The sequence below is a fragment of the Shewanella sp. ZOR0012 genome, assembly GCF_000798835.1.
GTDB lineage: Bacteria > Pseudomonadota > Gammaproteobacteria > Enterobacterales > Shewanellaceae > Shewanella > Shewanella xiamenensis.
In genome coordinates this window covers 1,455,995-1,498,610 of sequence record NZ_JTLE01000094.1, presented here as the reverse complement: position 1 = coordinate 1,498,610, position 42,616 = coordinate 1,455,995, and the positions used below count along the sequence as shown (strand labels likewise).

The 42,616-nt window shown below is 46.9% G+C and carries 32 protein-coding genes and 1 pseudogene; 19 read left to right on the top strand and 14 right to left on the bottom strand.

Annotated features, from left to right (window positions below):
* The 7 genes and pseudogenes from L976_RS08230 to L976_RS08200 all read left to right on the top strand — a co-directional run.
* Window positions 1–896 (top strand): annotated as a pseudogene (locus L976_RS08230) (glycogen debranching protein GlgX); the annotation flags it as partial.
* Window positions 897–898: 2 nt separating this feature from the next.
* Entirely contained in the window at window positions 899–3,412 is a 2,514-nt protein-coding gene (locus L976_RS08225) for a glycogen/starch/alpha-glucan phosphorylase (protein WP_047535909.1), read from the top strand.
* A gap of 118 nt (window positions 3,413–3,530) precedes the next feature.
* Window positions 3,531–4,793, top strand: coding sequence for a glucose-1-phosphate adenylyltransferase (gene glgC / locus L976_RS08220; protein ID WP_047535906.1), 1,263 nt, complete (start codon window positions 3,531–3,533; stop codon window positions 4,791–4,793).
* Between the two features lie 67 nt (window positions 4,794–4,860).
* Window positions 4,861–6,450 (top strand): glycogen/starch synthase, encoded by a 1,590-nt coding sequence (locus tag L976_RS08215; RefSeq protein WP_047535902.1) that lies wholly within the window; start codon window positions 4,861–4,863, stop codon window positions 6,448–6,450.
* Between the two features lie 109 nt (window positions 6,451–6,559).
* Window positions 6,560–9,583, top strand: coding sequence for an EAL domain-containing protein (locus tag L976_RS08210; RefSeq protein WP_047535899.1), 3,024 nt, complete (start codon window positions 6,560–6,562; stop codon window positions 9,581–9,583).
* Between the two features lie 201 nt (window positions 9,584–9,784).
* Window positions 9,785–11,155 (top strand): DEAD/DEAH box helicase, encoded by a 1,371-nt coding sequence (locus L976_RS08205; protein WP_047535896.1) that lies wholly within the window; start codon window positions 9,785–9,787, stop codon window positions 11,153–11,155.
* A 106-nt stretch (window positions 11,156–11,261) separates the two neighbouring features.
* Window positions 11,262–12,365, top strand: a complete 1,104-nt coding sequence (locus L976_RS08200; RefSeq protein WP_047535893.1) for a CobW family GTP-binding protein — start codon at window positions 11,262–11,264, stop codon at window positions 12,363–12,365.
* Window positions 12,366–12,375: 10 nt separating this feature from the next.
* Here L976_RS08200 and L976_RS08195 read toward each other — a convergent pair whose 3' ends face one another.
* Entirely contained in the window at window positions 12,376–13,152 is a 777-nt protein-coding gene (locus L976_RS08195) for a substrate-binding periplasmic protein (RefSeq protein ID WP_047535890.1), read from the bottom strand.
* A gap of 342 nt (window positions 13,153–13,494) precedes the next feature.
* On the opposite strand from L976_RS08195, the gene L976_RS08190 reads away from it, so the two are divergent.
* On the top strand, window positions 13,495–14,016 hold the full coding sequence (locus L976_RS08190; RefSeq protein WP_047535887.1) for a DUF3087 domain-containing protein: 522 nt from the start codon (window positions 13,495–13,497) through the stop codon (window positions 14,014–14,016).
* Between the two features lie 126 nt (window positions 14,017–14,142).
* Here L976_RS08190 and L976_RS08185 read toward each other — a convergent pair whose 3' ends face one another.
* Window positions 14,143–15,687: an MFS transporter gene (locus L976_RS08185; protein WP_047535884.1), complete on the bottom strand. Its 1,545-nt coding sequence runs from the start codon at window positions 15,685–15,687 to the stop codon at window positions 14,143–14,145.
* A gap of 422 nt (window positions 15,688–16,109) precedes the next feature.
* Between L976_RS08185 and L976_RS08180 the strand changes: the two genes are divergently transcribed.
* From L976_RS08180 to L976_RS08170, 3 genes are all read left to right on the top strand, one after another.
* On the top strand, window positions 16,110–17,456 hold the full coding sequence (locus L976_RS08180; RefSeq protein ID WP_047535881.1) for an MATE family efflux transporter: 1,347 nt from the start codon (window positions 16,110–16,112) through the stop codon (window positions 17,454–17,456).
* Window positions 17,457–17,685: 229 nt separating this feature from the next.
* Window positions 17,686–19,197, top strand: coding sequence for a BAR domain-like protein A BdpA (gene bdpA, locus L976_RS08175; RefSeq protein WP_037416051.1), 1,512 nt, complete (start codon window positions 17,686–17,688; stop codon window positions 19,195–19,197).
* A gap of 353 nt (window positions 19,198–19,550) precedes the next feature.
* Window positions 19,551–20,060: a hypothetical protein gene (locus L976_RS08170; protein WP_047535877.1), complete on the top strand. Its 510-nt coding sequence runs from the start codon at window positions 19,551–19,553 to the stop codon at window positions 20,058–20,060.
* Between the two features lie 246 nt (window positions 20,061–20,306).
* Here L976_RS08170 and L976_RS08165 read toward each other — a convergent pair whose 3' ends face one another.
* The 8 genes from L976_RS08165 to nadK all read right to left on the bottom strand — a co-directional run bounded on the left by L976_RS08165 (window position 20,307) and on the right by nadK (window position 31,180).
* Complete coding sequence (locus L976_RS08165) at window positions 20,307–21,485, bottom strand: AAA family ATPase (protein WP_047535874.1); 1,179 nt, start codon at window positions 21,483–21,485, stop codon at window positions 20,307–20,309.
* A gap of 148 nt (window positions 21,486–21,633) precedes the next feature.
* Window positions 21,634–21,804: a hypothetical protein gene (locus L976_RS23500; protein ID WP_169547028.1), complete on the bottom strand. Its 171-nt coding sequence runs from the start codon at window positions 21,802–21,804 to the stop codon at window positions 21,634–21,636.
* Window positions 21,805–22,015: 211 nt separating this feature from the next.
* Window positions 22,016–22,585 carry a LutC/YkgG family protein gene (locus tag L976_RS08160; protein WP_037425853.1) on the bottom strand — a complete coding sequence of 190 codons (570 nt, stop codon included), beginning with the start codon at window positions 22,583–22,585 and terminating at the stop codon, window positions 22,016–22,018.
* Between the two features lies 1 nt (window position 22,586).
* Window positions 22,587–23,981, bottom strand: coding sequence for a lactate utilization protein B (locus tag L976_RS08155; RefSeq protein ID WP_047535871.1), 1,395 nt, complete (start codon window positions 23,979–23,981; stop codon window positions 22,587–22,589).
* Between the two features lie 10 nt (window positions 23,982–23,991).
* Window positions 23,992–24,735, bottom strand: coding sequence for a (Fe-S)-binding protein (locus L976_RS08150; RefSeq protein ID WP_037416062.1), 744 nt, complete (start codon window positions 24,733–24,735; stop codon window positions 23,992–23,994).
* A gap of 301 nt (window positions 24,736–25,036) precedes the next feature.
* Complete coding sequence (locus L976_RS08145) at window positions 25,037–27,841, bottom strand: FAD-binding and (Fe-S)-binding domain-containing protein (protein WP_047535868.1); 2,805 nt, start codon at window positions 27,839–27,841, stop codon at window positions 25,037–25,039.
* A gap of 66 nt (window positions 27,842–27,907) precedes the next feature.
* On the bottom strand, window positions 27,908–29,551 hold the full coding sequence (locus L976_RS08140) for an L-lactate permease (RefSeq protein ID WP_047535865.1): 1,644 nt from the start codon (window positions 29,549–29,551) through the stop codon (window positions 27,908–27,910).
* 750 nt (window positions 29,552–30,301) lie between these two features.
* Window positions 30,302–31,180, bottom strand: coding sequence for an NAD(+) kinase (nadK, locus tag L976_RS08135; RefSeq protein ID WP_156143172.1), 879 nt, complete (start codon window positions 31,178–31,180; stop codon window positions 30,302–30,304).
* A gap of 99 nt (window positions 31,181–31,279) precedes the next feature.
* Here nadK and grpE point away from each other — a divergent pair, with 99 nt between their 5' ends.
* Complete coding sequence (grpE, locus tag L976_RS08130) at window positions 31,280–31,900, top strand: nucleotide exchange factor GrpE (protein WP_037416074.1); 621 nt, start codon at window positions 31,280–31,282, stop codon at window positions 31,898–31,900.
* Window positions 31,901–32,032: 132 nt separating this feature from the next.
* Here the strand turns inward: grpE and dxs are convergent, their stop codons facing one another.
* From dxs to xseB, 3 genes are read right to left on the bottom strand one after another with little or no spacing between them, the layout of a single operon-like run.
* Complete coding sequence (gene dxs / locus L976_RS08125) at window positions 32,033–33,901, bottom strand: 1-deoxy-D-xylulose-5-phosphate synthase (RefSeq protein WP_037416077.1); 1,869 nt, start codon at window positions 33,899–33,901, stop codon at window positions 32,033–32,035.
* Window positions 33,902–33,922: 21 nt separating this feature from the next.
* Complete coding sequence (ispA, locus tag L976_RS08120; RefSeq protein ID WP_047535855.1) at window positions 33,923–34,804, bottom strand: (2E,6E)-farnesyl diphosphate synthase; 882 nt, start codon at window positions 34,802–34,804, stop codon at window positions 33,923–33,925.
* Between the two features lie 2 nt (window positions 34,805–34,806).
* Entirely contained in the window at window positions 34,807–35,046 is a 240-nt protein-coding gene (xseB, locus tag L976_RS08115) for an exodeoxyribonuclease VII small subunit (RefSeq protein ID WP_011623480.1), read from the bottom strand.
* Window positions 35,047–35,360: 314 nt separating this feature from the next.
* Here xseB and pomA point away from each other — a divergent pair, with 314 nt between their 5' ends.
* The 3 genes from pomA (at window position 35,361) to thiI (ending at window position 38,723) form a co-directional block, all read left to right on the top strand.
* On the top strand, window positions 35,361–36,128 hold the full coding sequence (gene pomA / locus L976_RS08110; RefSeq protein WP_047535853.1) for a flagellar motor protein PomA: 768 nt from the start codon (window positions 35,361–35,363) through the stop codon (window positions 36,126–36,128).
* Between the two features lie 3 nt (window positions 36,129–36,131).
* On the top strand, window positions 36,132–37,052 hold the full coding sequence (locus L976_RS08105; protein WP_037425837.1) for a flagellar motor protein MotB: 921 nt from the start codon (window positions 36,132–36,134) through the stop codon (window positions 37,050–37,052).
* Between the two features lie 216 nt (window positions 37,053–37,268).
* Window positions 37,269–38,723 (top strand): tRNA uracil 4-sulfurtransferase ThiI, encoded by a 1,455-nt coding sequence (gene thiI, locus L976_RS08100; RefSeq protein ID WP_037425834.1) that lies wholly within the window; start codon window positions 37,269–37,271, stop codon window positions 38,721–38,723.
* A 130-nt stretch (window positions 38,724–38,853) separates the two neighbouring features.
* Here thiI and L976_RS08095 read toward each other — a convergent pair whose 3' ends face one another.
* On the bottom strand, window positions 38,854–39,087 hold the full coding sequence (locus L976_RS08095) for a hypothetical protein (RefSeq protein ID WP_037416521.1): 234 nt from the start codon (window positions 39,085–39,087) through the stop codon (window positions 38,854–38,856).
* A gap of 176 nt (window positions 39,088–39,263) precedes the next feature.
* On the opposite strand from L976_RS08095, the gene L976_RS08090 reads away from it, so the two are divergent.
* The 4 genes from L976_RS08090 (at window position 39,264) to rlmM (ending at window position 42,544) form a co-directional block, all read left to right on the top strand.
* Window positions 39,264–40,175, top strand: a complete 912-nt coding sequence (locus tag L976_RS08090) for a transcriptional regulator GcvA (RefSeq protein ID WP_037416523.1) — start codon at window positions 39,264–39,266, stop codon at window positions 40,173–40,175.
* On the top strand, window positions 40,156–40,821 hold the full coding sequence (locus L976_RS08085; RefSeq protein ID WP_047535848.1) for an alpha/beta fold hydrolase: 666 nt from the start codon (window positions 40,156–40,158) through the stop codon (window positions 40,819–40,821). Before L976_RS08090 ends, L976_RS08085 begins: the two co-directional genes overlap by 20 nt.
* A 91-nt stretch (window positions 40,822–40,912) precedes the next feature.
* Entirely contained in the window at window positions 40,913–41,305 is a 393-nt protein-coding gene (locus L976_RS08080; RefSeq protein WP_037416529.1) for a DUF423 domain-containing protein, read from the top strand.
* 153 nt (window positions 41,306–41,458) lie between these two features.
* Window positions 41,459–42,544, top strand: coding sequence for a 23S rRNA (cytidine(2498)-2'-O)-methyltransferase RlmM (rlmM, locus tag L976_RS08075; RefSeq protein ID WP_047535846.1), 1,086 nt, complete (start codon window positions 41,459–41,461; stop codon window positions 42,542–42,544).
* The last annotated feature ends 72 nt before the right edge of the window (window positions 42,545–42,616 follow it).

The following is a 42,616-nucleotide window of genomic DNA, read 5'->3' as shown; positions in this document are numbered from 1 at the left end:
GGGATTTCTTTGAGCATAGCGGCCGGCCTCCTGCCGCCAGTATCAACTTTTTAACCAGTCACGATGGTTTTACCCTCAAAGATTTAGTGAGTTATTGCGAGCGGCACAATTGGGCCAACGGTGAAGAAAACCGCGACGGCCACCATGAGAACTTCAGCTATCACTATGGGGTAGAAGGCGAAACTGACGACGCCACCATTCTTGCGCTGCGCGCCCGCCAGCAACGCAATCTATTGACCACATTATTCTTATCCCAAGGGGTGCCTATGTTACTCAGTGGTGATGAGGCGGGCCGCACCCAAGGCGGGAATAATAACGCCTATTGCCAAGATAACCCCTTGAATTGGTTCGATTGGTCAGCGGATGGCATGGATAGCTCATTGCTGAGTTTCACCTCACAGCTGATTGCCTTGCGTAAACGCTTCCCGCTGCTGTGCGCCAAACGTTTTATCCATGAGCAGCTAGTGGCCAATGCCTTCAATTGGTCACCTGAGGCATCTGCAATCCAAGCTGCAAGCCCTGTCTCAACCCGTGCGGGGGTGAGGCTGGATTGGTTTAGCCGTCAAGGTGAACCTATGAGCAAAAGCCTGTGGAGCGAGTCCATTGGGCGCAGTCTTAGTGTGGTGTTATCAGGCAATTTAACTGCCACTCAGCCGCAGACTCAGGGTGACAACCTTCAAGCACTGCTGTTGATGGTTAATGCTGATGAGCACCCTTTGGCCTTTACCCTGCCGGTTTTTGACGGTTTAGGACCGTGGCAATGCCTGCTGCATACCCAAACGGACCCACAATTTTTAACTCCCACTGAGCCGCTGGATGCTCAGTCCTCACCGACGCGGTACTTGCTACAGGATCGCAGTCTTATGCTGTTTCATGCTGATTTTATAAGGAATTAACTATGAGTCATAACAGTGAGCTGAGCCCAAATACCAGCGGCGTTACTCCCAAAAAACGTTCAACAAAGACGGTTGAAAGTAAGAGCAAAACAGCACCCGAACCCTGCGAGCCCTGTGATGCCTTACCCGCTTCTTTTACTCGCCATGTTCGCTATGGATTAAGCCGCGGCGAAGGGGCGCGTGGTGAATTATTTCAAGCGCTGGCTCTCAGCGTAAAAGAGCAAATGCTGGATGATTGGCGTGAGACGCGCATCAAAGATAGCTGTTACGACAACAAACAAGTGGCCTATTTGTCACTCGAGTTTTTAATGGGCAGGACACTGGGCAATGCCTTGTTAAACTTAGAGTTAGAGCAAGATAGCCGCGAGGCGTTAAGCCATTACTCTGTTTCACTCGAGGAGATAGAAGAGGCCGAACATGACGCGGGCTTAGGCAATGGTGGCCTTGGGCGGCTTGCAGCTTGTTTTCTCGATAGTTGCGCCAGCATGGACTTATCCGTGACTGGGTATGGCATTCGTTACGAATACGGCATGTTCGCCCAAAAGATAGTTGATGGTTATCAGGTTGAGCGCCCTGATCGCTGGTTACGTGAGGGCAACCCTTGGGAGGTGCGTGTTCCGCACCATAATGTGACGGTAAAGTTCTTTGGTCACACCGAATCCTATGTCGATAAACAAGGGCGCAGGCACATGATTTGGGTCGATACCCAAGATGTGCTCGCTGTTGCCTACGATATGCCTGTTCCTGGCTATCGCAATGGTCGCGTGAATAGCTTAAGACTCTGGAAGGCCGAAGCGACGGATGATTTTGACTTAGCAGAATTTAACCAAGGCGATTACACAGAGGCCGTGGCGCGTAAAAACCTCGCCGAGCAGATCACTATGGTGCTTTACCCCAACGATGCCAGCGAAAACGGTAAGGAGCTGCGGCTGCGTCAGCAATATTTTTTGTCTTCCGCTAGCTTACAGGCAATTTTAAAACGTTGGGTACATCACCATGGCAATGATTTCACTCATTTTGCTGAAAAAAATGTGATGCAATTGAATGACACCCACCCAAGTATTGCGGTTCCCGAGTTAATGCGGCTGCTGGTGGATGAATATGGTCTCGAATGGGATGCCGCTTGGTCGATCACCAGTCAAACCATTGCTTATACCAATCATACGCTGCTACCCGAGGCATTAGAGCGCTGGCCTGTGCGTATGATGGCATTGATGCTGCCGCGTATTTTAGAAATCATCTATGAAATCAACGCCAGATACCTCGATTTAGTTGCCCACCACTGGCCGGGGGATGGTGCCAAACTGGCCAGCATGTCGATTATTCAAGATGGCCCCGATCCCCATGTGCGCATGGCCTATTTAGCCATAGTGGCCAGCTTTTCGGTGAACGGTGTCGCTGGATTACATACCCAATTGTTAAAGTCGGGTCTGTTTAAGGATTTTTATAGCCTGTGGCCGGAGAAGTTTAACAATCGTACTAACGGGGTGACACCAAGACGTTGGTTAGCCCACTGCAATCCCGCGCTCGCCAAACTGTTAACCAACCATTTAGGCAAAGGTTGGGTGACGGACTTAAGCCAACTGACGGCGCTCAATGCCTTAACCCAAGATCCTAGCTTTATCCAAAAGTGGCGGGAGGTGAAGCAAGCCAACAAGGCGGTGCTGGCCAAGATGATTGCTAAGGAATGTGGCGTCGAGTTTGACCCTTCAATGCTGTTTGATGTGCAGGTCAAGCGGATCCACGAGTACAAGCGTCAGCTACTCAATATTCTGCATGTGATCCATCTCTACCATCAAATCCAGCAGGGGCATACAGAGCATCTGGTACCACGCTGTGTGCTGATCGGTGGCAAGGCTGCGCCCGGTTACTTTATGGCGAAGCTCATCATCAAACTCGCCAGTAATGTTGCCCATATGGTCAATTGCGATCCTGTGGTGGCGCCTTATCTGCGCTTTGCGTTTCTGCCCAATTACAACGTCAGTGCGATGGAAAAAATCTGCCCCGGCACCGATGTCTCCGAACAAATCTCCACCGCGGGTAAGGAGGCCTCTGGCACGGGCAATATGAAGTTTATGATGAACGGCGCACTCACCATAGGCACCTTAGATGGCGCCAATATCGAGATGCTCGAAGAGGTAGGCGAGGATAACTTCTTCCTCTTTGGCCTCAACGCCGATCAAGTGGCCCAAATGCGCTGTGATTACCAACCTCAGCGCATTATCGCCGAGTCCCACGCCTTATCCGAAGTCATGGCCTTACTGAAGAGCGGCCATTTTAACCTACTGGAACCGGGAATTTTCGACCCGATTATCGCCTCGATTGAAAGCGCGGACGACCAGTGGATGACTGCGGCGGATTTCGATAGTTATCGCCTCGCCCAAGAGGCTGTGGCTAAGGCTTATAAAGATCCGAAAAAGTGGACGCAAATGAGCATTCGCAACACGGCGGCCAGTGGTCGCTTCTCCAGTGATGTGACGATTGCAGGCTATCGGGATGAAATTTGGAAACTGTAAGGGAGTCGTTAATGAGCGAAGGAATACGCAGTTGTATGCAATCCTGCGGCCTTAGGGCGGCAGGGAAGAGTGGTTGTGAAGCAATCGGCACTGATGTGCTATTTGGGGAGTAGAGCCTATGTCTAATGTACGTTATATCAGTAATTTAACTCGTGAAACCTATGCATTGATTCTGGCTGGTGGCCGAGGCTCGCGTTTACATGAACTCACCGACTGGCGCGCTAAACCCGCGCTGTATTTCGGTGGCAAGTTTAGGATCATCGATTTTCCGCTGTCGAATTGCATCAACTCGGGGATCCGCCGTGTTGGGGTGGTGACCCAATATAAGTCGCACTCGTTAATTCGCCATGTGATGCGTGGTTGGGGCCACTTTAAAAAGGAATTAGGTGAGTCGGTGGAAATTCTGCCCGCCTCACAACGTTACTCTGAGAATTGGTATCAAGGCACGGCCGATGCGGTATTCCAAAATATCGACATCATCCGCCATGAGTTGCCTAAGTACGTGATGGTGCTCTCGGGTGACCATGTGTATCGCATGGATTATGCTGGCTTACTGGCCGCCCATGCCGAATCCGGCGCCGATATGACAGTCTCCTGCCTTGAGGTGCCCGTGGCCGAAGCAGCGGGCGCATTTGGGGTGATGGAAGTCGATGACGAGATGCGCATCCTAGGCTTTGAAGAAAAACCTAAATACCCTAAACATTCCCCAGGCAATCCAGAGAAGTGCCTCGCCTCGATGGGCAACTATGTGTTTAACACTGAGTTTTTGTTCGAACAGTTGAAGAAAGACGCGCAAAACGCCAATTCCGATCGGGATTTTGGCAAAGACATTATTCCCTCGATCATCGAAAAACATAAAGTGTTTGCCTATCCCTTTAAGAGCGCCTTCCCGAATGAGCAAGCCTATTGGCGCGATGTGGGCACCTTGGATTCTTTTTGGCAGGCCAATATGGAATTGCTATCGCCCACGCCTGCCTTAAACCTCTACGATGCCAAATGGCCGATTTGGACTTATCAGGAGCAATTACCTCCCGCTAAATTTGTGTTTGACGATGACGATAGACGCGGCATGGCGGTGGATTCCATTATTTCCGGCGGCTGTATTATCTCGGGCGCGACCGTGCGCCGCAGCGTGCTGTTTAACGAGGTGCGGGTTTGTTCCTACTCCGTGGTTGAGGATTCAGTCGTGCTGCCCGATGTGGTGGTGCTGCGCCACTGCAAGATTAAAAACGCCATCATCGATAGAGGTTGTATTATCCCCGAAGGCACAGTGATCGGTTATAACCACGACCATGATAGGGCAAAAGGCTTTAGGGTGTCCGAGAAAGGCATTACCTTAGTCACCCGCGATATGTTAGGACTGCCGGTGGGCTACGAGTAAGGCCAACCCATTAATTAGCTTGAAAATTAACCCTGTTGGAGTATGAAGTTAGGTGAAACGCATATTAATGGTCGCGGCCGAAAATGGGGCGCTGAAAGGGGCGAAAGTGGGCGGCATGGCGGATGTGATCCATGACTTGCCCCAAGCCCTCGTGGGTGTTGAGATCCAAGCCGATGTCATTATGCCAAGCTACGGATTTTTAACGGGCCTTGGGGCCAAACTTATCCATGAGTTTGAGGTGAGTTTTGCCGGGCGACAGGAGCCGATTAAGTTGTATTGGCTGGCGCACCCCAAGGTGCAGGGCGCCAATATTTACTTGCTCGAGCATGGGCTGTGGCAATCGAGCCCCGGGCAGATTTATAGCCAAGGCACAAGTGATCGCCCCTTTGCCGATGATGCGACTAAGTTTGCGCTGTTGTGTGCAAGCGTAGCCAAAGCCTTAGTGGTAGGGTTTGTGCCTATGCCTCAGCTTCTACATCTGCATGACTGGCACACGGGATGTTTAGCCATGCTGCGAGCGCTGGCGCCTGAGTATCAAGCGTTAAAAAGCATTGCATGTGTGTTTTCGATTCATAACCTTGCGCTGCAGGGCATTAGGCCGCTGAGCCATGATTCGTCAAGCTTTGCAGCTTGGTTTCCTCACTTATTTGCCCAGTTGGATGAGGGCCAACGCGCCCAGATTATCGACCCCCGTTATCCCCATTGCATTAATCCGATGCGGATGGGGATTAGGCTGGCGGATAAGGTGCATCTCGTCTCACCTACCTACGCGAAGGAAGTCTTGCTTCCCTCTCGCCCAGAGTTGGGCTTTTTCGGTGGAGAAGGGCTTGAGGCCGATTTGCAACATAAAGCTGATCAAGGTCGAGTACTGGGGATTTTAAACGGTTGCGAATACCCAGAGGCTTTAGCTCAAACCTCCCTCGAACGTATGGAATTAACGGATTTTACTAAGCTACTGAGTTGCATCGAGTCAGCTTTAGCCCTGTGGCAGGGTGGGCGAACTCAGGTGAGTGGCGTCGATATGATTGCTTTTACGCGGCTGCAAGCCCTGTGGCGCCAAGCCTCTGTGGGGGAGTTCCCGAACTTTCTGTTGACGTCTGTTGGTCGGCTTACCGATCAAAAAGTATTGATCCTGCGCCATATTTTACCTTCTGGCTTATCGGTATTAGAGACATTACTGCAACAGTTGCAGCTGACGCAGCCCAAGGCGCTATTTGTGCTGCTTGGCAGCGGCGACCCAGAGATAGGGCTGTTTTTTCAAACCCTTGCGGCTAAGTATGCCCATTTTGTATTTCTGCAGGGATACCATGAGGAACTCTCCCAGTGTCTTTATCAAGTGGGTGATTTGTTCCTGATGCCGAGTTCTTTTGAGCCCTGTGGTATTAGCCAAATGCTCGCCATGCGTAGCGGTCAGCCTTGCTTAGTACATGGCGTGGGCGGATTAAGGGATACGGTCGAGGACAATGTCGATGGTTTTGTGTTTTATGGCGAAGATATCAAAAGCCAGGGCGAGGCTATGCTGGCAAAGCTGGCTGAAGCACTCGATAAATTTAATACGCGTGATTGGACGCAATTAAAACGCAAGGCGAAAGCGCGGCGCTTCGATTGGCATAGCATCGCCTTTGATTACAAGAAACAACTTTACAACATTTTGTGAATTACCCCATGTAATTAGATCATGATTTGTAAGCAATTCTGCTACACTTTTGGGGGAGAGTTTTCGTAAGATAGACCATTTCCTCATTTTTGGAGTTGCTTCCACATCCATGGATAAAAGCATTTTCTTACCCTTAGTACAAAATGCAGCGTTACTGCTCGCCTTAGTGTTTTTGTACGATGCGATTCCTAAAAAGCATCAGCGGCAGTATTTTTTACTATGGCGACTGGGGATTGGCTTATTTATCGGTGGCATTGGTGTCGCGATTATGAGCACCCCATGGATGTACGAACCCGGTATTATCTTCGATACCCGCTCTGTAATCTTGTGTGTTTCGGGCCTGTTTTTTGGTGGTTTGCCGACGGCGATTGCCGTTGTTATCACTTCGCTGTACCGACTCAGTATTGGCGGTGTCGCCATGTGGGTTGGCGTTGGCGTAATTATCAGTTCCGGTCTTATCGGTGTGATATGGCGGCATTATCGTAAGTCCTATCTTGCCAATATTTCCGGTAAAGAAGTCTTTGGTTTTGCTTTTTTAGTGCATTTAGTGATGTTGTCATGGTTTTTTCTGCTGCCTAACCAGCTTGCATTGCCCGTATTGTCGAAAATCGCCTTACCAATATTATTGATTTATCCCCTTGCTACCTGGCTGCTAAGTCTTTTGCTATCTCGCCGTTTTGAGCTAGAGCGGGACGAGCAAATTCGCCTGCAAGATGATTTTTTATTCCGCAGCCAATTTAACGTCGGCAATATTGGGATTGCCATTACTGGCGTCGATCAAAAGTGGATCAAGGTGAATCCAAGGTTATGCCAGATGCTTAAATACTCAGAGGATGAGTTGCTGCATATGACTTGGAAGCAGCTTACTCACCCCGGTGATGTTGAAGCTGATCTATTAAAGTTTGAGCTAATGCTTGAAGGCAAAATCGATAATTACGAATTAGATAAACGCTTTATTGCCAAGGATAACTCGATTGTTTACACCCATATGACAGTAGCCTGTAAGCGCGCAAATCATCAGGTATTATTAGTGATTGCAGGCTTTTTGGATGTCACGGCGCAAACATTAGCTGACATGGAGGTGCTCGCCAGTCGTGAGCAACTTGAGTTGGTACTGAGCAGTAGCGATCTTGGGGTATGGGACTGGGATATTCGTAATGACCATATCGAGCGAAACGCCCGCAGTGCCGATATTTTAGGTTGCGATATCGATATGCTCAATGCCAATAGTCGCCAATGGATGGACTCGATAGTGGCTGAGGATAGGCCCAAAGTATTGCATTCTATCGAGGCCCATATTCGTGGCGAAACGCCGCAACATAAGATGGAATATCGCTTAAAAACCCTTAACCGCGACATCCGCTGGATTTTAGATACCGGTAAAGTGGTGAGCCGTGATGCCAATAACAATGCGCTCAGAATGTGCGGTACTTATACCGATATCACCGATGCTAAGTTGATTGAAGAGTCTTTAAAACTCTCTGCATTAGTCTATAACAATAGCTCCGAAGCCATGAGTGTACTCGATGAAAACGGAGTGATTATTACCGTAAACGCCGCATTTACCGATATCACTGGCTATAGCGAGTCTGAAATTCGTGGACAGCATATTCGTATGATGTATTGCGACCTTAATGATCACGATTTTTATCAGCGCATGAATAATGACATTCGCGAAAAAGGCGAGTGGCAGGGTGAAATGCGCCAACGGCGTAAGAATAATGAAGAGTATGTCATTTGGCTAACCATTAATACGATTAATAATGCCGAGGGTTTGCCTTATCGTCGTGTTGCGCTTTTTTCTGATATTACCGATAAAAAACAAAGTGAACATTTAATCTGGAAACAAGCCAACTACGATACCTTGACTGGCCTGCCTAATCGACGCATGTTGCTCGAATATTTAAGTGCCGAAATCAAGAATGCTGACCGTAATCGCAATCACTTTGCGCTGATGTTCCTCGATCTCGATTACTTTAAAGAGGTTAACGATACCTTAGGTCACGCCATGGGGGATCAATTACTGATCGAAACCGCCAGTCGCTTAAAATCCTGTGTGCGGGATGCCGATGTGGTGGCGCGACTTGGCGGTGATGAGTTTACCGTAGTATTAAGTGCTATGGCTGATCATAAGGGGATTGAGCGAGTTGCCGAACATATTTTAAGGCGTATTGCCGAGCCCTATCTGCTCGGTGAAGAAACTGCTTATATTAGCGCCAGTATTGGTATCACGCTTTACCCCGATGATTCGACTAGTATTGAAGGTTTACTTAAACATGCGGATCAGGCTATGTATGCGGCAAAAGATCAAGGCCGCAATCGGTTTAACTATTTCACGCCATCGATGCAGGAATACGCTAAGTACCGCATGCGATTAATTCACGATCTCCGTCAAGCCGTGCTGAATAAAGAATTTGAACTGCATTATCAACCGATAGTAGCGATGGCGACAGGGGAAGTGGCTAAGGCAGAAGCCTTATTGCGCTGGTTCCATCCGGAGCGCGGCTCTGTATCGCCAGCAGAATTTATTCCCGTTGCTGAAGATACAGGGCTGATTGTTGAAATCGGTAACTGGGTATTTGAACAAGCAGCACGTCAAAGCGCCCAATGGCGCAAGACGTTGGGCGTGGAAATTCAGATCAGTGTTAACAAATCGCCTATACAGTTCCGTGATGAGGGCACTCTGTTACACAATTGGCTTGAATTACTGCAGCAGTTAGATGTCACTGGTACTGGCGTTTGTGTGGAAATTACCGAGGGGCTATTGCTTGATGCTAGCATGGGCGTGACCGAAAAATTGTTAGCCTATCGGGATGCGGGCGTGCAAGTTTCCTTAGATGACTTTGGTACCGGGTATTCATCACTGGCCTATTTGAAGAAATTCGATATCGACTATTTGAAAATAGATCAATCATTTACCCGTCATATTGATACGGATGAAAATGACCACACCTTGTGTGAAGCCATCATTGTGATGGCCCATAAATTGGGCATGAAAGTCATCGCCGAAGGGGTTGAAACCGAGGCGCAGCGGCAGGTGTTGCTCAATGCAGGCTGCGACTATGGCCAAGGTTATTTATTCTCTAAACCCGTCAGTGCCAGTGAGTTTGCCAGCAAGTATTTGCTGACATAAACACCTAGGCGAGAAAGGTTTATCAGGCGTGCGACGTTTTGCCTATAAATCCGCCGCGAATTTTGCTAGACTCCGCGGCCCCATTTAAGGGCATGATGCAGAAAATTAATAATGTTGAAGAGTACAACAAGTCATCTCTTCGATTCGTCTCTTTTTTGCTGCGCATTGAGCAATTCCACCGACTAACACCTAAGAGTTCCTATGAAATTTGACACACTCGGCTTATCTTCACCTATTTTGAATGCGATAACTGAGTGTGGCTATCAGCAACTCACTCAAGTGCAACAACAGGTTATTCCTCTCGCCTTAACGGGGAAGGATATTATGGCCTGTGCTCAGACTGGAACAGGTAAAACGGCTTCCTTCGCCTTGCCCGTGCTTGAGCAACTTGCTGCCCAACCTGCCGATAAACCCTTGCTGCGCGCCTTAGTGATGACGCCAACCCGTGAGTTGGCAATTCAAGTTTGTGCGAATATTCAAAAATATAGCCAGTTTTTGCCCCTTAAAACCTTAGCGGTTTATGGCGGTGCGAATATGAATCCGCAGCGTAAAGGAGTCGAGCAGGGCGTCGATATCCTCGTCGCAACGCCAGGGCGACTATTCGATATTATTGGCCAGTTCAATTTAGACCTGTCCAGTGTAACGACCTTAGTGATCGACGAAGCGGATCGTATGCTCGATTTAGGCTTTGTACGCGACATTGAAAAGGTGAAGCGCCTTATTGCCCCAGTACATCAAACGATGTTGTTTTCAGCCACCTATAGCGATGCGGTGAAGCAACTCTCCCATAAGATGCTCAATCAACCTGAATGGGTTAATGTTGCCGAAAATACCACGGCATCGACCGTAGAACAGTTAGTGTATCGGGTCGATAAGCGCCGCAAAGCAGAGTTATTATCTGAGCTGGTGGGGCGCAATAATTGGCGCCAAGTGTTGGTGTTCGCCAGTACTAAGGAATGCGCTGAGCATTTATTGCAGGAGTTAACACTCGATGGGATCAGCGCGGGCGTGTTTCATGGGGATAAAACCCAAGGGGCGCGTAATCGTGTGCTCGATGATTTTAAAGCCGGAAAACTGCGCGTGTTGGTGGCAACCGATGTGGCGGCCCGCGGGCTTGATATTCAGGCGCTGCCCTTAGTGATAAACCTAGAGTTGCCTTTCCTCGCGGAAGATTATGTCCATCGTATTGGCCGCACTGGCCGTGCGGGCCTGTCAGGTCGAGCGATTTCATTTGTCAGCCCAGCAGATGATGAAATGCTCGCAGAAATTGAAGCTTTAATTGGCCAGCAACTCCCTGTCACTGTGCAGCCTGGTTACGAGGAGGGCACGCCACTGCCTGCACGTTACCGCGATGCTCCCGCGGCAACCACTAAAACTAAATGGAGTTATAAAGCACCAAAAGATCGCACTATTGGCAAAGTCAGTGCTGTTGGAAAGTCGAGTGAGAGCCAAGCTAGAGCAAGAAAATCTCCTACCCGCGAGGGTAAGTATTCAAAAGATAAGGCGAAATTTAGCCCATTTCAAACTCAGCGTTCTGGTGGTAAGCCGCAGGGCGGCAATAAAGTAAAATAGCGCAGTACGCAGCGCGCCCAAGGCGCGCTTTTTGTTGAGCTTTAACTAGAATATCCCTACACTCGAATGCCCCTAAACGTTGCCCGTTACCCTGCGAGTGTTGTCCATGATCGTCAAAGCCATTCCCACCAATATCATCACAGGTTTTTTAGGTGTCGGTAAAACAACGCTTATAAAACAACTTTTGAAGACTAAACCTGAGGGCGAAACTTGGGCGATATTAGTCAATGAATTTGGTGAAGTCGGTATCGATGCGGGCCTCTTAGAGGCAAACAACAGTGGCGTGCAGATTCGTGAAGTTGCCGGGGGCTGCATGTGCTGCGCGGCGGGCGTACCCACGCAAGTGGCAATCAATCAACTGATCGCCCGTGCTAAGCCTGATCGCTTGCTGATTGAACCTACGGGACTTGGGCACCCTAATGAAATTATTAAAGTCCTCAGTGCGCCCCATTATCAACATGTTATCCGCCTTCAAAGCACTTTATGCCTAATCGATGCCCGTAAATTAATGGATGAACGCTACCGCGGACATGACAATTTTGTGCAGCAGTTGCAAGTAGCAGATGTGATTGTTGCGACCAAAACCGATTTGTATCCTGAGTTTGAGGCATTGCAGGGCAGGCAATTAGCTCAGGAATTAACTCGTTATCTCAATGCCTTACAACTCGATAATACGCCAGTGGTGGAGCATAGTTTGCCTCAAGGCTTATCGGCTCAATTACTTGAGCTCCTTAAGCAACCACGCCGTGATTTACCTAAACCGGCCATTAACCTAGCCGCTAGCATTAACGCATTGAGCCAATCTCGGAGTGTGTTGCGTAACACTGCCGACACTTTGGGTTTGCAGGGGCTGTTTACCGGAGAGGCAAGCGAGCAGGTCTACCAGTTTGATGCGCGTGGCATAGTACGTAAGCAAAATCAGGGGGAGGGCTGTTTTAGCTGCGGCTGGGTATTTGAACCTATGCAAGAGTTTGATTTTGATAAATTAATGCAATTTATTACCCTCCAGACCCAAACAAGTCCTACTTTACTGCGTTTAAAAGCGGTGATGATTACCAGCGATGGTATTGCAGGGATCAATTGGAGCAGTGGGGATATGACTGTCACTGAACTAGATGATTGTGTTGATTCTCGGCTCGAAATGATTGCAACCCAAGAGCTGGATTGGGACCACATTGAACTGGCCTTAATGGAATGTTTAGCCAGTTAATTGAAGGGGATTAATCGGTGAGCATTGAGGTCGGAATGGTAACGCCACGTATTTTTGCCAGTGTAGCCAATTCGCCTGTCTCAACCATATGTTGCATAAATAGATCGAAACGTTGTTGAAGTGGTTGAAATTTTACGTCTTTTGGAAAGGCCATAAAGCCATCTTGGATATCAATTCTGGGCATTATAGGGGTGATTGCCTGTGGAATTTTGATTTGCGCGAGCACCGCTTGAGTATTGCGTATGTTGGTGGCAAGCAAATCGAGATCGCCACGGGATAAGCGTTCAATACCACTTTTGAGATCTGCAAATTCATTAATTGTGAGCGTTTTGGTGCGTTCGTTAAACAAATAGCCGTAACTCCAGCCTTGCATTTTGCCAATTCTTAATCCATGGATACTGGCATAACTACCATCCCAAGGCGTGGGATGATTGACTCTGGCATAAAAAACGATTTCATCGCGATAAAAGGGTTGGGCCGAGAAGGCTAAGTGCTTTTGCCGTTCTTCCGAAAAATAGGGGCCAATTAAAATATCTGCTTGGCCACGCTCAACCATAGATTGCGCTCGGCGCCAAGGCGCTATTTGATAATGAATGGTCACTTTTTGTTGCTGGGCAAAACGATTAAGTATATCTACCCCTAAACCGATGTATTCGCCGTCCGGTTTTTGTTCAAAAATTTGGCTAAAACGAGTCCCTACAGCAAAGAGCTCCTCTGCTTTTATAGGGGCGACTAAGCAAATGAGGGTGAGCAAAACTAACCTTCGCAAGGTGTTCTTTAATGCCATTTCATTCCTGTGATGGTTGCTTCATTCCAAGTGGAATGTGGTGCAAGTAAGGGGAGTTTGTTAAATAAATCGTTACGTACTTTGAATATCAGCAAATTGTACACTGATTTAGATCCCTATCTGCACGTACCTGTCATCAATGCGGATAACCGTGCCTCAATAACCGGAAGATAACTAAATAAAAAGATTGGTAATTTTATAATATAAATCCTTAACCATATTTGTTTCAAATTGTATCCTTTGTGGTTGGTGTGATGGCGGAAGACTTATATTATTCAGGCAAGCTCAAGCAAACTGGGTTATGCTGCGCCGCCAATGCGTATTTTGATTAAAAGAGAACCCATGAAGTTACAGCAAATTGATAAATCCCTTTATCGTAGCAATATGAACCTGTTTATGGTGGCCTTAGTGTTGGCCTTGATCGTTTGCTCCCTTGGCTTTGGGGCTGGATTAATTGCGCTCTTTGGCGTTGAGGCTTTACCCGGTGAGCCTACAGGAAATTTCCACTGGAATTTACTCGGGGTGATTTTGGCGGTATTACTTTGTAGTGCCATTGTCTATCAGCTAAAAACTCAGCCCTTTTTTAAAGAGATTTATTATGTGTGGCAGTTAAAACAACTGCAAAATCACATTTATCGCAAGCTGGCTAAAGTCAAAGCAGCTGCGGCGAACAATGATATAAATGCGTTGATTACATTGCTATTTTACTTCACCAGTTTACGCCAGGTGTATTTGCTGGATGATAATACCTTGACCTTATCAGCGGTTGATAAGGAGCTTGCACAGTTACAGGCACAATGCGACGTTTTAGGATTAGCGCTATCGGCTGAACAATTTGAGGTCGAACTGTTAGCGGGTTTTTAAGGCTAGATTTAATGACTAGATTTAATGACTTAGTCGCGTATCAAGGCCGTTAATTAAAAAGTGAGTGCATGCACACTCACTTTTTAATTGGAATCGATTAGCGGCTTAGATAACGCAGTTAAGGTATTAGTTCGCTGCCTGCTGCGCACGTTGCAGCGTCAGTAACCACTTACCATAGATATAAATCCCCACAGCCGAAATGGTGCCGATCGCGGCGATAATATACCAAGCCATACCGATATTGTGGCTGTGGTAGAGCAGCTGAGTCAGATCATGGGCGTTTTCGCCAGTAAAGCTGACTAAGGTGGTAAAGGCTTCCCCCTGCGGGATGGCATTCACATCCGTTGCGCTCATGCCGCGCTCGAGTAATAAGTCGCGTGAGAACAACTCTTTCGAGGCGAAAATTTCATAGAGTTTTGGGCCAAAATAACCTTCTAAGCCCCAGCCAATCCCTTGAGGTAGCATCACAAAGCCAAGGTACATGGCTTTTTTACCTTCGGGGGCAATGTTACCCATAAATTCGTTTTTCTTTGGGCTAATCATCATTTCGCCAATCGAAAACATGGCGATGGCGAGCACAATAAACCAAGCCGCATGGAAGGCACCGATAAACACAAAGGCTAAAATACTGAGTAAACAGCCAATCAACATGGCAGTAGTTATGCGGTATTTGGCGGTCAGGGCGGCAATTAAAAAGCAGCTCGTCATAATCAAGCCGGCGTTGAGGTTAAGCATGCCCTCAGGCATCACTTTCGTGCCTTCATTATTTAATCCGAGCCAGAATTGTAAAATACCGTTGCTGGTGCCTTCATTACCAAAGAGCGAAGTGACAATCACACTGGTATCGACCCACTCGGAAATATGAATCGGTAGTACATCAAACAGCGCATTAAACAAGAACCAAAAACCTGAAAATACCAGCATGTAATAGATTACAATTGGCTTTTTAAGCTCATGCCAAGCGTCGCGCCATAGGGACTCTTGTTTGACTTCACCTGATTTAATTTGCTGATTACGGATGAGGCGCTCGGCTTTTCCTGGCTCGGTATATGTCAATAAAAACAGGAAGTTTAGTGAGATAATCGCAGCGCAGGCATAAAACACATTATCCCAAGAAAGTTGACGCATATGCACGGCAACCAATGGACCTAAGAAGCCACCGATATTCACGACTTGGTAAAATATCCCCCAAGCCATGGAGGTGTTATTGCGATTGGTGGAGAGCACTAAGGTGCCTTGAATACCGGGTTTAAAGATACCCGTGCCGATGGCGAGTAGCAGTGCCCCCGATAAAAAGCCCCAAAAGGTAGGGAAGAACGCCATAGTCAGGTAGCCCATGATTTTAATCACGGTCGAGCCGAAAATGGTTTCCTTGTAGCCGACCCGGTCGGAAATCCCACCAGTAAAGACGGGTACAAATGTTTGCATAATCGCCCAGAGCGAAATAATAATGCCATAGTCGCTGAGGCTGATCCCCAGACCGCCAGCCGATTCAGGCGCTTTGGCGTATAAGCCAGCACTGGCTTTGACACCGTAATAGGCGATTCGCTCGACCAGCTCCATGCCGCCCACTAACCAAAAAATATAACTTAGGCTAGTGATGGAGGCCCACATACCTAACTGTTTGACTTCGCGCAGATCATTCTCTGCATTTGGACTATTGTGACTCATGTCCTTCCCTTTATTATTGTTATTGACTTTAATTTCACTAATTCATTATTAATTAAATGGTTAGCTAAATTGCAGAGACAAATAATGCCTCGATAATTAACTCATTTCGGGCAATATAAACCTACACTTTACCTAATTAAGGGGTAAATACCAAAAAAGTAGTGAAAAATGATGAGTTTCGCCACATCTGTTATTGAGTAGTGTTTTATTTGTCGTGATGGGTTGGTAAAAGTGTGCCATTAGTAAGATATTGTGTAGATTAGTTTTTGTTATAAATTTATCCTGCTAATCGGGTTTGGTATTAAAGTAAAATTTAGGTACAATCCATTGCCGCATTTTTGTTCATCATTCTATTTATCTAAGTGAATACCGCTAGAACAATCTGAGTGCGCACCCTGCCTTTATTTTTGTGAGATTTGGTTATGACTGCTGTTTCCCATAGCGCAACGGATCAACGCCTGCTGCAAGAGCCGATTTCGAAGCTTTTCTGGCGCTATACCATTCCAACAATCGCCTCCATGCTGGTGACTGGGGTATATGTCACCATTGATGGTATCTTCGTCGGACATTATCTCGGTGAAACCGGGCTTGCTGGCATGATGCTGGCTTATCCCGTGGGCGCGATTCTCTACGCCGTCGGTGCCATGATTGGCATGGGCAGCGCCGCGTTAGTCTCGATTAACTTGGGGCAAGGCAATGTCGCCAAGGCGCGTAAATTGCTCGGCAACGCCTTTAGCTTGTGTTTACTGGCAGGGGCATTTTTTGCCTTAATCGGCGGGATTTTTTCGCGAGATATTTTAATCGCCCTCGGCGCTGAGGGAGAAATACTCGAAAATGCTAATGAATACCTGTTTTGGTATTTTGCCTTATGTCATTTCCCTATTATCTCAATGACATTTACCACCTTGCTGCGTAACGATGGTCGCCCCTCCATGGTGACCTTTGTGCTGATCTTAGGTGGCGTGCTGAACACCTTTTTAGATTGGCTGTTTATTGTGGTGTTTCCCTTCGGTTTAGCAGGGGCGGCGATTGCCACCATGTTGTCGCAGGCTGTGACTGGCTTGCTCTGCCTGCAGCATTTTTTTGGGGCGTGCACTCAGCTCAAAATCAACCTAGAGCAGATGAAGCTTAAGCTTGATAACTGCATCAACATCGCCCGTGTTGGTTTGCCAAGCTTTTTAATGAATCTGTATCTGTCGATTGTATTGACTCTGCATAACACCGCATTTTTATGGGTTGGTGGCCCTTTGCATGTGGCAGCATACGGGGTGGTCAGTTATACCGAAGCGTTTTTCTACCTGATTTTTGAGGGGATTGCCCTCGGTACTCAGCCGATTTATAGCTTTAATGCGGGAGCAGGGCGCTTCGATAGGGTTAAACAGGCACGCAATATTGCCTTTGGCATGACCTTACTCACCGCCGCACTTGGCTTACTGTTGATTTATTCCCGCCCTGAATGGTTGGTGTACCTGTTTGCCGGTGATAACCCAAGCCTTACGCCCGTCGCGATTGAAGGCATGCGATGGTATTTCTGGGGCTTGCCGATGGAAGGCCTCATTTTAGTGGGGGCGAGCTTCTTCCAAGCGATTAATTGTTCGAAACAAGCATCGATTCTAACTGGCGCAAAACTCATACTGATTGCTGCGATTATCTACTGTTTTGCTTGGGCTTTTGGCGTGATCGGTGTGTGGATATCGCTCGCGACCTGTAGCACGCTATTGGTCATTTGGATGTTCATTGCCATGCAGCGGCTTAAGATTAAAGCCTAATTTTTGTTTAGTTATTATCTTAGTCTTGAAACCGACTTAATACTGGCGTGTCGGCATGGGCTCTGATACATTTCGCTGGTTTAAACCCTGCTTAAAATGAGCTCAGTCTGTAGTATGAGTGTTGTCGATAAAATACCGTTACCGACTGACAGTAATGCAGGTGGATAGGATAAATTCTGGGCCACTTTGTCTGGCTTTTCGTTTGTTATTTAAGTTTTAAGAGGCTCTTATGCGCACCGCTGCAGTCATCTCTATGCTGTTGTTTGGCGTGTTAACCAGTGTTAACGCCAGCGCCAAGGATAATGAGTTAGTGTTTGCTAGCGATTTTGAGGGTAACCGCTTATCACAACCTTGGTCTTGGATCATGGGGTGCCAATTTGAGGGTGCTGAGCCCCATAGTGGCGAGAGTGCGTTGTTATGTGCAGAAGGCAATAGCAGTATTGTCAGTAAATACCCTGTATCGGAAGCGGGTCTATTAGAGTTTTGGGTAAAAACTCAAAATATCCAAACCCAATATCGGATTAATGTGCTCACATCGCCAGTATTAAAACTGGATGCCCAGTGGCAGCATGTGGCGCTTATCGATGTTACTCCTGGCACAAATGAATATTTAGCCCATCGGGTGTCGATTGACGATCCGAGTCGTCAATATGTTCGCCTCGATATTGAAGCGATTAATGGCCCTATCAGTTTGGATGATTTAACCCTCGATAAAATTCGCTTAGATATTGCCCTGCAAAAAAACGAGCAAAAAATTATCGGCGGCATTTTAGATAAACTTAAAGAAGACAAAAACTACGAGGTTCAGGCCGAATCCTTTAGAACGCTGGGGAAAAACTACGCCGCCCAGCTCGAAAGCCAAAGACAATACCTTGAGTATTCGAATGCGATTTATTCCAGTATCACCTTTGTACTGGCGACCTCTGAGCGCAATAAAATGTCTAACCCTTTGGGTTATAACACCTTTAGGTCGGTGTTAACTGACGCTAAGCGGATTGCGTCGCCGATTCAACAGGCGCGTTTAGGCTCTATGGTCAAGCCCTTTGGTGACTTAGCAACCGCCACCTTAAATGTAGTGAGTGCTGGCGCCTACTCAGCCTTTGCTGAACCTTTTAAATCCTTCCTTGCGGCCACCTTTGACCGCTCAAACTATGACAACAGCGACTTAAGTCGCAGTGATAAAAAGTTTGCCGAGGAAAACGGCCTTAAGATTTATCAACAGGCCGAGCGCTTTATGTCTGAAATCGAAAAAGAGTTGCAACAGGTGACCGCACTCGATAATGATTTAGTCAGTATGCAGAAGAACTTAGATAATTTCCGCAAGGATTTAGACAAACATCTGCGTAGCTATCTGCAACACGCCAGCATTGCCCGTACGCCCGAAAATTACAGTAAGGTGATGAGTAAAGATGAGCAGACTCGGGCGCAAATCATGGCTGAAGTGAATGCCAATATCAGTGCCAAAGCCGAAGCCTTACTTGCCTCTAATAGTAATGCTGAACTGGTACAGTACATGATTAAAACGACTGAAAAAATGGATGAGTTTCAGGAGTTTAAAGAACGTTTTAATCAAATTACTTCAGCGATGTTAACCTTCTATGACCGCTTTGAGCGCTCGATTGCCGCCGAGCAAAATCCCTTTACCGATCCAAGCGATAGGGCGGTATGGGAACAACATGCTCAAAGTGCACGCAATTATATTCGCCAGTCGAAGGAAGCCTTTACGAAAGCCTTTATGTAGCAGGTTGTTGTAGAAACATCGATTGAGCTTTTTCATCAAAATGGCGGAGAAACAATTGTTCTCTGCCATTTTTTATATACGCAATTTACCCAACCGATCGTTTAATAAACCATTTTAATCTGAGCGTGTTGTAGGCAAACCGAAAGTACATTATGTTGTTGATTTAAAATCGCCAGTTGTTTGATTATCTCAGTGATGGAGTCGTTGAGATGGAGTTTCAGACAATCCCAATTATACGGGTTTTTGATGAATGCTCAGATTTGTGATAATCACATTTTATCGCCAGCAGAAGGTGCGGGTGATAACGTCAACCAACTACGGTGCTTTTCGATCTGAATCTAGGCGTTAATTATATGAATATTAAACGCACATTTTTTTATTATGAAAGAAACAGAAAACAACAAGCCAAAATGCTCGCTTTTAATATGCTTTTTTTGCCCGTTATCCTTTGGCTTATTTTGATATTCATTCCAAAAAGTGATCCTTTTTATAACGAATTTTTATTTTACGTAAAATATATTGTTGTGGTTTCTGAGCTTGCTCTGTTATCGCTAACAGCATGGTTGCTTACTCATCCTGCTAAATTTTATATCAAGCTGACAAACTCCGAGTTCAGCTCATTTCACCCTACTTTTAAAGAATGGACGTTCAGTGTCAATCCGCAAGACATTATTGAAATTGAGCACAGCACAGATATAGGATCAAACGCTAGCCTTATTTTAGTGAAAATGAATAATGGTTCATCAGTTTTATTGAGCCCTAACTATCCATATAAGCGAAGCGAACTATACGATGCATTGCGGTTAGTTAACCCAAATATAAAAACGCCCAACAACACTTGGTTGTTCCCTTATAAAAAGTAAAAAATCAATTATTGACTGGCCAATCTCTAAAATGGGATGTCATGTCCTGCAACTCACTGTAACCTTGCTTAACCAAACCAATTACTGCTCATTGGTTTTATTGGGTGGGTTAATATGTCTTAAATACACCAATATTTTAATGAGTTAGCTCAATTTCATGTCTCAGCTTTAGCTCGTACAAGTTGTAGACAAACCAAAAGTGCTTATGTTGTTGATCTAAAATGGATAGTCAGATTTTTACTGAAATCACACAGAATTATGGACACTACCATATCTTAACTTCGCTCTGCGATGGAGTTCATAGACTTCACAACCTAACAATGGCTCAGTTCTATTCAGCACTGCGCCAAAACGCTCAAAGTAGTCCTCATTAACTTGCTTTGCACTGATAAGTGGTACTTCCATACTGACATCTACACGACCTTTACGTATTAACGCTGGGTCAAGATTATCAAGATGATTTGTGGTCATTATGACAAGGCAATCATCAAGAGGGACGATTCCGTCTAAGGCGTTTAGAACGCCACCTAAAGTGAGTGGTGGGTTATCTACATTGCTTTCAGCAGTACGTGATACCGTGGCCTTTACACAGTCACAGTCCTCTATTAACAACATCGCTCCGGGCGCTACCTTTCTAATTGCTTTATGAATAGTGGCATCATTGACAGTCGATAGATTCAATATGTATAGATCGCGATGATACTCAACCGCTAAGGCTCTCGCTATACCCGTCTTACCTGTACCCGTTTTTCCATGTAACAGTATGGTTAGCTTACTGACAACCGATTTTCCCCGACTTGCGAAGTTATCAACTTCCCTCATCAAGTCCTGCTTAAACCCTTCATCTAGCACTAAGTCACTAAAACCCGATGATTTCAATGTACCGTAGCGACACCATTCGGTTTCTTCGAAAATATTCACTTTCGGCTCATTAGAGATGTCTCCACGAGTATCTTCTAAAAAACGATATAGTTTATCTTTTGCCCACCATGGTGCTCTTACAGTAATAGAATCGTATGCCATCGAACTATCGACCTTAGTACGAGTTGCCAACATAAAACAACCACCGTATTTAAACAGATGCATACCATAGCCGATAGACTTAACACTGACACGCCCGTCGTAATTCACACCATAGTCAAAGTAAACAGCCTCAGAGATAGAACGTGAAAAAAACGGAATGGTAGTATTACTGATCAAAAAGGACAGCTTATTGAATATCTCTGTGCGTGCCTGATGGCTATCGTCTATAGTGAGCCGCACAAATAGCAGGCTACTGAGCCAACTTAACAGTTTCGCGGGGACATCTTTTAGCATGTAGCCTACGAATCCAATTAACGTAAATGTTAATACTCCAACAATGACTGCCGTCAACAAAGGATCACTATTGGTGAGCGCCTTTATTTGTAGTAATACCTCGTTCATTTACTCACCTTTACTATAAATGCCTAATAGATATAGTCGATAATACGACCAGCCGCGTCGAGGATACTCGTAAGGTATCCTCAGTATTGCGCTATCGCATCTGGTTAAAGCGACTTGATAAAGATCCTTTACTTATCACTAGTACAAGCTATTGCTTTAGGCTGCGGCGCTCATCAAAGAGCAGAACGGCGCGGCCTTGCATCCACTGATTGACTTGCACTACATCCGTGTTTAACAGCCCGTTCGCCATCTTATAGGCAGGACGCCTGAATGTCGTGCAATGCAGGGATACGTGAGAACGACCATGGCTCTCGTTCATAAGCTTAGAAATCCTAGATTTCTCTATTCACCGAGTCGGCGGCGAATGCCATGGCAAGCCTGTATCTGTAGGTTGATAACTCTTATAAATCAAATGTTTAAAATATTGTTATGCTAAATTTTAAATAAGAAAGCCGCCAATAAAGGTCGGCTTTCATGTTTCGATTGTCCCGTAACCTTTGCGTTTCTTGGTTACATTAAATCTTGAGGCATTACAGCAAGTACACGTTCGAGCTGCAGGCGCCGTGAGCACCGACGACGAGGGCTTGTTCGATATCGGCGGTTTTTGAGGGACCGGCGATAAACACCCCAAACTCACCTGAGGCTAGCGTGATTTCTTTTGCCGCTTGATGCATGTTTGGCACAATCTTATTGGCTGGCAGGGCTAAGATCAGGTTTTCACAGATAAAAGGCGTTACTCTGTGGCCTAAGTTCTTATTGTTTACCCAAATGGCACCATTTTCGGCAACACCAATATCCCCAGGGATCACCGCATAATCGATATCCCTGAGCTCGTGAGCCGTTGGTGGCACATCACGGTTTGCTGTGATGCCCTCAACGAGGGAGATAACCTGTAAGCCTTGGGCGACAAGCTCATCCACTTTGGCTTGCAGTGCCGCGAGGCCGCCTTCACGGTGAAGTGTACCCGCAACGGTTTTCAGATTGGTTTCAAACTGGCCAACCAGATCTTCAACCCTTGGGGCGACATCGATGCTTGGCATAGGATGGTTTGTTAAAGCCGACAGTTTGAGCGCATTGAGAATTTCGTGCTTACTAGACATCTTATAGGCTCCTGTGTTTCTTAAACCAAGCTTCGAAGCTGGAGTTGGGGGCGACTGGCAGTTCACGGTATTTACCCCAGGCACCGCTAAAGGGCTTGAGCAGACTACCGGGCAGAATGCGCAGTGCAGTTCGGGCCGCGCCCATTGAGCAATTGAGCAGAGTAGTGCTTGCCATAAATTTACCCACTAATGGCATATAGCCGTTTTTGCCGTAGGGGAGTTGTCCGGCTTTGGCCTTAAGGCGTCTGTGGTGGTGAATAATCTTATCGAGCGGCACCTTGGTCGGGCAGACATAGGTACAGCTACCACACAGAGTACAAGCCCAAGCGATGGAGTTGGTATCGTCATGCTTGGCACCCACCGCAATCCCAATCGGGCCGGGAATGGTGTAGTTGTAGCTGTAACCACCAGAGCGGCGATACACAGGACAAGTATTTAAACAACCGCCGCAACGAATACATTTCAATGATTCTGCAAGGATTTTATCCTTCATCATCTCGGTACGGCCGTTATCGACGATGATCACATGCATCTCTCCATCGACCTGTGGTCCACGGTAGAAGGCGCTATAAGTAGTGACGGGTTGGCCAGTTGCGTTGCGTGCGAGGGTGCGTAGTAACACGGCGGCGCTGTCGATATCGGGGACAATTTTGTCGATCCCCATTGAATGCAACTGCAACTTGGGTAGGTTAGCGCCCATATCGGCGTTACCTTCGTTGGTACAAACGACCACGGCGCCCTTATCGGCAATCGCCATGTTTACCCCTGTCATGGCGGCATCGGCGCTGAGGAATTTTTCACGCAAATGCGCGCGGGCGGCACGGGTTAAATACAAGGGATCGGCTGCCCCCGCTTTAGTGCCGAGTTTCTCATGGAAGAGATCACCGACTTCTTCTTTTTTCATGTGGATAGCGGGCACCACAATGTGCGAAGGCGGCATTTTCGCGAGCTGAATAATGCGCTCACCTAAGTCGGTGTCGATGACTTCAATTCCACGCTGCTCTAAGTAAGGGTTGAGATGACATTCCTCGGTGAGCATTGATTTGGACTTAACTAACTTCTTCACTTTATGGCTAGCTAAGATCTCGTGCACGATACGGTTGTGCTCGGCGCCATCTTTGGCCCAATGCACTTTGATGCCGTTGGCAAGACAGTTTTGCTCAAAGGTTTCAAGGTATTGTGCAAGGTTGGTTAAGGTATGCAGTTTGATTTCAGAACCTAACTGACGCAGTTGCTCCCATTCGGGTAAGCTGCCAGCGGCGCGATCGCGTTTTTCGCGCAGCACCCAAAGGGCTTTAGAGTGCCAGTCAACTCGGGTTTCATCGCGGCAGAAAATATCGGCTTTATGAGCGTGAACCTGTGAACCCGTGGCCCCGTGATTATGTTGATATGCCATAGTGGGTCTCCTAGAGCGCGGCGTTAAGCACTTGCGCTATGTGGCGAATTTCAATCGGCAATTGCTGTCTGCGGATCATGCCATCGAGGTGCAAGAGGCAAGAGGGATCGAAGCCAACCACATATTGCGCGCCTGTTGCCGCGTGGGCTTGGGCTTTGTCTTTACCCATCTTGGCGGATACGGCTCCTTCATCGACGGCAAAAGTACCACCAAAGCCACAGCATTCATCGCGACGGTCTGGATAGACAATGTCGATACCAGCGATATTGGCAAGCACGGCTTCAACTTTGTTGAATCGCGGGCCCATTTGCTCGCTTGGCGTGGCAAGGCTCAGCATACGAATGCCGTGACAGCTTAGTTGCAGGCTGATCTTATGGGCAAAAGGTTTGTTGAAGGCGGGAATGGGGGCGATATCGTGGAGGAACTCGGTCAGTTCATAGAGTTTGTCGATAACGGCTTGAGCTTCTGGGCTGCTATCAAACTCGTGGAAATTTTCTTTGGCGGCCACTAAACAAGAAGCGGCAGGACAAACAATGGCATCGCATTCTACACCTTTGAAAGCATTGAGTAATTTCAAGGTGGTACTGCGTGCTGCATCAAAGCAACCCGAGTTAGTCATCGGTTGGCCACAGCAAGTTTGGCCTGCGGGTAGAATCACTTGGTGTCCGAGTTTTTCCAGTAATTCCAGAGTGGCAATGGCCACATCCGGCATCATTTGGTTAACGAGACACGGGATGAAAAGGGCGATTTTCATTGTGCTTTCTCTTTCTTGTTAGTGAACGACATTGCCTTGCATTGTGGCCCCAAAGTCCACACAAATGCTAAGGTAGTTGATCCAATATAGGCTTATCTAAAGTAAATAAGTAGCCCTAATTTAGTAAATGATCTACTAGATTTTTGCAAAAATGAGAAGTTTTTAACAATATGATTTTAAATGGTTAATTGGGTTTTTATTTTAAGATTTATTTCGTTAACTTTGCGGAGTTGTCGATAAATGAGAATAGTTTTCTTCTAAAGAAAAACGGGGCTATCTTTAGCCCCGTTTGGTCAGTGTGTTAGCGACTGCACTCTTCGAGCAGATACGCTAAGTGGCGGTAGGAAATACCACTGTGTTGGGTCAAACCGACCTCGCACATACGGTTGGCGTAATAGCCTTCTTTAACCTCAACTGGGATTAACTTCTTAATATTGCGCAGGGCGCTGGCGTTGATTTCTGGCTTATATAAACCTTTTTCACCGGCGTATCCACAACATTCAATACCCGCGGGTTTGAGCACTTGCGCCGAGCAAGCATTGGCAATGGCTTGCATCTTAGGCTCTAACTTCATCTTGCGAGCACTACAACCTAAGTGTAAAGCAACATTGACCTTTTTGTTGATGGTCAGCTTGTCCAGCAGCTTGTCATGCATAAACTCAACTAGATCCGTTATTTGTACCTTTGGGTTACCCGTGAGGGTGCGATAAGTACAAGATAAGGCATCGACTAACACTGGGATCTTGCCGCCATTGCTCATCTTGCTAAGCACATCGATAAGCTCTTGGCGTTTGGCGTCGGCGTTTTTAAAGTCGCCCTTTGATTCCCACATTTGGCCGCAACATAAATCGCGGGTCTTTTCTGGCGTGACAACGTTATAGCCCGCGCGCTCTAGTAGGGTTACAACCACCTCTGGCAAGGTGCGGTTATCCGGATCTTTCGGCGTTGGACCAAAGGTGCGGCCACCACAGGCGGGGAAGTAAACCACGGTTTCTTGGCCTGCTTTGGCGGGTGACGGTTTAGGCAGTTTGCCGCCTTTGGGGAAGTCAGGATTCCAGTAAGGCACTTCTTTAGAAATCAGCCGACCCGTTTTCATCAGCGCATTAGTAATGCCATCGCCGGTGATTTTATGGATAACCCCAAGTACATCAAAGCCCGTACTGATCACTTGGTTTACCGCGCCAAAATGCTTGGCTTGGAAATCCAATACTTTTTGCTCTGTGGTGCTGATATAAGGTGTACGTAGTTTACGGACTAACTGACCCATGCTGTTATCGACTGGACAGGCGATAGTACAAAGCTGACAGGCGGCGCAGGTATCAATCACATCGTATTTTGCATCGGCGCGCATTTTAGCGGCCGCAGCTTTATCACCGGACTGCTCTAAGCGCTCGATTTCACGCAGAGTCGCGATCCGCTGACGTGGCGAGAAGTTAAGTGCTGATGTTGGGCAGGTTTTTTCGCAGAAGCCACATTCGATACATCTATCAACAAAATCATCGACAACAGGGCAGGGCTTAATATTTTTAACGTGGACGTTCGCATCATCGTTAAGAATAACGCCTGGGTTTAGAATACCCTGAGGATCAAATAGTTGTTTGATGCTCTTCATCAAAGTGTAAGCATCTTGTCCCCATTCTTTTTCAACAAACGGTGCCACAGCGCGGCCAGTGCCATGCTCAGCTTTCATGGAGCCGTTGTACTTGTTAATCACCATATCGGCAATATCGTCCATAAAGGCATGGAAGCGGTCGATATCGGCTTGAGTGGAGAAGGTCGGAGTAATAATGAAGTGGAAGTTACCTGCCAGCGCGTGGCCATAAATACAGCCTTCAGGGTAACCATGTTTATGGAAAAGCTCAGTGATATCGTGAGCTGCTGCGGCTAGATGTTCAAGCTCAAAGGCCACGTCTTCGATGATAACTGAGGTTCCTTTTGGACGCTCGCCACCGACAATGGGGAAAAGCCCTTTACGCATCGCCCAGTACTTGTCGTAAACCGCGGGATTGGTACTGAATTCCATCGGACGGATGAAGTCAAAACCAGCCAGTTTGGTACTGACATCTTGGGTATAGCGTTCGAGCGTTTGAGCATCATCCGCACGGGATTCAATCAATAGAATCGCCGATAACGCAGGCAGTTCCGACAACCAATCTGGCATGCCTGGCTTGCCTGTTACCGCTTTAATGGATGGCCAGTCAAGGAGTTCGGCCGCAGAAACACTTTCACCATTAATCAGCGGAATGGCGCGTGCAGCATCTTCCATATTATGGAATACAGCCATGGCTGAGGCTTTAAATTTAGCTTCATTTACAGTGTGGTAAGTGACTTCGTTAATGAAAGCTAACGTACCTTCCATCCCGACCATTAAGTGGTTAATGATGTCAAATGGGTCGGTAAAATCGATTAAGGAGTTAATACCGTAGCCAGTGGTATTTTTGATGGAATACTTTTTACGAATGCGCTCGGCCAATACGGTGTTATGGCGTGTCAGATGGGAGAGCTCGCTCAGATCTTGCAGTAATTTTCCGTGGGTCTTAGCAAACTCAGCCTTAGATTTTTCACAGCCAGTATCGAGTTCAGTGCCATCGGCAAACAACAGTTTTGCCGATGCGATGGTTTGGTAACTGTTTTGAGCAGTACCACAGCACATGCCTGAAGCGTTGTTAGCTACAATTCCGCCAATTTTTGCCGAAGCAATCGTCGCTGGATCGGGGCCGATTTTGCGATTCAGTGGCGCTAGCACAGCATTCGCGTCTGAACCAATAACGGCGGCACCTAAGGTAATTTGTTTTGCATCGCTACTGACTTCAATCTTTCTAAAACCATCATGGCCAAGGATAAGTAGTATCCCTTCACCAATCGCTTGGCCAGATAAACTGGTGCCTGCTGCTCTAAATGTGACGGGCGCATTATGCTTGCGGGCAACGGCTAAGGTGAGTTTTACCTGTTCTAAGGTCTCGGCATGGACAACAACTTCGGGCACGATTCTGAAGTAGCTGGCATCGGTAGACCAAGCAAAACGACGGACGGGATCATCCGTCACCGGACGATCACCTAATTGTGTTCTGAGATCACTGATGACCTCTTTGTAGTTAATCGACATAACATCACTCTCTTTATCTTATAGAAGAAAGTCGAAGTCACTCGGCGTGACTTCGAACAAGATGGATTAGAAGCCACCCCAAAGTGTTGCGATAGTGCCTGCAAGTAAGGCGTAGCCAAGGGCAACAGGCATGGTTTTACGAATAATTTCCGACTCTCTACCCGCCATTCCTACTACAGTTGCTGCGGCAACCACGTTCATTACGCACATCATGTTACCGGCGTTTGCACCGATACCTTGCAGTGCCAATATCAGTGTATGGTTCATGCCAACATTATCAGCCACACTGTATTGCAGGCTTGAGAACATCATGTTTGAGAACGTCGCTGAACCTGACAGGAAGGCACCAAAAATCCCCACGATAGGCGCCATCCATGCCCATACCGCGCCCATTGAATGGCCCAACATATCGGCTAAGGCCACTGGCATAGAGGCTAGTCCAGCACCATTAGCACCTGAGTTTAAGAAGATTTTCACCATAGGTACTGAAGCACCTAATGAAATAATCGTCGGTAACATTGATTTGCATGAAACACCGATGGATTGCTTAATCGCAGGACTTTTCATTTTGAACAGGAAGAAACCGATAATACACACTGCGACGAAGAAGGCGCCAGGGGCGTATAAGGTTGCAAAGCTCGCTTTAAGCTCAGTACCCATAAGGCCTGTCCAGCTAATGTTGAAACTCGATAACCAAGCTTTCAGTGGCGTGACTGTACGAGATAACACTAACAGCGCAGCCATGATGATATAAGGTGTCCAGGCGGCAATTTGTGAAAACTGGGCTTTCGCTTCGATCTTCACACCTTCTTGGTTGTCATTCTCTGCGAAATCATTCCAAGGTGTTTTAGGCAGTAGGTAGCCCTTACGCGCAACAGGGATCACCAGTGCCATACCGATTAATGCACCAATAACCGATGGGAATTCAGGGCCTGCAAGGTAGTTAATAATCCAGGCGGGGACAGTAAAGGCAAGACCTGCGAAAATCGCAAATTTCCAAATGGCTAAGCCTTCTTTAAAGGATTTATTGCGGCCAAAGAACCCGGTCAGCATCGTCACCATAACCAGTGGAATTAATGAACCTGTGATTAAGTCGATAGTGATCATATGCATTACGATATATCGAGCATAACCTGCATAGGTTCCACCATGGGCAGCAAACTGCTCAGCAGCCATACTTACACCACCTTGGATAAGCCCCTGTTCCATCCCAAAGAGCACGGGTAAACCAATTGCCCCAAATGATACGCAGGCTGAGTCGGCAATTAAGGCGACTACGGCGGCGGCGACAGGAGGTACTCCCAGTAATACCAGCAGTGGCGCGCCAATGGCGGCTGGCGTACCAAAGCCAGCACTACCTTCGATAAAGGCGCCGAATAACCAACAAATAATAATCACCTGTACACGGGCATCGGCACTGATGTTAGTGAAGCCTGCTCGGATAGTATCCATTGCACCTGAATATTTCAGAGTATTAAGTAGGAATACCGCACCGAAGATGATGGTTAATGGCGTGATCGCTGACAGCAGTCCTTCAAGAACGGATGCGGCCAATAGAGTGGTATCCATTTGCCAAATAAATACGGCGGCGATGGCCGTAACTACCATGGAAATGGGCATAGCTTTTGACGCGGGCATTCTCAGTAATACAAGAAAGATCATTACACTGAGCACTGGCGTCAAGCTGGCGAGGAGTTGGAGTATTGTCATGCTTGCCTCTACATAAAGTGGTCTGTCTTATTTTTTATAGGAATCTTATTGGTGCTTCGATATCAGAACTTATGGTGGATAAATCAGCAGTATTCACTACTAATAATCACTGTTACGACATTCTGTGGTGTGTACTAGACGCTATTCGGGGTTGAACTTATATGATCTAGATCATTTTGACTGCTGTATGAAATGCTAATTTACAGTGCTGCGGGAGGCTTCTCTCATAGGATTTCTCCAACTGTGACCAATGTCACTTAAAGAGTTGTTTGTATATTTCTATGCTCAGTAATTAATTTAACTTGTATGCTTTTTAGTTATAAAAAATCAGATCTTCACTAAATTAGCGATCAGTATTGCAATTAACTGATCCATTTATTTCATTAATGGGCACTTAATGAATTTTTAAGACAATATTAAGGTGTGATCTGTGTCACTCAGGTACTCATTAAAAGGAACGGTGGTTTTTAATGATTTATTTTAAATATATGATTTTTATTATTTTATATCATTTTTAGATTGAGATTTTTAGCGTGATCTAGTTCACGCTTTATCGGATGGGGAAATTGAGTGTGAGCAATGTCACTTTATGAAATATGAGTTAATCTGAAATTTAATAACGGTTAATAAAGCTGTTTACAGCAATGCAGCTGCACAACTCCATTTTGTTAACAACTATAGTCAGTCATTATCTATATTTTTTATGGTAGGTTGCTTGAGTTAAGCTTCGCATCATCTCATCGTACAAACTCAAAACAACTTACTGCCCCAGCCGAGCTTACTTCGCAACACATGGAAGTAATTATGGCCTTTAGGATGGATAAGCCTAAGTTGCTCAGAGCTGCGGCGCACGATGATCTCATCGCCGGGTAATACTGCTAAATGCACATGGCCATCACAGCTAACCTCAAGGTTTTCGCCATTTTCAGGGGAAACCACCATCTTAATGGTGCTGCAAGCATCGACCACAATAGGACGGCATGACAAGGTGTGTGGAAACATAGGGACTAAAATTAATGCCTGTAAATTGGGGGTGAGAATCGCCCCACCCGCTGACAGTGCATAGGCGGTTGACCCCGTGGGAGTTGAAACTATCATGCCATCGGCGCGTTGGCTGTACATGAATTGATTGTCAATATAGACCTCAAATTCAATCATGTGAGCGATCTTACCCGGATGCAGCACCGCTTCATTCACCGCGGTATTACTGGCTTTTAGCTGTCCATGGCGATAGACCTCTGCCTCAAGTAAAAAACGGTGTTCGGTATCAAACTCACTATCGAGCACTTTAGCGAGCGCCTCTTCGAATGCATCCGGCGGTAAATCCGTTAAAAAGCCAAGGTTACCACGGTTTACACCAATCACGCCCACATCGAAGCGCGCCAGTACTCTGGCGGCGCCGAGCATATTGCCATCACCGCCAACGACTATCGCTAAATCACAACGCTCGCCAATCTCTAATAAATCAACCGCCACAATTTGTGGGCCTAACTCAGTTGCTACCCGCTCTTCTACGAGGACTTCATAACCTTGCATTGTCAGCCAGTGGTGCAGACGTTTGAGGGTTTGATTTGTCCCTGGATGATGCGGCTTACCAATTAGGCCAATGGTGTGGAACTTTGTGGTCATATTTATGCTAGATCTGGCCTTAGGCCTTGAAACGTCAAAATTGATCCCCATAATATGCCCAGAGTATTTAGAAACAAAGCATTTTTAGCTGGAGTGAAAATGAGCAACGAGTCGATTAAAGCAGAACAGGATCTGATCCAAGAGGGTGTAGAGTCTGAAGTTTCTACCGAAGAAGCAAGTCTGATTGATGAGCTTACCCAAGCCAATTTCCGTATTGAAGAGCTGGAACAGTTACTCGCTGACGCTTTGGCGAAAGTTGATGAGCAAAAAGATTCAGTAATACGTGCAGCTGCCGAAGTGGATAACATTCGTCGTCGCGCTGCGATGGATGTAGAGAAAGCCAATAAGTTTGCTCTGGAAAAATTCGCCAACGAATTGCTGCCAGTGATAGACAATATGGAGCGAGCGCTGCAAGGGACTAATCCGCAAGATGAAACCACTAAAGCTATCTATGAAGGTGTTGAGTTAACACAAAAGAGTTTGTTGACCGCTGTGGCGAAATTTGGTGTAAAACAAATTGATCCTCAAGGACAAGCCTTCAACCCTGATCAACATCAAGCGATTGGTATGCAACCAAGTGCTGAATTCCCAGCCAATACTGTGATGTTAGTGATGCAAAAGGGTTATGAGCTAAACAGCCGTTTACTGCGTCCTGCCATGGTGATGGTGTCTCAAGGTGGCCCTAGCCAAGAGTCTGCTTCGATTGATATTGAAGCGTAAGCGGTAAAACGTTAAACCAATAAAAAGGACTGCCGATACAGTCCTTTTTATTTGTCTGTTGCTTTTCTATTTGCCGTTAATCGTGAATTATCACGTTTGTAGTATTGATGGGAGCTTAGCCCCCATCAATAATCAATCGGCAAGATAGGCATTAATCTGCGCTAACATGCCTTCGGCATCGAGTTGTAAGTCATGGATCACTTCTTCTGGTGATCCATGTTTAATAAACTCATCGGGCAAGCCAATTTGTAGTACAGGTTTAGGCATTTTAAGCTTTTGCAGAAGCTCTAGCACACCTGAGCCAGCGCCGCCCATAATGGCGTTTTCTTCCACTGTGACGAGCACATCGTGGGTTTGCGCCATCTCTTTGACTAAATCCACATCCAGCGGTTTCACAAAGCGCATATCGACCACTGTTGCATCTAAACTCTCTGCGGCAGTGAGTGCTGCGGCTAAGGTAGTCCCGAAGTTAAGCATCGCGATACGTTTGCCTAAACGCTTAATCACCCCTTTACCAATAGGCAGCGCCGTCATGGCTTCAACTTGAGTCGCACCTGTTGCACTACCTCTTGGATAGCGTACCGCGCTTGGGCCTGCATCATAGCAATATCCGGTATACAGCATCTGGCGACATTCATTTTCATCCGATGGCGCCATAATCACCATATTTGGAATACAGCGCATAAAGCTTAAATCAAACGCCCCTTGATGGGTTGGGCCGTCGGCACCGACAATACCTCCACGATCAATGGCAAATAGTACGGGTAAACGCTGCAATGCGACGTCGTGGATCAGCTGATCATAGCCGCGTTGTAAGAAGGTCGAATAGATTGCGACCACAGGTTTATAGCCCTCACAGGCAAACCCTGCACCTAAGGTCACCGCATGTTGCTCGGCAATGGCTGCATCAAAATATTGTTTTGGGAAGCGCTGCGAGAACTCCACCATACCCGACCCTTCACGCATGGCAGGGGTAATGCCTAAGACTTTTTCATCCTGCTCAGCGATATCGCATAACCATTTGCCAAACACTTGTGAGAAGGTTGGTAGTCCCGGCTTAGTCGCTGGCTTCTTAAACTGTGATGGGTCAAATTTAGGGACGGCGTGCCAACCGATAGGATCTTTTTCTGCTGGCTCATAACCGCGACCTTTTTTGGTCATAATGTGTAGCACTTGTGGCCCCTTGAGATTGCGCATATTGCGCAGGGTTTCCACTAGGGCATCGACATCGTGGCCATCGATAGGGCCGATATAGTTAAAGCCTAACTCTTCAAACAGTGTGCCAGGAACCACCATGCCTTTGAGGTGTTCTTCGGTGCGCTTGGCCATTTCTTTGATAACAGGCATGCCCTTGAGCACTTTCTTGCTGCTTTCACGAATCGTGGTGTAGAAGCGGCCTGACATCAATTGGGCTAAGTGATTGTTGAGTGCGCCGACATTTTCTGAAATCGACATTTCATTATCGTTTAGCACCATCAGCATATCATTGTGCAAATCACCCGCGTGGTTCATGGCCTCGAACACCATGCCGCCTGTCATGGCACCATCGCCAATCACGGCAACCACTTTACGGCCTGCCTGTTCTTTTTCGGCGGCAACGGCCATGGCTAATGCGGCACTGATGGAGGTGCCTGAGTGGCCTACGCTAAAGGTGTCATATTCACTTTCTTCCCGCCAAGGGAAGGGGTGTAAACCGTTCTTTTGCCTAATGGTGTGCATTCTATCACGGCGACCAGTGAGGATTTTATGGGGATAGGCTTGGTGACCAACATCCCAAATCAAACGGTCAAACGGGGTGTTATAGACATAATGCAGGGCAACAGTCAGCTCGACGGTGCCAAGCCCAGAGGCAAAATGTCCGCTGGACATGCCAACGGACTTAAGAAGGAACTCCCGCAACTCATCGGCCAATTGGGGTAATAGGGCCTGTGGAAGCTGGCGGAGTTCATTAGGTGTGTTGGCCTGTGCCAACACCGGAAACTGAGAAATGTCCAAACTCATAGCGAGATACTTCGTCTCTTTTTATATTCTTCGCTCAATAATATAGCGGGCGAAGTCTGCAATTAACTGGCTATTGTATGGCAATTTAGCCAGCGCTGATAGTGCCTCTTGGATCAGTTGCGCGGCGGTATCTTTTGCGCCTTGCAGTCCAAGTAGTTGCGGAAAAGTACTCTTATTTGACTCGGCATCTGAGCCTTGAGGTTTGCCGAGTTCTTCCGTGGTGGCAATAATGTCCAGAATATCGTCTTGGACTTGGAAGGCAAGTCCTACGGCATGGGCAAATTCCATCATAGTCTGATATTGATCTTTTGGCGCGTTCGCGGCGATCAAGGCTAACTCAACGGCGCAGCTGATCAGCGCCCCTGTTTTCATATTATGCAGTTGAGTTAATGCTTTAAGATCAATGTGCTTATCGGTGGAGGCTAAGTCGATGGCTTGACCGCCACACATACCCCGATAACCAGAGGCTTTTGCCAATGCTCTGACCATAGCGATATGTTGCTCGCTGGTAATCCCTTGCACGGCTTCAGTCACAATCTCAAAAGCTAAAGTTTGTAGTGCATCCCCAGCAAGAATTGCGGTGGCTTCATCGAAAGCGATATGCACTGTGGGTTGACCACGGCGAAGTGCGTCATCATCCATAGCGGGTAAATCGTCATGGATTAACGAATAGGCGTGGATGCATTCAATCGCGGCGGCGCAGGCATCGAGTTTTTCAAGTGCTACGCCAAACATTTGCCCGACACTGTAAACCAAGAAGGGACGAATGCGTTTTCCCCCTAAAAGGGCGCCATGGGTCATCGCGGCTTTTAACTGAGGAGCTGTATCTTCGAGTGTACTAAAACGTTGTTTTAATTGGTTATCAACTCGTAGTTGATATTCTTTTATTGCATTGACTAACACGCTTATTCGCCCTCAACGGCATAGGGAGAGAGGGGCGCATTTTCATCCTGCTTGAGTAAAATGGCCACTTTTTGCTGAGCTTGTTCAAGTTTTGCCTGGCTGTTACGCACCAGATTGATGCCTCGTTCAAATTGTTTTAACGCATCATCGAGAGATACATCGCCCTGCTCTAACTCAGCAACGATGCGTTCGAGTTCACCAAGGGATTCTTCAAAACTGAGATTTTCGGGTTTCTTTGCCACGTTAATAATTCCTTTGAAAGAGCGGACACAAGGTATATCAGGGCGGCTCAAGGGTCAAATTCAGTCGATGGATATTTGCTCGATAGCACGCTTTGTTGCTGAATTTTTTTCAGAAAATAGAAATTGCCGCTAAACTTGCTTAGAGCTTGTCCGATAAATGACAATAGTAGCATTATGCTTATAATCATCTTAAGACATCATAAAATAAGGCTTGGGTTAAGACCAAAGTGTTAACCGTTGACGGATGACATTTAGTGTTATTTTGCCAATAGAGTCAGTATCATGTCGTTTATACAGAATATTGAGGAGCCGTTGTGGATTTAGCTACAGTTATTGGACTAGTCGGGAGCTTTGGTTTTATCCTTTGGGCCATGGTAACCAGCGGCGGCATTGCAATTTTTATCGACATTCCTTCCGTCTTTATCGTGTTTGGTGGCTCCTTCTTTGTCGTGATGATGAAATTCAATTTAAAACAGTTTTTAGGTGCGGTAAAAATCGCAGTAAAAGCCTTTATGTTTAAAATTGATAAACCTGAAGATCTTATCGAACAATCAGTGACGATGGCTGATGCGGCGCGTAAAGGTGGATTTCTTGCTCTTGAAGAAGCACAAATTTCCAACAGTTTTATGCAAAAAGCCGTCGATATGTTAGTGGATGGTCATGACGGTGAGGTGGTACGTGCCGCGCTTGAAAAAGATATCGCCCTCACCGAAGAGCGCCATCGCAACGGCATCGCCATTTTCCGGGCTTTTGGTGACGTAGGACCCGCGATGGGGATGATTGGTACCCTAGTGGGCTTGGTGGCGATGTTATCCAATATGTCGGACCCGAAATCGATTGGCCCTTCAATGGCGGTTGCGTTGTTAACTACCCTATATGGTGCGGTAGTGGCTAACATGGTGTGTATTCCTATCGCCGATAAATTAAGCCTTAGAATGGGTGAGGAAATGCTAAACCGTAACTTGATTATGGATGCGGTATTGGCGATTCAAGATGGCCAAAACCCTCGAGTAATTGAAGGCTTTTTGAAAAACTATCTTGCTGAAAAACAGCGGAAAATCGATACAACGGACGGAGAGTAGCCCATGGCTAAGTGCAACTGTCCACCGCCCGGAGCACCACTCTGGTTGGCAACATTTGCCGATTTGATGTCCCTCTTGATGTGTTTCTTCGTGTTGCTGCTGTCATTCTCCGAAATGGATGTGATGAAGTTTAAGCAGATTGCAGGTTCGATGAAGTATGCATTTGGGGTGCAAAACAAAGTCGAAGTCAAAGATATTCCTAAGGGGACGTCTGTGATTGCCCTCGAGTTCCGTCCTGGTCGTCCCGATCCCACGCCGATTGAGATCATCAACCAACAAACCAATGAAATGACCGAACCCACGTTGGATTTCCAAGCGGGGGAAGATGATAGTGCGGGTGGGGTACAACAACAGAACGGTTCGCAGCGAGGTGGCGAAGCAACGGCTACAGCCCAAGAAACCGCAGATGCAGTGAAGGCCGAGGCTGCGGCAGCGCAGGATAAGATTAATCAGCAAGTGAAAAAAATGGCGCAGGAGCTCAATAAAGAGATCACCGATGGGGCGATTGAAATTGAGTCACTTGGACAGCAGATTATTATTCGAATCCGTGAAAAAGGTTCATTTGCCTCAGGCTCTGGTTTCCTACAACCGCGATTTAAACCAGTGGTGCGTTCGGTGGGTGAGTTGCTCAAAGATGTGCCGGGAATTATTACCGTATCGGGTTACACCGACGATATGCAGATAAGTGATGAGCTCTATAGCTCAAACTGGGATCTCTCCAGTAAACGTGCTGTTGCTGTGGCTGATGTGTTATTGCAGGTCAAGGGTTTTGATCCTAAACGGATGAAAGTGGTCGGTATGGCCTCAAATAATCCAATTGTCTTAAATGATTCGCCTGAAAATCGCGCGCGAAATCGTCGAGTTGAGATTGCGATTGAACAAGGTAAAGCAAAAGAATCCGAAGAAATTCAAGTAGGTAAATAGCTTTTAATCCAAATCAGTTATTTGATAAAAACGCCGTGACTTGCTCACGGCTTTTTTATTTGGGCTTTTTTGACTATAAGTTCAACTGTGCGTAAGCGCACGCCACGAGCAGCCCTAGTGTGGAAACAGGTGCGCCAATCGCCGTGAGTTTGTTATAATCCGGCGATTATTCTTTTAACCAATTTTGCTGTTGCCAAAATTGCCCGCGGAAATCCCATGAAGTTTATTGTAAAGCTGTACCCAGAAATCATGATGAAGAGTAAGCCTGTGCGCATGCGCTTCACTAAAATGCTTGAAACCAACATCCGTAACGTGCTCAAAAAAGTTGATGAAGATGCTAAAGTGCAACGTCAATGGGACCGTATTTGGGTAAAGGTGCCAAATGATAAACCTGAATTAGCTCAGGCCTTTGGTGAGCGTTTAGCCTGTATCCCTGGGATCGCCCATGTAGTGCAAGTGGATGAATACAGCTTTACCTCTGTGGATGATATTTATCAGCAAGTGTTGCCCGTTTACCGTGACCAAATTGCCGGCAAAACCTTCTGTGTACGCGTCAAGCGCACTGGTAATCACGATTTTAACTCTATTGAAGTAGAGCGTTATGTCGGTGGTGGCTTAAACCAGTTTACCGATGCGATTGGCGTGCGCTTAAAGAACCCCGAAGTCACTGTTAACCTCGAAATCGAGGGCGATAAACTGTATATGGTGACTAAGCGTATCGAAGGCTTAGGCGGTTTCCCAATGGCAACGCAGGAAGATGTGTTGTCGTTAATTTCGGGCGGTTTTGACTCGGGCGTGTCGAGCTACCAATTTATTAAGAAGGGCGCTCGTACCCATTACTGTTTCTTCAACCTAGGCGGCGCGCAGCACGAGATTGGCGTTAAGCAGGTTGCTTACCATTTGTGGAAAACCTATGGTGAATCCCACAAGGTGAAGTTTGTGTCCGTGCCGTTTGAGCCTGTGGTGGCCGAGATTTTAGAGAAAATCGACAACGGTCAAATGGGCGTGGTGCTCAAGCGTATGATGATGCGCACCGCTGCACGTATTGCCGAGCGTATGGGCATTCAGGCGATTGTAACAGGTGAAAGCTTGGGTCAAGTGTCGAGCCAAACCTTAACCAACTTAAACGTGATTGATCGTTGCACCGATATGTTGATTTTGCGTCCGCTGATCACTATGGATAAGCAAGATATTATCAATGAATGCCGTCGTATCGGCACCGAAGATTTTGCTAAGTCTATGCCGGAATATTGCGGGGTGATTTCACAGAAGCCGACTGTTAAAGCGGTACTGGCTAAGGTTGAGGCCGAAGAGACCAAATTCTCTGAGGACTTGATTGACCGTATCGTAGAGCAAGCCGTGGCCATTGATATCCGGGAGATAGCAGAACAAATGAATACCCGTATCACTGAAACTGAGACCGTTGTTGCTATCGACACCAATGAAGTGGTGATTGATATTCGCGCCCCAGAGGAAGAAGAGAATAAACCGCTGGAGATTGAAGGCGTGGAAATCAAGCGCATTCCTTTCTTCAAATTAGCGACTCAGTTTGCCGATCTCGATAAGCAAAAGACTTACCTGCTGTACTGTGAGCGTGGCGTGATGAGTAAATTACAGGCACTTTACCTGATTGAGCAAGGTTATCACAATGTTAAGGTTTACCGCCCTTAAGCGATAACCAGCAAAGCGTATGCAAGGTCAAGCCTCAGGTTTGACCTTGATATGCAGCAATCTACGGGATTACGAATACAAAAAAGCCGCATTGGAATGCGGCTTTTATGTTATTGCGAAGCAGTGCAATTTACTCGGTTTTGACCACTTGCTGTGCTGGTAGCACCTCATCGGCAATCAATAAGGTGGGATCTTGCAGTGCTTCTTGGTGCATTTTTTCCATCGTTGCCGTCAGTTCGGCATTGATACTTGTTTGTAAATCACTGGTGTCGATAATAATTTCGGCATTGATAACATTAGCGTAGACATTGGCACTGAGTGCGCTGACTAACACTAACGCAAAAGCAGATTTTAAATTGAACATAGTCGCCTCCGGGCTGACAAAGTATTGCTGTCAGACATTCCCATCACCCGTTCGAGATTGTCCAACTCATGTGTTTCGTTGGCGCAAAATTTAATCAAAAATGCTGGCCTTTACAAACGATTAAATGTAACAATACGGATTAGAAAAACTAATTAAAAATTGAGATAGAGATCACTATGTCAAGACGCTTACCACCACTGAATGCGGTTAAAGCATTTGAGGCCGCCGCACGGCATTTGAGCTTTACTCGAGCGGCTGAAGAATTGTTTGTGACTCAGGCTGCGGTGAGTCATCAAATTAAAGCGCTGGAAGATTTTCTCGGATTAAAATTATTTCGCCGAAAAAATCGTTCACTGCTGCTAACCGAGGAAGGCCAGAGTTATTTTCTCGATATTAAGGACATCTTTATTCAATTGGCTGATGCGACCGATAGGCTGCTCGCACGTAGTGCTATTGGTTCGTTGACCGTGAGCATGTCGCCAAGCTTTGCGATTCAGTGGCTGGTGCCGCGTCTGTCCAAGTTTAGTGAAAAGAATCCTGATATTGACGTACGGATCAAGGCGGTGGACACAGAGGCCAGTTCCTTAACTGACGATGTTGATGTCGCGATCTATTATGGTTTAGGCAATTGGCCTGGGCTGCGGGCCGATAAACTTCGCAATGAAGTGCTTATTCCGGTGTGTTCACCCATGCTGTTAAATGGCCCTAAGCCGCTGTCAAAGCCGGAAGATTTAAAACACCATACATTGCTACACGATATGAGTCGCCACGATTGGCAGGCGTGGTTTAGACAATGCGGTATTACCGATATCAATGTTAACCAAGGTCCAATTTTCAGTCATTCTTCCCTCGTCTTGCAGGCAGCGGCTCATGGTCAAGGTGTGGCGTTAGGTTATAGCGTGTTGGCTCGGCCCGATATTAAGGCGGGACGACTGGTATGCCCATTTCAAGAAGTGCTAGTGAGCAAAGATGCTTACTACCTCGTTTGCCAACAGAATCATGCCGAGCTGGGTAAAGTGGTCGCGTTTCGTGAGTGGATGTTAGATATGTTTGCCGAGGAGTCACGCAGTGAGTTGTTGCCCGGATAATCCGTTGGTAAATGTTGCACTAAGTGCCCATGTGTTAGAAGGTGAACCCTCAGAGATCTTGATTTTATTTGCCCATGGCGCGGGAGCGAATCGAGACTCAGACTTTATGTGCCAAATGGCCGCAGGTCTTGTCGACAAGGGCTTTCAAGTGATGCGTTTTAACTTCCCTTATATGCAAGCCAATGCTGTGGATGGTAAAAAGCGCCCCCCTGATAGAGCGCCAAAGCTGCTTGCCTGTTTTAGCGAGATGCTCGATGTGGCGCACGCTCAGCCTAAGGTTAAGCGGGTGGTCTTGATGGGCAAATCCATGGGCGGACGCATGGCGGCGTTACTTGCTTGTGATAGCGTACAAGCCAGCCGCATTGATAGGGTTATTTGTTTAGGTTATCCCTTTATTCCGCTTAAGGGCGGTGAGCCTAGGTTGGAACCCCTGAACGACTGCCAAGTGCCCGTGTTAGTGCTGCAAGGGGAGCGGGATAAGTTTGGCGGCAAGATACAAATCCCCACTTGGGCACTTAACAGTAATATTCAAATTGAATACTTAGCCGATGGGGATCATAGTTTTGTCCCAAGAAAGTCGTCAGGTACGACTGAAGCGGCTAACCTTGCACTGGCTGTTGATTTATCAGCAAAATTTATTGGCTAATGTTTCTTCTTGATATGACGTAAAGTGCTCAGAGCCTGGATTAGGCTCGGGCGTCATCCGTTGTAAAGCCTATTGGTTTTTGGAGGTTAAAATGCGTAAAGGATTGTTGTTACTCGCCGCGGTAAGCGGATTTTTTGCGGTCGCGCTAGGTGCTTTTGGTGCCCACGGTTTAAAAGCCGTGGCGCCCCCAGAGTTGATTGAAGTGTTTAATCTTGGGGTGCAATACCACTTCTACCATACCTTTGCCTTGATTGTGGTTGCTTTTGCGGGGCAGTGGTTAACCTCACGTTTACTCGATTGGGCGGCGTATTTATTTATTGCGGGTATAGTGCTGTTTTCTGGCTCGCTCTACGGTTTGGCGCTGGTCGGCAGCAAATGGTTTGGCCCTATCACGCCGATGGGCGGCGGCTGTTTCCTCTTAGGTTGGTTATTGCTGGCCGCGGCCGTATGGCGCCATAAAGTGGTGGATGGTAACGAGTCATAATGCTTGTATGGCGCAGCCACTGCGCCGTGCGTCCACGCAGCCAATAGCACAAAAGCCCGATAGCAAATCGGGCTTTTGTGTATTGAAATTGCTATACTGGCGCCCAAATCGATAGTCGGCCATGTTTATGGCTTGGATTTCTTAAGGATCTCCATGAAAAACCTATTTTTATTTTGCCGTGCAGGCTATGAGAAAGAATGCGCAGCAGAAATCCAACAGCGAGCGGCTGAGCTCAATGTGGGTGGCTTTGTTAAGGCCAACAATAACGATGCCTATGTGGTATACCAATGTTTTGACGATGATGGCGGCGATACTTTGGCTAAGCAGCTGTCGTTAGATTCGCTGATCTTTGCTCGTCAGATGTTTGCCGCGAGTGAACTGCTAGCCGATTTGCCCGAGTCTGACCGTGTCAGCCCGATTGTGGCAGCGCTCAGTGAGGTGAGTAAAGCGGGCGAGCTGAGGGTTGAAACCCCTGATACCAATGAAGCAAAAGAGCTGTCGGCATTTTGCCGTAAGTTTACTGTGCCTTTGCGCCAGCATTTGAAAAAATCAGGCAGTTTACTGGCGCAGGAAAACCCTAAGCGTCCGATTATTCATGTGTGTTTTGTTGGCCCAGGACGCGCCTACGTTGGTTATTCCTTCAGCAACAACAGCTCACCCTATTTTATGGGGATCCCGCGCCTGAAAATGGCCGCCGATGCACCAAGTCGCTCAAGCCTGAAACTCGATGAAGCATTCGCGCAGTTTGTGCCTAAAGATGCGCAGGAAGAGCGGGTTCGCAGCGGCATGAATGCAGTGGACTTAGGCGCTTGCCCAGGTGGCTGGACCTATCAGTTAGTGCGTCGTGGCATGATGGTCTCCGCGGTCGATAATGGCCCAATGAACGAAAAACTTATGGAAACCGGACAAGTGAAACATTTCCGTGAGGATGGTTTCCGCTTCGAGCCACAGCGTAAAAACATTTATTGGTTAGTGTGTGACATGGTTGAAAAACCCGCGCGCGTGGCTGAGCTGATTGAAGCTTGGGCCATCAATGGCTGGTTTAAAGAAGCAATTTTCAACCTCAAGCTGCCGATGAAGAGCCGTTATAAAGAAGTGATGGCGATTTTGAATACCATGCAGGAAATCCTCAAGGAAAACGGCATCAACGAATTCCAGTTGCAGTGTAAGCATTTATACCATGACCGCGATGAGGTGACGGTTCACTTATGGCTTAAGCCTAGCCAGCCTTGGAACTAATCTACGGTTTTTTACCGTTCTGTTAGTGAGTGAAGCCTCAAGTCATGTTTGGGGCTTTTTATTTGGCTGTTC

Coding starts and splice junctions, on each gene's coding strand:
- L976_RS08200 (WP_047535893.1), top strand. CDS start 11,262: ATGATCGTCAAAGCCATTCCCACCAATATCATCACAGGTTTTTTAGGT.
- glgC (WP_047535906.1), top strand. CDS start 3,531: ATGTCTAATGTACGTTATATCAGTAATTTAACTCGTGAAACCTATGCA.
- L976_RS08195 (WP_047535890.1), bottom strand. CDS start 13,152: ATGGCATTAAAGAACACCTTGCGAAGGTTAGTTTTGCTCACCCTCATT.
- dxs (WP_037416077.1), bottom strand. CDS start 33,901: ATGAGTTTGGACATTTCTCAGTTTCCGGTGTTGGCACAGGCCAACACA.
- nadK (WP_156143172.1), bottom strand. CDS start 31,180: ATGACCACAAAGTTCCACACCATTGGCCTAATTGGTAAGCCGCATCAT.
- L976_RS08095 (WP_037416521.1), bottom strand. CDS start 39,087: ATGTTCAATTTAAAATCTGCTTTTGCGTTAGTGTTAGTCAGCGCACTC.
- L976_RS08170 (WP_047535877.1), top strand. CDS start 19,551: ATGAATATTAAACGCACATTTTTTTATTATGAAAGAAACAGAAAACAA.
- L976_RS08080 (WP_037416529.1), top strand. CDS start 40,913: ATGCGTAAAGGATTGTTGTTACTCGCCGCGGTAAGCGGATTTTTTGCG.
- L976_RS08190 (WP_047535887.1), top strand. CDS start 13,495: ATGAAGTTACAGCAAATTGATAAATCCCTTTATCGTAGCAATATGAAC.
- L976_RS08205 (WP_047535896.1), top strand. CDS start 9,785: ATGAAATTTGACACACTCGGCTTATCTTCACCTATTTTGAATGCGATA.
- L976_RS08155 (WP_047535871.1), bottom strand. CDS start 23,981: ATGGCATATCAACATAATCACGGGGCCACGGGTTCACAGGTTCACGCT.
- bdpA (WP_037416051.1), top strand. CDS start 17,686: ATGCGCACCGCTGCAGTCATCTCTATGCTGTTGTTTGGCGTGTTAACC.
- L976_RS08180 (WP_047535881.1), top strand. CDS start 16,110: ATGACTGCTGTTTCCCATAGCGCAACGGATCAACGCCTGCTGCAAGAG.
- L976_RS08140 (WP_047535865.1), bottom strand. CDS start 29,551: ATGACAATACTCCAACTCCTCGCCAGCTTGACGCCAGTGCTCAGTGTA.
- L976_RS08210 (WP_047535899.1), top strand. CDS start 6,560: ATGGATAAAAGCATTTTCTTACCCTTAGTACAAAATGCAGCGTTACTG.
- L976_RS08215 (WP_047535902.1), top strand. CDS start 4,861: ATGGTCGCGGCCGAAAATGGGGCGCTGAAAGGGGCGAAAGTGGGCGGC.
- L976_RS23500 (WP_169547028.1), bottom strand. CDS start 21,804: ATGAACGAGAGCCATGGTCGTTCTCACGTATCCCTGCATTGCACGACA.
- L976_RS08150 (WP_037416062.1), bottom strand. CDS start 24,735: ATGAAAATCGCCCTTTTCATCCCGTGTCTCGTTAACCAAATGATGCCG.
- L976_RS08090 (WP_037416523.1), top strand. CDS start 39,264: ATGTCAAGACGCTTACCACCACTGAATGCGGTTAAAGCATTTGAGGCC.
- L976_RS08145 (WP_047535868.1), bottom strand. CDS start 27,841: ATGTCGATTAACTACAAAGAGGTCATCAGTGATCTCAGAACACAATTA.
- rlmM (WP_047535846.1), top strand. CDS start 41,459: ATGAAAAACCTATTTTTATTTTGCCGTGCAGGCTATGAGAAAGAATGC.
- grpE (WP_037416074.1), top strand. CDS start 31,280: ATGAGCAACGAGTCGATTAAAGCAGAACAGGATCTGATCCAAGAGGGT.
- L976_RS08185 (WP_047535884.1), bottom strand. CDS start 15,687: ATGAGTCACAATAGTCCAAATGCAGAGAATGATCTGCGCGAAGTCAAA.
- thiI (WP_037425834.1), top strand. CDS start 37,269: ATGAAGTTTATTGTAAAGCTGTACCCAGAAATCATGATGAAGAGTAAG.
- L976_RS08225 (WP_047535909.1), top strand. CDS start 899: ATGAGTCATAACAGTGAGCTGAGCCCAAATACCAGCGGCGTTACTCCC.
- L976_RS08165 (WP_047535874.1), bottom strand. CDS start 21,485: ATGAACGAGGTATTACTACAAATAAAGGCGCTCACCAATAGTGATCCT.
- L976_RS08105 (WP_037425837.1), top strand. CDS start 36,132: ATGGCTAAGTGCAACTGTCCACCGCCCGGAGCACCACTCTGGTTGGCA.
- L976_RS08160 (WP_037425853.1), bottom strand. CDS start 22,585: ATGTCTAGTAAGCACGAAATTCTCAATGCGCTCAAACTGTCGGCTTTA.